The sequence below is a fragment of the Paenibacillus phytorum genome, from assembly GCF_013141715.1.
Lineage (GTDB): Bacteria > Bacillota > Bacilli > Paenibacillales > NBRC-103111 > Paenibacillus_E > Paenibacillus_E phytorum.
In genome coordinates, this window is the sequence record NZ_WHOA01000148.1 from 57,672 (window position 1) to 115,342 (window position 57,671).

Below are 57,671 nucleotides of genomic sequence, written 5' to 3' on the forward strand. Positions count from 1 at the left end.
AATTTTCCATCGGATCTTTTTTTCAAAGGCACTTTAATGTCTCTTCCGAGTTCTTTGAAAAAAGTTTCAACATCACATTGTACATTGGAAAGGATAACTTTGAATGAACCGTCTTCGACAATGTTCTGATTAGCTTCTGCAAGGACCTTAACATCTACCGCGTATTTCTTCGTTAACGTGTTGATGTATCGGCTGAAAATTTCAATTAATTCCTCATTGTTAAAATTTTCAATAACCAGTTTTCCCTTGTTCGTAAAATTTAAATGAACGTTCACTTTTAAATGTCCCCTTTTCCTTTAAACCGTTTATTTTCTTGTGGGTAAAAACATGCTGACCGTCTGGTTCTTCCTCATTGAAAAGGATCCAATCCCTTGTTGGCATCGTTGGCTTTACATCGATCAAATAATGCTTCTCTTCTATTTTACTTGTTTTTATGGGTATGAAGCAATACAAAAGCCAAATTCATTTTTAAAAATAAAAAGAAGCAGGTCATTCCCTGCCTCATCTTGTCTTATATTGTATAATTATAACACACTTTTATGAATTCTAAGCAAAAAGGATGGAATCCCAATGGCCTTTGGCATAAAAAGAGAAGAACTTCAACAATGGAAGGCTGCCGTTAGCCGCGGCGAGATTGCCTTTTTGACTCATTACTGGCTGGATAAACGCTTTGTTGGTATTCGAACCGTCACGAAGGTGGGCTGTTCAGATTTGGATCGGTTATCCAAATGGTGTGTATCACATGGACTGAACCCGCAATATATTCACTATAGTCCTTCCTATCCGCACTTCGACCTCTTCGGCCCCATGCAAAAGCGAATATTAGAACTCGAGAATAAATGGGAGCAGATCGAGAGATTCAAACTCTAAAAAATGTAAAACTACTTATTACCGCTTCGCATGTTCAAATCGATGAATGCCAAAATCAGTGAGCGTTGAAGCAAGAATGGCTTCTCGGAGTTTAGTTAATCTCGGTGTAAATCTTACTTCAATATTTAATGCCATTAATTGATCTAATAAATGACTAATGGGCTGCATGTCCAAAGGTCTGACCGTTTGCTGAGAAATGAAATAACCTGCGGTTTCGTCAAACCGTTCAAAGCCTTCCCTTGCAAATGTATACCGATACATGGTTGTCTGACTGATCTGTGAATACCAATCGTTCTCCATCACCATGACCGTGTCTGAGGAACTTACTCCAAAAAATGTTCGCTCATCCTCTTCACTCATCATTACTGACCTCTTGTATACAATGCGCGGACAATTCCGTGGAACGTAAAAAGTAAAGGCATGCTCAGGGTCAATTGCCCATACAACCGGAGGCATATCAGTACGATTTGCCTTTACTCTTGGTATGAATACCTCAATATCGGGCTCATGGCTAAAATGATATAATTCCATCGGATCACCTCTTCATGATCCATAATTCTAGAAGCATGTTGAAATACCTTTATCTAACATTAAGTCTCGTATACATAAATAAACCTTATGCTATACTAAATATTTGTAAACACTAAATTGTAAATTTGGAGAACCTGCCATGATCCCAAAACTTAAGATTACGTTTGTCCTCATTCTTTGTGTCCTTTCATTTGTATGCTTCTCTCTAGTTGCTTCCCTCATTCAGGGCCAATGGATCGCGCAATTCGATCACAAAGTAATTAGTCTCATTCAAGGAATGGAATCGCCTGGACTCACCCTACTCATGAAAGTATTCACTTTCATTGGTTCAACCCCAATAGTAGTCGTCATTGCCCTTTCTGCCATACTTTTTCTTTATTTCGTTCTACATCATCGTTTTGAGCTCATTTTCTTTATTTCCATAGTTGCAGGTACTGGCATTATTAATCTGCTCCTTAAATTGTATTTTGCTCGTCAAAGACCCGACTTGCATAGACTTATACAAGAAACTGGGTATAGCTTTCCAAGTGGACACTCCATGGAAGCCTTCGCGCTTTACGCGTCTCTTGCCTTTCTACTTTGGCGGCATCTCTCTACGAGAATCGGGAGAAGTATTATCATCATACTCTGTGTCCTTATGATCATCCTAATCGGTATGAGTCGGATTTATCTTGGGGTTCATTACCCTAGTGATGTCATTGGCGGATACTTGGCAAGCGGGGTCTATTTCACATTAGGAGTATGGCTCTTTCAATGGTATAAAGAGTATCGAGCTTACAATAAGAAAGTAAAGCAATTAAGCTCCTAACCGAACAATATCAGCTGCGGAGGTAAATGGGCTAAGTATCCTTGATAATTTGCCTCAATCTCGTTTCAAATCGACTTATGAAGTCTATCGAATACTCGCCTATTGCTGCTATTTGATCACGGACAAGCCCTGGAAAGTCGGAATGATGGATATCTAGATCATCATCAAGTTCATTATACCAGGGCAATAAATTCATTTTGATTACTAATACACGTCTTTTCACCTTCGGATTCCACCTTTACAACGCCATATTAAAGTTTATTCGCATCTCGCTGTTTGTGTCCTAGTTGAATAAGCCAATTATAGTAGTGTTAATCCCCATTTCTTCTATTTCCTATGTATTAGCCCCACTGAAGATAGGGCTAGATTCATTGAATAAACTTCATCGGTTTAATAGAAACTTAGCATATCGTAACGGTGTCTCATACGTATTTTTAAAAGTCTGATGCATTTTCAATTGCTTGAATTCATACCTCTGATCTCTTCCATTCACTTCAATAAGCTTAATTCCCCCATCATCGTCAACGCCAACATCCAATCCGACATCTGCTATGGTTGGAATTCGCTCACTTAGATTTTCAACTATCATCAAAGAAACTTGCTCAACAGCAGCCTTCATTCGGTAAGGATCAAAGCCGCTAGCCCGAAACAACTCTTCACAACGTCTAGCTTCTCCGCCTTTAGCCAGATTCGTAACATGTCTACCTGATGCAGCAACTTTGCCTGCAATTCCTGTTATCTGCCACTTCCCTTTATCTCCGCGCTGGGCAGAAATCCTTAGATCATACGGTCGACCATGATACGTTGCCAAAGATATCGCTTGTTGGATGAGATAGCTTTGTGTTCCAACCTTTTCATGGATAAAAGCTTGTGCTTTCTTTACACTTAGCATTTTCGGTTCGTTATTACTCCAACAAAGCTGCCAATCCTCGTCTCCCTTCTGAGTGATTTTAATCACTCCTTTACCAATACTGCTATTCGTTGGTTTAATGTAAAGTGACGAAAATCTTTCCATAGCGTCTACCAATTGTTCTCGTGAGTAGGCCATAGATTCAGGAAGATACTCTCGAATTGATTTGTTTGTCGTTAATAATTTGTGAATTCGAAGTTTATCATGGCGATTTTGCCCATTGAATACAATACTTGAATTGGAAAGAAGCGCTAATTGCTTTTGTAAATACGGTGTTAGCGTCATTGCACGGTTATGAGTGACTTTAGGAATAGGCAGCCTAATAAGTCGATACTTTTTATTTTCATAGCATAAACCTAGAGCTGACTTCTCACTAATATGCTGGAGGCACATGTAGAAAGGTGTCATTCCGAGATTTTCAGCGGCTTTATTGTAAAGATCGATTCGCTCATATCCAGTCTGCTTCCTGTGAATGCCTAAATAAGTTCTTCGGTCTAGAAGAATTCCAACCACACTGCGCACGTCATCACCTTCGTCTAATAGGATCATCTTTTACACTGTATGCAGTCAGAGTTCACCTGGTCCAAATAGCTGTAAAAAAGAGCCGCACATGGCAGCTCTCCGTTTTAAACTATTGCTCCTAATACATGTAAACCATCATTTCCTCATCATAACCCTGACCCTCATATTCCAAAGCATTACGTTCAACCCCATACGACTCAAAGCCTAATTTGCGGTAGAGGGCAAGAGCTGCTCCGTTCGTGGTTACCACACAAAGGGTCACTTGCTTCAAACCTTCAAGTTGCTTGCCTCTAAGAATCACTTCTACCATTAGCTGTTTCGCAATCCCTTGCCCGCGGTAGTTCTCCGATACGTATACACCCCAAATAAAGGCTTTATGCTTCAGTTTTAGACTTTGTTCTCGTTTAAATCCTACTGTCCCGATAAGCTGACCTTCTGTTGTAAAAGCACCCAATATATAATTGCCGCTGTCTTGACCAATTCGTTTATCCACTTCTTCCATTGGCAGTAAGACCGATTCTTCATAAGCAGCACCGAATGCAGCAGGGTGTTTTTGCAGTGCCTCAAGCCGCAGCGCCCAATAGCCCTTGGCTTCTTCTACTCGGATATTTCTGATGTCGATTTTATCACTACTCATATATTCACCATCCTATACTTTCAAACCAGAGACCCTGTTGTTTCTTCTCTAAAGCAAGCCGTATATAGTTAACCATATTGTCTGGAAGCTCCTTCAAATGGAACCACTTCAATTGCTCGCACTTCTCTGGCTCTTTATTCGTAATCTCACCCTGCCAGCTATGTACGTTTAGAAAGAAGTCCACCCATTCCGACGTCGTATTCTTGCGATGCATAACACCGATGATTTCAATATCTGTAGGCTTGATGACAACCCCAGCTTCTTCTTCCGCTTCTCTTATTGCAGCTGCGATAACCTCTTCACCGCCATCCATCCTGCCTGCAACAACGCTCCAATTGCCGTCTTGAAACCCGGTATTTTGTCTCTTCAATAATAAAACTTCTTCGTTTCTATAAAACAATACGTGCACGGAGCCATATAAAATAGGTGTTCTCAAAATGATCCTCCTTGATTCGCATATCCTTATCATGTTTCCTTTAAATCCCACTAACGAATAACTAATTTTAACAAATTGCACTTTGTATTGTAAATTGTTAAGCAAAAAAAAGGGAGCCAAATAGCCCCCTCAAATGTTTCTTATTCATTAACATTCAGACTCTGATAGGACAAAGCAACATCCAATTGGCCATCATCGTTTGGTAACATCGCGATATCAACTTTCCCGTTTCCATCGAAATCAGCAACTGTTAAACGTCCATTCACTCGGCCCCATGGTCCAAAAACTGAGAGCAGCTTATATTCATTCTCCGTTGTTTGTAGATACACACGGTTCGTTAAATTTTTGGTGTCGGTGCGTAAAATATCTTCCTTGCCATCTCCGTTAAAATCACCGAACTGGACGCCGCCAAGCTCATCAGGAATGTTCAGTGAAACCTTATTCAGCTTCCATTGCATGTTCGCTGTATCCAATTCAAATTCCACACCTTGGGAGGTATTCTCTTTAAACAAAAACAAGCGTTGACTGTCTTCATTTCGCAAATTCCTCACAATTAAATCCCTTGAAGAATTGGACCTGAACGTGTATGGCTTAATTTCTTTAACCTTCCCACCATGCATATAAACACCTAGAAGTTGACTTCGATCTTTCGATTGACCGGCAAGGATACAGTCCCCATTAGGCTGACGCAATTCATACAAATCGTACCAACGTTTAGCCGGGATCGTCCAACTTTGTTGTCGCGTGAATGTAGTTCCATTTGAAGAGTAACTCTCGAGCTTGCCGGAAGGTTGAACAACCCAAAGCCCTTTTTTATTCCGATCATTCATCCCATTAAGTGTAAATGATGAGCCATCTGCATACGGCAAGGACATCCAAACCTGTGGTACAGGTTGGTTTTCATTGCGTAATCCTGTGTACTGAGCTTGAATGACCGACAGATTAGAGGTCTTTTTATCCCATGTCACAATATCATCTTGATTCCTGCCTGTTACGTTGCCAATTTGTACGAGCGTAGATTTCGCGCTGCCAACCTTCAGACTCACAGATGGTGCAAAGGGGACGTAATCATGAATGGAATAGAACGGATAACCCTTCATATGAATTTGTGTGATTAGCCTTTGTAACACACTTTTATTCTCACCAGCGTATTGATATTGCGGTATACCGTCCTTCCATATCTGTTCACCCCAATCATCCACAACCGGCACGAGATGACTGAACTCCAAAAAAGGATGATAGAAAAAGGAGTTAATTCGCTCTGTTTTCCCCATTTGATTAAGAATAAACTTCTCATCTTTGCCACTTGGTATATACGAAAGAGTTGTCGGTACGAATACATTGCCAAACGACGTATTTCCAAAGCCCTTATTTTGAGCATTCTTGTATTGAGCTGCAGGCGGGTTGGAATCGATCGTAACATCTGGTTGATAAAAGAGGCCAAAATAGGAACGAAACACCTTATCCTGTTCTGGCGTTGTATGATAATGCGGCGCTTCCCAGAAATGAGGCGATAAATTCGCAAGGCGAAAACGCCGATAACCTTCCTTCACACGCTGTTCCGCAAAAGCAGTAGTCGCTGTTTCAGGCATATCAATCACATTAAATTCGTTGCCTTGACCTGAGGCTTGATGTCCATCCTCACGATAAACATTTCCTACCTGATGGGTATAACCATGCATGCCGATAGATCCGCCGTGCTCCACAGCGTCTCTTAGAACTCGATCAAAAGCTTGAATATAGTCATTATCCAATTGATCGATAGCACGATCATAACGTGTACCGTCTTGACTAATATTGATCCAACGCGGGACGACCGCCATACTGTAGTGAACATGCTGCTGATGTAGATAATCAAAGACGGCTCTCAGCTTTCCGAGCCCTTCAGGTGTACTATAATAGCCACCAGGACCTATGTCCTCTAACCGAAGCATCATGAATCGCGGATTATTGTCGGCTCCTTCAACGGTAATGATGTGATATAAACCGATGTATAAGCTTAACGAAACGATGCCTGCTATCACATACCGCATCCAACTGTTTTTCTGTAATAAGATCCTCAACATGCAAACTCCCCCCAAGGATGCTGGATCATTTTTCTAAACCAAGCGATTCACAAACACTTTAGGTCTATTGGACTATATCCATGAAAAATTGTCTATTATAAGTTATTACGATAATTTTTGGTATTATAAATTGAAGTGCTTATACCAAATGCCTGCATACTCAGGTACCACATGCCAATTATTTACCCTTACTTGATTTCCAAAATCCTCTCCAAAGAAATACGAGGTTAACTGTACAGCCTCATTCACATCTTTGAACTTATAATCAGTAGCTAACGAGGTGTGCTCAAAGCCATATTCGGTTTCTAACAAATGATAATAGGGTGCCAAATAATCATATCTCGTCGGTTCCGCAAACCCCGTTCCCAAAGTCTCCAGAATAATCACCGTACCGCCTGGTCTAAGAATGCGTCTAATTTCAGACATCATTTGTTTCAAATTTTTCTCCCAATCCACATGATTCGAGCTAGCCAGATAACATAAGCTCCACCCTGCTACGACGAGATCCTTGCTAGCGTCATCAATTGGCAGTGCTCTATGGTCAGAAACAATCGTTCGCCAGTTACTATTAGAAGATAATGTAGTTAACTTTTTTTCTAACACTCTCAGCATGGCCTTGGAACTATCCAGACACCAAAGCGAATTGGCTTCCGCGGCCAGAAACATAGAAAACCTTCCTGTCCCTGCCCCTAAGTCCACCACATCCAATTGCTCATAAGGCCTTATCTCATGAATCACCTTTGCTAAATTGGGTTGCTTACTAATTAATAGGTCGTATGTTTCTGTGTTATCTTGATAAATGTTATGATCTCGAGACATACTGATTCCTCCTTCAAGTTTTTCTAAGAATAAACCTTAACCTTAGGTTAAGGTCAAGCATTAGAAGGAGTTTTGAGAAGGGATAGGCATTGAATACGTTTACAATAATGACTTTAGAAATACACTCCAATCTTATCACGCTGTGCATGTTTTGAAAATAAAAAAGGATGCGCTTTCAGGTTTGACTCAGTGGGACTGAAGTGCTACAATTCAAGCAAATTTGGTTGCAAATCATGATTGGAGGGAATGCTCCTGCATCATTTTAAACATAAATGGCAATGGACGATTTTGGTCTGGATCATTCTTGGGCTGTTCGTGTTTCCTTTGACACCGCCAATTTCACATCACTATTCTACTGATACCGATATACTCGTTCTATCCAATACGACCCATGTCTTAACCGTTCAAGATCAACCGCCTACCAGAGAAACAATACGAGCTAACGAAGACCAGATTCAGAGACACGAAGATTATGACAAACAATATGAGATGACCGTATTTGTCGTTTTTATTGTTTTTATATTATCTAAAATATGGGAGAGATTAAAAGGTATCTTATTAGCTTTTCTTAAATTCATATCGGGTTACACGGGCCTCATTCCTTCATTTTTCATTAGAACCCAACGAAATGAAATTTGGAAAAGAGGAACCCATCATGTCAAACTTATCAGCTGGAGCTGAACAAGCACGCTCCCAACATCAAAAAATAACCCGCATTAAATTTATACGTAGAATTTTTTTCATGATCGTCGGATCTGCCTTATTTTCTATTGGTTTAGAAATTTTCTTAGTCCCCAACAATATTATTGATGGCGGCGTTGTAGGGATTTCAATCATCCTCTCTCATTTGACAAAAATCCCATTAGGCGTATTTCTCGTTATTTTGAATTTACCCTTCTTACTTTTAGGTTATAAACAAATCGGCAAAACATTTGCCATTTCTACCTTGTTCTCTGTTGTCCTTATGTCCATAGGAACCTCCCTACTGCATCCGGTACAAGCGATTACGATTGATCCTTTGCTGGCCGCAGTTTTCGGTGGAATCATACTTGGTATCGGTGTAGGATTAGTAATTCGCTCAGGCGGTTCGCTCGATGGAACAGAAATTGTAGCCATTGTATTTAGTAAAAAATCGCCATTCTCGGTCGGCGAAATCGTGATGTTTTTCAACTTCTTTATTCTCGCAAGCGCAGGCTTTGTCTTTGGTTGGGATCATGCGATGTACTCGCTCATTGCGTATTACATTGCTTTCAAAATGATTGATATCACCATCGAAGGCCTGGATCAATCCAAAGCTGTATGGATTATCAGCGATGAATCCGAAAAAATTGGGGAAACTATAACGTTCCGACTTGGCCGCGGCGTGACTTACCTTAAGGGCGAAGGCGCATTTACAGGGGATGAAAAAAAAGTGATCTTCAGCGTCATCACTCGTCTAGAAGAAGCCAAGCTGAAGTCCATCTTGGACGAATTGGATCCCAAAGCTTTCCTCGCCATTGGTAATATCCATGATGTAAAAGGCGGAAGATTTAAAAAGAAAGATATTCATTAAAGGGAAATGACAAAGAAGAGGTTAAACAGAGCTTTCTGTTTAACCTCTTCTTTGATTTTTTGCACGATTGGACTATGGCCTTAAAGAGGATATAGCCGGATTTGGCATTACTGAGCTGCCAAAAGTAACAATGCGAGCAATGTAAAACCAAGGTTGCCTCTAGGTCTCAGGTTGATGCAAAAAGTGCAGCAAATTTTGTCCAAACCGGGAATTTCGCGAGAGAACCTGCAAAAAGTGCAGCTAATTCGAAGTATTTAGCCCATTTCGGCTTGAAATATGGAAATTGGATGTACCAAATGCATATAAACTCCTCAATATATAAAAAAATCTGAGATTTGCTGCACATTTTGCATCTTGTTGGTTGATGTCTCTCCATTTTGTTGCAAATCATCCTATATGAACTCACTTAGTTGCATTAATTACTTGGAGTAGCTAATTCTGTACATCTTTGTCCCAAGCGTTGAGCGAAGTGGTGCATATCCTATAATAGCCGGAGTAACTGCTGTGGTAGAAGGACTCTGCCGTAGCCAGGGGAAACGCATAAATCAACAAATCAACAAGTTACCCTTGTTTCCTTACAGCATCATCACCCACGCGTCCTAGTTCCAGTAGTTCCTCAGATCAACTTTCTGGCCAAGCTTTGCACTTTCGAGTGCGCCAAGGACCATCGCCATGCTCTTGATGTTGTCGCGGCAGTCCGTCTCCGCGCGGCGGCCTTCTTCCAGCGCCGCGAACATCTCGTCCAGACAGCCGGCGTGGCCACTGCGGCCGGGCCAGTTCACATCCGCGTCCACTCTCGTGTAGTCGCGGATGAACTTGCCGGCTTGATCGCCGGCGGCGACGATCTCGGCGGACGGTGCGCCGCTTCCGTCCCAGAGAGCGGTGCCCTGCTCGCCGGTCACACGCCAAGCCGCCTCCCATGAGGTCGGCGCCCCTTCCGCGCACCAGGAGCCGCGGTAACAGAACACAGTGCCGTCTGACATCTCATAGATGCAGATGGCAGAGGCATTTCCGGCGTACCACGAGCCGGGCGGGTTGAATTCCTGGCAGTACACCGAAACGGGGTCTGCCCCAGTAATAAACCGAGCCTGATCGAAAGTATGGATCGCCATGTCTAGAATAAGCGGGCTTTCCATCGCCTCGCGAAAGCCCCCAAAATGCGGCCCCAAGAAGAAATCGGCGCCGACATAACCAACGCGGCCGATCGTGCCCGCGTTAATGATCTCCCGCAGCGCGCGGATGTTCGCGTCGTAGCGACGGTTCTGCATGACGGAGAAGGATCTTCCCGTCCGCTCCGCCAGCTGCACTAGCTCCCGCGCTTCCGCCATTGTGGCGGCCATCGGCTTCTCACCGAAGATGTCACATCCAAGCCGGAGTGCTGTACCGCACACCTGGAAATGGCTGGACGGAATCGTGATGTCCAGCACCAGATTAGCACCGCTTTCCTGAATAGCTTGCTCCAGATTGGTATATACGCCGCAGGTAAGACCATGGCGGTCAGCCATGGCTTGTGCGAATTCCGTCTTAATATCAACAAGCGCGACAATGTCGCTATCCTCACGTTTTAACATATACTCGACCCATACATTCGCCATACTGCCGCAACCAACGACCACGATGTGATACTTACTCATCTCGCACATTCCTCCAATATCATCCCTAAATTGCGTATAGCTGCCTTATTACGCTTTATTTTATCCCTTTTCTTTGGGATATTCTCTATCCAATCTTGTGAGAATAGGGTCAAATATTGTGCCCAGTAATTAATCCCCTCGGTATGGCTCAAACAAATCAAACATAAAGTGCATAGCCTCTTCCTCATCTTTGCCTTTTGTGAGCAAACGAAGTGTTGTTCCAGCTTTGATCGGGACTAGAAGCATGCCCAAAAGACTTTTTACATCCACAATATGGTGCTTTTTATCAAGATCGAAGTCTATTGTAATGTCCGAAATAAAATGAGAAGATTTTACAGAGATGGCCGATAAATCGCCTCGTTGTAAATCTGAATGGATCTCAAATTCATGTACTCTCATATATGAACCTTCCTTTTAAATAAATTTCGGTTCAGTTGCTTTTCCTGCGATATTTCTTCCATTTGCGATAACTTCTCCTAACAACATTCAAAGCAAAGTCGGGAATGGGCATTTTACGCACCCAAGGATAATAGAAACGGTCATAGGCGCTTTTTAAATCGTCCCACATCGGACAATATTCGCTTTTCATAAAGTCAGACACGTCGACTACTAATCCTCTGCCATCATTCATCATCACATTTTTCCCATGTACGTCATGTGGGTTTAGACCTCTACTTACTGCGTAATCAAGTGCTTCATCTATGTCTGTAATGACCTCTCGTGGAATCGGAAGCCCTCGATGTAAGCATTTGTATAAAGTAACTCCGGTCAAACGGCGCAGAACCAAATAATTGTCCCCTGCATGCATGCATTCTGAAAATGCGGGATGTTTTCCTAGACGTCGATAAACTTCTGTTTCCTCTTGGATTCCCGGTCTGCCTGGCGCATATACTTTAACCACAACCTCGGGATAATTCGGATGTGAGAGTACAGCTGCATAATTACCAGAACCAACTACCTTCCATGGCTTAGGTATATAGTGTACGACAATGGGATCATAAGGTTGTTCACTGTAAAGCTCCAAATTCGGAAGCAATTGATGTTCAATTTCAATCAGCCAAGGCTTTAACATACTTCTATTTCTGCTCCCCTCCCATCAATTCTCATCCTACGTGCAGGTTACGGAATCATGGTTTGTTAATTGCTGCTATGTGTGGTATTATACAAAGATATTTGTGTAAAGTGAAGTGTTGAATATGCCCTATTATAATGATTTGCTAGATTCCCATATAAAAATGAAGCTAATCCCTTGACCCTTGGTCAAGGGATTTTTTTTCCTTGGGGAAACACTTCTGGAGGAGGTCATCATTGATGTACGACAACAACAAATCATCTTTCTGGGCAATATGGCTATCCCTCATCAGCAATATTATTCTCACCGCAATGAAAATCGTGATAGGTTTACTGTTTCACAGTGAGGTTTTATTAGCAGACGGGGTTCATAACGCAGGTGATATTATTGCCACGATCGCAGCACTCAGCGCGATGCAAATTTCCAAGCTTCCAGCCGATGAAGACCACCCCTATGGCCATGGCAAAGCAGAGGTGTTAGGTTCTGGATTTGTAGCTTTTATCCTTGCGCTAGCAGCCATTTATATTGCCTATCATTCAACAGCCGCATTTTTCCACGAACCTTTAAAACCAAGCTTAATTGCCTTTATTGCAGCAGCTCTCTCTATGGTTTGGAAATACGTCCTCTATGCGTATACGATGCGGATTGGCAGCAGAACGAACAGTAAAGGGCTGATTGCTACTGCCAAGGATCACTTGGCCGATGTTTATGCCTCACTGGCGGCAGTTATTGGAATTGGATTGGCATTTGTTGGTAAAACTTATAACATTCACTGGTTATCTTACGGAGATGCAGCGGCGGGAATTATCGTTTCATTATTAGTTTTAAGATTAGCTGTGGAAATGGGCAAGGAAGCCTTTGACGTCCTGATGGAGAAAACGGTGGATCAACAAAAGCTGCTTCAGTATACGCAGTTAATCCAATCGGTTCCACAGGTTAAACGAATTGATCGTATTCGCGCAAGGGAACACGGTCATTACATTTTAGTGGATGCCAGAGTTGCTATTCCAGGTGAGCTCACGGTCCAACAAGGTCATGATATCTCCCGTGCTATCAAGAAATCCATTATGGAACAGCATGGTGACGTAGATGAAGTCCTTATCCATTTGAACCCTTGGTACAAAGAATGACTGTCCATTTTTCATTTTATTAAAATAAGTATATAATGGGCTCAACAACACGAAAATAACAGAAAGCGGTGCTGTGATGTCAAGCAATGCTTATTATTTAATCTTTTCTGTCATATTAATAGCGGCAGTCTTATTTACAGTGATCATTGGTAACTCTCGAACAAATAAAGACGGCAATCCCGAATATGACAACAAAACCAAAGGCAATTGGTCTCGACTTACGTTCTTCTATGTTGTTGCGATTGCCCTTGGAGTGCTTGCGCTGATTCTCTATGTAGTTAACCGTACATCCACGTAAACGTAACCAAGGATAAACGACTCCGTCGTCCTTCTGGGACGAGCGCGTTTGTCAAGGTAGATGCGAAGCAAAAGTATAAAACTTATACTTTCTTATCTACTCAAAAAGACGCTAGCCAGGATCTTCATCCTGATTAGCGTCTTTTTTGTAAATCTCACTTGAAAGATCTTACTTCTCTTCAAAAAAACGAAGATAAGCGCCGTAGCCTTCCTTCTCCAGATCAGCTAACGGAATAAACCGAAGTGCAGCTGAATTAATGCAGTATCTGAGACCATTAGGCCCTGGACCATCATTAAATACGTGACCTAAGTGGGAATCAGCTTCATGACTTCGCACCTCTGTACGCACCATGAAATGACTAGTGTCTGTTTTCTCTTTCACACTTCCTTCAAAGACGGGTTTCGTGAAGCTAGGCCAGCCACAGCCCGAATCAAATTTGTCATAAGAACTGAATAATGGCTCGCCCGAAACGATGTCCACATACATGCCCTTCTCATGAGAGTCCCAGAACTCATTCTCAAATGGCCGCTCTGTCCCATTATTTTGCGTTACTTCAAATTGAATCGGTGTTAATTTTTGCTTACGTTCCGCTTTATCCTTGGCTGTGTTCCAATGCTTCTCAATATAGGAATCACGTCCTGATCCTTTGCGGTAGGCCTTGTAATGCTGCGGATTTTTGTGATGATAGTCCTGATGATAATCTTCACCGGGATAAAAGGCTTCAGCATCAATCCGAACAATCTCCGTCACGAGAGGCCGATCGAATCGACCGCTATCCTGAAGTGCTTGCTTGGAAGCTTCCGCTTTCTCTTTCTGCTCGTCACTATGGGCAAAAATCCCAGTCCGGTAAGACGATCCGCGGTCATGGAACTGACCTCCTGCATCCGTGGGATCAATCTGACGCCAAAATGTATCAAGTAATTTATCATAAGGGTATAGTTCGGGGTCAAATGTAATTTGAACCGCTTCTGCATGTCCTGTTGTTTCCGAGCATACTTCCTTGTAAGTTGGATTGCTTGTGTGACCGCCAATATAACCTGACACAACGGATATAATACCTGGCAGTTCCTCAAATGGTGTAACCATACACCAGAAACATCCACCAGCAAAAGTTGCCTTTTCATAATTGCCTTGTTGAATGTTATCAACCATTTCTACATCACCTCTTCCTTTCGAATCCCTTCTATCATACCAAAAAATGACCGAACAACCAAAAGACACCGTTCATCCAGAACGGTGTCTTCGTAATAAAGCTGATTCCTACAGGTTGTTGAAGATATCCGTAAGAACAGGAACGATTTGAGATTTACGTGAAACTACGCCCTTGAGCAGCGCTTTGTTGTCTACAAGTGTAACGTTGTAAGCTTTCTCTACAGCATCAGCTTTGCGTCCAAGAGCAAGACCAACGGAATCATTGTTAAGAATGTCTGTAACAACAAACAAGAACAAGTCCAGGTTTTTCTCAGCGATGATGGCATTAAGCGCGGATTCAATTTCAGCTTGTTGGGAAAGAACATCATTAACATCAACCGCATTCACTTGTGCGATTTCAGCTTTGTAGCTGCCCATTTGGAATTCTTTTGCGTCCAAAGAAATCAATTGTGCAACAGTTTTGTCACTTAGATCTGCTCCGGCTTTCAACATTTCCAGACCATAAGTCTCAGCGTCAACGCCAGCAATTGCAGCAAGTTCACGAGCAGCGGCAACATCTTGCTCTGTGCAAGTAGGGGATTTGAACAACAAGGAATCTGAAATGATAGCTGAAAGCATCAAACCTGCGATGTCTTTGTCGATGGAAACTCCGTTTTCTTTGTACAATTTATTTAGGATGGTCGCTGTGCAACCAACTGGCTCTGCGCGGTAGTAAAGCGGGTGGCTAGTCTCGAAGTTAGCAATACGGTGGTGGTCAATGACTTCCACAACACGTACTTGATCGATGTCTGAAGCACTTTGTTGACGTTCAACATGGTCTACCAAGATGACATTAGCTGCTTCATTCGCTACAGTCTCAACTTGACGAGGCGCTGCAACTTTAAAAGTATCCAAAGCATATTGAGTTTCACCATTCACGCTGCCAAGACGAACAGCCTCAACCTCTTGGCCTAATTTCGTTTTCAGTGCAGCATAAGCAATTGCTGATGTGATTGAATCAGTGTCCGGATTTTTATGTCCGAAAATTAGTGTTTTTGACATTGTACGACTCCTTAACCGATATAGTGTAGTTAGAGCATATAATCTCTATTTACGATTATACTAAAAAATCTCGTTAAATCCACTAAAACCAAAAGCTTTAGTGTGAATTAAAAAAATGGACTGAAACTGGTTTGGTAAGGGATGTTGATCCCAGTAGTAAAAGGGTTATAGTTGATTCAAATAATGATTGGCTCAAGCAATGTTTAGTTCAAAATAATGTTTGGTTCAAGTTGTTGTATTTTGTACAACAATAGGCAAGAAATTCCGTGAATACCACGCGATTGTTGCATAAATTACAACTTTTTCTCCCAAAAGTAGCTCCATAGAAGGAAATAAGGCTTAATTGTTGTACTGCATACAACATTCACAGCTATGTGAGGAGAAACTCACGAGAATTGTTGTACGATGTACAACATCACCTCAAAAAATTCAAGAATAGGCTGTCAAACTGGCTTCCTAATTCTCTTTCTCCTTCTAACCGGAAACAAAACCACACTCTACAAATTCACCTTCACGATTTAAAACAAACGCCTTCGGCTCTACGTTATACCAATACAGTCTAGTTAGATTGGAAACGAGACAAGGCGACTAGACTTATTGACTCTAAGTGGGTACCTTTAGTTCCTTCTTCCCGAAATTTGAAAGCTTCTGAACCCATGTAGCAAAATCATCTTCGCCAAGAACGACAATTCGACTTAGTTCATATGGCGACTGGTTTGGCGAAGCATCCCCTTCCTTCGTTGTGAAGGCATAGCGGAATGCCTCGTTTTTTAAGATCTTCAACGTATCCTCGTTGTACTCGCCAAACGGATAAGCAAAAACATCTGCGCTCCTCCCAAGCGCCTGCTCAATACGTCGGCGCGATTCCGTGATCTCCTCGCGCTGCTGTTCAATGCTGAGCTGTGGGAGATGCGGATGTGTCATGCTATGCGGCGCTATGTCCCACCCCGCCGCGCTCAGCTCTTTCACTTGTGGCCAGCTCAAGTATCCTGGCTGGCCAATGAATCCTGGCGACAGGAACAGCGTCGCCGGAAAGCCGTGCCGCTGGAGGATCGGCATCGCCACCTCAGCATTGTTCGCGTAGCCGTCATCGAACGTGAGCAGCACGGGCCTCTCCGGTGACGGCTGTTTCTTCTCGATGATGCGCGCGAAGTCGCCCAGCGTCAACGGGGTGTAGTGATGCGCAGCCAAATAGTCCATTTGGCGCGCGAGCATATCGGGGTGGAGCACGTACGTGTTCCCTGGCTCCACCCCGATGCTGTGGTAGTTCAGCACGGGAATCGCGATCCCGTGCTGCTGCTCATCCGCCGCTACTCGGGAGGCGGATGCTCGAGCTGCTGCTGGCACGAAGCATGCCAGCAAGTGCAGCGTAAGCGCGAAGACGAGTGCGAGTCTTGGCGCTCTTTGCAGATGACTCTTAGTTCTCATATCATTCATAATTCGCACATCCGATTCATGTCATACTTCTCATACTTCACTTAAATCTCATTCATCTCATACTCCGCACATTTGATTTATGTGGTATATCATGCCTCGCTTATATCTCACACATCCTATAACTCGAATTGAAATCGTATAAGTTTCCTCACATGTATTTACAGCCTCTCCGTCCCCTATGTTTAGTATGCATCACGTCTCCCCGTGAGATAAACAAAAAGGCTACCGGTTAAATCATCGGTAGCTTTTTCTTATGATTTTTCAAATAACTTTTCCCGTTTAATAAATATATTTAGGCTACAGTCACGATGATGGGCTGGTTCTTTGTAATAATTATAGTATGCTCATGCTGCGCTACAAAACTATGGTTAGGAACACTTAGCGTCCATCCATCCGCCTGCTCAACAACATAATCAGCGCTTGTTGATAGAAATGACTAAACCTTCTTTCAAAATACGTTTATCATGTTTGTTATAAAATGGAAGAATCTCTGGGGATTCGTGTATGGATCTTCCCACACCGTGGCTGCACAAATTTTTGACTACTTTGTAACCACCTTTTTCAGCTTCTATTTGGATGATTCTCCCTATTTCGTTCAACTTTACTCCGTGTTTAAGTGAATTTATGACTTTCATCATTGTATCGTGAGTATATTGGCAGAGACGAGTTACAGATAAGTCGTATGGAGGCATTTGAAAAGAATGCCCCGAATCCGCAATATAACCATTCATTTCAGCACAAACGTCGACGTTTATCAAGTCACCCTTTTGAATTTTTCTATCACTTGGTATACCATGAGCTACTTCTCTATTAATGCTAATACATGTATTGCCTGGAAAGTTAAGCATTTTTTTGGGTGCAGATACAGCACCACGGCTTTTCAAAAACAGACCACCCATATGATCTAGCTCCTGGGTCGTCATTCCGACACGTGCATTACGTTTCATTTCCATAATCGTATTTCATGACCGTAAGTTTATTAACTAAATCGACAATTTGCTCTTAAGCCTTCCGCTTATTATAACCGCGATCCTCATATGGCTGTAACTCCTCAAGCCACTTCTCTTCCAGCTTTTTCAGCGCATCGTTTTCGTCGAAGTAACCGGTCTCCTTTACTTTGAGCACTTCTAGAACCTCAAGCACAAAGGCATCGCCACCAAACTCGTTCCAATCCTTTTGAAGAAACTGGTTCCGATGTGTGCCCATTTGTAGTTCCATTAGCTTCCCATTCATAGATTTTAAATTCTTCGTGCTTATAACCCACAACTTTCCATTAATCGTATTCCGGACTTGAAATACACCGGCTTCCTTCTTCGTTTCCTTATATTGCTGCTGCAGCTCTTGTCTACGATTCATCTCGTTGGTCTCCTTTTTATTCATGTTGTTCATAGTCATCCTTTCAGCCAATATTGACTTCCGTCTGGTTGTCGATCGAGAAAGCCATATTCAATCAAATATCTGCGTATTTTGGCATAGTCGTGAAAGACTGGCTTGATCATCTCGTTTACTTCCTTTTCTCCATAATAGCGATCCTGTTCGAATCGTTTGGCAATTTCACGCAGCACAACGACTTTATGCTTTTCTTGTTGTGAAAATGAAACTAGTTCACCTGACGTGCCATCAGGGAAATACTTGTTAACGATCTTCTCGTACTCATCTTCCGTAATATTGTATCGTTCATCCACCATCTTGGCCGATTTATGAATCTCTACAAAAGCTGGCGCATGCTGGTCCTTCTCTTTCAACAGCTCCATCATCGTCACAAAAATCTTGGCTTGGCGCTCTTTCTCCTTCAATCCAAATCGATGATTCCTGATTGTTGAGGCACTGCCAATGCCCAATTCCTTTTGGATTTCACTATCGCTCTTTCCTTCATAGAAAAGCTGAAGCAAACTATTCTGATGATCAGTCAGACCTGTAAGCTTTTTATCCAACCCGATAAAATATTGAAAGACAGATCCATGCGCATGCCCAATATGCCATTTCAGATAACGCTCTGCCTCATATAAGACACCATCCTGGGGATAAATAATTCCCGCTTCCGTTCTCTTGCCGCAAAGTAAACAAATGTAACCATCATCTTCCTGAACATAGCCGCGTTTCCACTCATCGAGTGAGGCTTTCCAAAACATTTCAGACATTTCCAAAATAAACACTTCCTAATAAAGTTTGTTATATACTAGATATTATATTGTTTTGTTTATTAAAATGTCAAACCATGGAACAAAAAAAGAATCCCTTTCAGTTAAAAGGATTCCTTATTTCCTCATCCTATTTCTTTCACCCGCGAGAATTTCTCATCGCAAATAATAACTTTGGACCCTCTTCACGCCCCGTACCTGCTTCAACAAATTGCTGGTAGGCTTCGGATTCCATGGGGTAAATCGCAATTTTGCCTTCTTCATTGTAGTGGACACCCCAACCGTGCTTTTTGGGAAGCATGGATGCTCTTAAACAAGGGTGGTTTTTAGAAAAAAGCTCCTTACGAATTTCATCACTGCGAGTTTCGATTTCACTCTGAGGGATTTGCTTATGTTGCAAATGGACTTCATAAATAAGCTCGCCTTGGGTATATTTGTAAGGGTTCTGAGAAAGCAGCTCGTATTGGATCAAGTGAGCGGTTTTACTATCCTTTTTCATGGAAGGAACAATTCCTACTTCAACTGGACAGTCAGCAGAAACCTGTATAAATGTATCCTTATAACTCATATGTGCATCATCATAGGCCATCTTGGTTTATCTCCCTCCTTCTGCAAGTTGAATCAATTTATTTACGGTTTCCCAGTTCCTTGTTGTCGCGGATACACCTAGCTTTTTTTCGATAAAATTGTTGCTGAACTTTGATTCTCCGTAGTTTTTACGAATGAGTAAATACACGGTGAGCCCTTTGACGCGGAACTCGTCCACTTCATTTTGTAAGGCTTCTAATTTTGCGATAGCCGCATCGGTTGCTGAATGAGATAATAAGGTAACATATCTTTGCTCATTCGCTTCCGCATTGACTATTTGGTAAGGGGTGTTCTTTACAACCTCATGCAATTCCTCTAATGTTCGGATGACGACAGGAATATCGAAGGTAAGTTGAACCTTGAGCTCACTCACAATTCGATCACGTACGAACGCAGGGTCATCTTCCTCACAATCAAAAATGACGTTACCGCTTTGTATATACGTAATCACATTTTTATAATCCATGGATTCAAAAATGCTTCGCAGCTTTTCCATCTTAATAATCTTCTGACCACTGACATTAATTCCGCGCAAAAGCGCAATATACCTCGGCATCGCTTAACCTCACAACATTTTTTAATTCCATTATACACCAATTATGGCTTATTTGCTTTCATACTAGCCTCGATAAAGGCAGCAACACCATCTTCTTCATTACTTTGAACAATATCATCCGCCATGTCCAAAATTTCAGGATGCGCATTGGCAACGGCAACCTTGCGACCTGCCGCTAGAAACATGCCGACATCATTCAGATTGTCTCCAAAAACGGTGACATCCGCAGAGCTGCATCCCACATGCTTTGCCCACAAAAGCAATCCATTCTGCTTATTCGCTTGTGGATGGCTGAATTCGAGAAAATAATGATTATTGATATAGTTTCAGGTTGCAAGTTCATCTTAGGATTTTCAAAGGAATCCGTGATATATTATACTTTTGGTAAATACTTTTTCAGGAGTGAACAAACCATGGCGTATCCTGCTGTTACGAACTACGAAATTGCACAAGTTTGTTTACTAGCTGGTAAAATCATGTTGGAAAACGGTGGTGAAACCTATCGTGTCGAAGATACCATGACTCACGTCGCAGAAGCCTTTGGTGTACCTAATTCCCACAGCTTTGTAACGCCGACTGGCATCATTTTCTCTATAGATGGTCCTGAGCAAACCACCAGACTTATTCGTATTTCAGCCAGGTCCACCGACCTTCGTAAAGTTACAGTTGTGAATGCTATTTCTAGACGAATCAGCCAAGGGGAACTAACGCCCGAAGAAGCTTATCGGCTGCTTGAGGAAATTGATATGGCCCAGATGCGCTATCCCGCTTGGTTCCAAATACTATCCGCTGCTATCGCAAGCGGTTGTTTCTTAATCATGTTCCAAGGAGAATGGCATGATTTCCTGCCTGCATTCGTTGCTGGCGGGGCTGGGTTAGCCTTCCTTAACTATTTCAATCGGCTAGTGCCGATTAAGTTCTTTGCTGAATTTCTGGCTTCCTTACTCATTGGAACTATGGCTTTCTTGTTTGTCAAAGTGGGGTTTGGTCATGCACTTGATACCATTATTATTGGCTCTGTGATGCCGCTTGTTCCGGGGCTTCTTATTACAAATGCCGTACGCGACTTAATGGCAGGCCATTTCGTTTCTGGGGTTTCCAAAGGCGCTGAAGCCTTCTTAACGGCTTTTGCCATTGGCGCCGGCATTGCTTTTGTACTTTCATTTAATAACGGGGTGGGAATTTAGGATGATGATGATTGAGCAGCTCTTAACGAGTTTCATAGCGACTGCGGCATTCGCTATTCTTTTCAACGTTCCTAAGGGCACACTTTTGCAGTGCGGCTTCGTGGGGATGTGCGGGTGGATGTTATATGTTTCCATTCAAATGATTCCTTTAGACCCAATCCTGGCCACGTTGATTGCCTCTTTTTTCGTAACCGTTATCAGTCAATTTTTTGCGAAAATATACAAAACACCTGTTATTGTATTCAGTGTATCGGGTATCATCCCGTTAGTTCCAGGGGGCTTAGCCTATGATGCGATGCGTAACGTCGTTCTCAATCACTATGATCTGGCCGTACAGCTAGCAGCCAAAGCCTTCCTGTTATCTGGTGCTATCGCGATCGGACTAGTCTTCTCGGAGGTTCTTAATCAGCTGTTGCGACGAACAAAACATTGACCGTATTGAACTATTTGTAATAGTTCATGCCCGCTTAATAGTTTATACCTATAAAGATGATCGGTTTTATATCTTAGATTTTTCCTGCTTTTCCCTATAAAATAAGACCAGGAAGCAAGTTCATCTAATCTATGTAATGGAGTTGATCAGCCTATGAGCGAGCAAGCAAACCAGCAAATCACAACAAAGTTCAACGAAATTGCTGAGAAATATGATAGCCAGCGGAGAAAACTGATTCCTTGTTTTGATGATTTTTACCAAACAGCAACTTCACTTGTACACGTCGATCATGCATCTCCACGTATTCTTGACCTAGGAGCTGGGACCGGCCTCTTCTCCTCTTATGCACTTAGCAAATACCCAAATGCGCAAATAACGTTAATTGATCTCTCACAAAGCATGCTCGACATCGCTAAACGGCGATTTGGAGAAACCCAAGCCACGATGACCTACATTGCTGAGGATTATAGTATATTCGAGTCTTCAGAGCCTTTTGATTGCGTCATCTCATCGCTCTCCATTCACCATCTCGAGGATCAGGCTAAGCAAGATCTGTATAAAAGGATTTTTAAGCTGCTTAAACCAGGCGGGGTCTTCGTTAATGCAGATCAAGTCCAAGGCAGCAGCCCTTTCCTCGATCAATTGTACCGCTCTGATTGGGTAGCTAAAGTAGAAGCCACTGATCTCACTCAAGAAGCTCTGCAAGCTGCCTACGAAAGGACGAAGCTGGATAAAATGGCTCCCCTCGATCAACAGCTGAACTGGCTTCGGACTTGTGGCTTCATTGACGTTGACTGTGTCTACAAATATTTCAATTTCGTCGTGATGTACGCTAGAAAGACAGCTGTTTAACCTTTTTACCAAAGGGTCGGTTTAGCCACCATAAACCACATCATCGACAAAGTAATAATGACATACCAGATTAATGCCTTACGCAGCTTGTTGACTAAGAAATCTCGATTCTCGTGTGGTGCCTTGAGCTGACGAAGCAGGGGCGAGAATGCACGGGCAATAAAGTACAGCGAAGCAACCATAATGAGGACCGTGACGATTATCCATGATGTTTTCCACGTCCACGCCGTTAACCACGTGAGTAAAATCCCTGTCGCAACAAGTACGTGGCCGGCATGCTTGGTAAGCCGAACCGTAATGCGAAATGGCTCAAGGTAGTCTGGCAATTGCTCGAATGGCGCATGACGAATTCTAGCTAGTAAAGGAAACAGGATAAAATAAGGACCAATACTTAAAACAACACTAAATATATGGATATATAAAAGCAGTACGTACCAAGACAACACCATCATCCGTTCTATATGAAAATTCAACAAAACAGTGCAGATCCTTAGATCCACACTGTTTTTTTCCTACCTATTCAGCCTTTTGAAATTCATGTACCCATACTTTCATATGCGGCAGCCATGGCATTCCTGGATGCATAGCTAGAATACTATCACGGTACTCATCAACGGATGTATGACCTTCTGCTTTTGCATGCTCCACAGTCAATTCACCCAAAGCTTGTTGGTAAACGTTGGTTACTGTAAACGCAGTGCCTTGCAATTCCATCGTTTCACCGATATCTGCATAGCGTCCGTTACGTCTGCAAGCTGTTTTCTCGCCAGCAAGTACTTTGCTAACTTCAGCTTCTTTCGTAACGAGTCGGTCGATCGAACACGTTTTTGGTGGCAATGTTTCGTTCATGTTAGTTCCCTCCTTTTGGCAGTTCTCATTATAACGAATGTCACAAGCTTTGTCGAACTGCGTGGCAATCTTGTTACTCGAAATTATATTTTGCCATGATCTCGGCAATCATCTCTTTCATCGCATCCACCAATTCCGGTGGATTTTTTACTGTCGCCTCATTTCCCAATCCAAGAATAAACTTAGCGAAAAACGGGAAGTCACTCTTCGCAATATTACCATCTAGCCATCCTGTGCCATCATTTCTAATATGCAATTTAGTTACCGTCCATAATTCAGACTCGCACTTCTGGACACCTTCTTTGCTTAATTCCACATATAAAATAACTTCCTCTTCTTCCGCCTTGATAAGTGATTCCCTATTCCCAAGATGAACATGCCGAAGATCCATCGGTTTGGAAGCAGAAGAAGTAACCGCTGAATTCATTCTGTCACAACGGAATACGCGAATATCGCCGCGAAGAAAGCAATAAGCTGGACAGTACCATAAGCCATTGCTTGCATAGATGCCAATCGGTTGTATTTCCCTACTAGAGATTCCTTCTCGTGATTCATAATCGATGAGAAGAACTTTTTGATCGATAGCCCCTTCCAGCAAGATGGATAAATAGGGGGATTCCGAATGTCTTGACGGCGTTATAAAGTCAACTCGGTTCTTCATTTGATCAATACGATCTCGAACGTCTCCAGACATGTAGTTATAAAACTTGCTCAATGCCGAAGAAGATTCCGTTTTAAAGGGAAGGTATGCATAATGCCGTAGGGCATGACAGGCAAAAAATAAGGCTATGGCCTCTTCCTCGCTAAAGGCGATGGGTGGCAGGATTCTTTCATTCAACACCTGATAACCGCCGTGAGGACCCACTTCCGAATACAAGGGAACCCCTAATTCACTTAATTCCTGTAAATCTCTTAAAATCGTTCTCGATGACACCTCAAACTCTTGGGCAAGTTCCTTGACAGTAAACTTCCTTTTTCGGTTAACCGTCATCATCAATGCTAGGAGTCGTTTTGATTTGGGCATAGAAATTCTCCGTTTTTATATTTATGACAAGAACTGTCACTATTATAAGTTATTATTGACATTGAGCCCACAAGAATTTCTGGACATCAAACGAAAGAATAAAAATTTGAACTAAGGGAGCTGTTTGATCATGATTTTACAATTAACACCTTTTATTATGTTGGACGGAAATGCCAAAGAAGCGATCGATTTTTATGTACAATCATTAGATGCTAAAGTTGTCTTTATTCAAACATTTGGAGAGAGTCCGGATTCCACCGAATCATCAATACCGGAAAATGCAAGAGATCGAATAGCTCATTCGGTCTTAAAAGTCGGCCAAACAGAGCTTATGGTTTCCGATACTTTTCCAGGCCAACCCCACCCCATTGGCAATCAAGTTACTATCTGTATAACAACTTCTGAAAAGGAACAAGCTGAGCAGCTATATGAATCGTTACGACAAGACGGACAAGTGAGCTTGCCCTTGCAAGAAACTCATTTTAGCCCTGCTTACGGGATGGTAATAGACAAGTTCGGTGTAATCTTTCAAATTTTCACTGCGCGTCAACGCTAACATATTTGTTACAGTAACTGATTTTCATCCGTGGAAAAATGTCAAAAAAAACGGCTCCGTTCGCTTCATCTGCGAATGGGCCGTTTTCATATATTAATGAAAAAAGTCTAACGAATTCTCGAAAACCCTTAGCCCGCCTGCTCTTCTAAAGGTGACACACATTTTTCCAGCGGTAGGCGGAGCGTGATTCGGGTCCCATTTTTACCGTCGCTCTCGAAGAGAAATTGCGATTCCTTGCCGTAGTACATGATCATCCGTGTAACCACATTTCGCAGTCCGAACAGGTCCTTTTCCTTCTTGAGGTCTGTTGAAATACCTTCTGCCGCCAGCTTAGATGCTTCCTTTAATTTGCTGCAAATATAGGCGAGCCTTTCGTTATTGACCCCTACCCCGTTGTCGCAAACTTCAAGCACAAGCCGATTACCTTCCAAATACGAGGAAATGAAGAGTTCTCCGCCCCCACTCTGTTTTTCCAGACCGTGCAGCACAGCATTTTCCACAAGCGGCTGTAAGAGTAGCTTTAATACATGATAAGGAGCGCTTTCCTCGGCGATGTCGTACCGAACCGTAAAATGATCCAAGAACCTCAGCTGTTGGACTTTAATGTAATATTTCAAATGCTCGATGGTCTCCCCGACCGCAAACGTTTCGTTTCCCTTATTTAGGCTTAACCGGAAAAATTTCGACAGATTAAGCACCATTTCGCTGATTTCATCCGCTTCATAGTTTTTGGCCGTCCAATAGATGGAGTCTAATGTGTTATAAAGAAAATGAGGGTTGATTTGCGATTGCAAGAACTTAAGCTCCATTTTGGAAAGTAAAAGCTGCTTCTCATAGTGGTCACGAATAAGCGTCTTCTGGTTCTCAGCCATCCGGTTGAACGATTCGATAACATATCCCAGTTCATCCACGCGCGTATCTTCCAGTTGGATCGTGAAATTACCTGTACGGAGCTGTTTCATCCCATAAGCTAGCTTCCGCAGCGGGGCGGAAATCCCCCTATAGATGATCCAGGAAATCCAAACAGCTAGTACCAGACTGACGGCTAAAATCCCATAACTAAACACCTTTAGAGAGTCGGTATGGCTGCGAAGCTCCTCCAAGGGCTGCTCCATCATGAGCGACCATCCGGAAAACTTCGACTTCACGCTGATTGTAACCATTTCCGTACCGGTTTGCTGCGACTTACGGATGGACCTAACATCGTTCACGGTGTCCCAGACTTGAGGATGTACACTCGCACCCGTGCCAGTGATCGAGCTTCCGTCGCTGCCAAAAAGATAGATGTTCGCATTTTTAGAAGGAAGAAGCGGTTTCGCCAACTCGATTAGGGCGCTTTTTTTGACGGAAAGCACGAGCAGATTCGGATTAATGAGTGTCCTGTTATAAGGATCCATCGTCCGGATCAGATGAACGCTGTCTGCATCAAAGTAAGATTCACCTTCCTTCGGCGTATAAAAAACCGTGCCCCCACTGGATTCCATTAAACGCTGGTACCATTCCTGCTTCTCTGCTCCTTCGGGCAGCTTGCGCCCCCCAAGTTTAGTGGAAATGACGGTACGTGACGGCATATGGATGATGGAGATTTGGTCCACGATCAAATTGACCGTCGTCATGTTCGTTATCTGGTCCATCACTTGTGCAAAATGAACGAACGACTGCTTTTCCGGCTCCTGTCCGACGGACTGAAGGGTCGTGTTCATGTTCATATCGAATGCGATCAGCGATGAGAGTTGTTCGAGGTTCTGCAGTGTGAGGTCGATGTAATCCGTCATCGTATGCAGAGCCCCTTGTGTCCTCTCACCCGTTTGTACTTCTAAGATCGTCTGTGATTTTGAGATGGCAAAAAGACTGAAGCCGGCGAGCGGAAGCAGAATCAGTAAAAAGTACCATGTTAGCCGAATCTGAATATAACCGACCAGTATTTTACGCACTTTGGGCAGGATTTCTTTTAACATATTGGTGGTCCCTCCATTCGTGCCCTGTCACTTTCCGGCTACTTGCCGGTTTCTCGCCACCACTCGTTCACTTCTCCGGTTATTTCATCACCGCCAGCATCCTTCCATTTCTTCACAAAGGCATCGAATTCCTCGACGGGACTCAACCCAGCGATGATTCGCGTAAAAGTCTCTTCTTGCAGCTTGGATAGCTTGACGTTATGCTTGCCCATTGCGGGTGTTGGTGGTCCATTAAACCGATCTTCCATCAGATTGCTTTCGATTCGCTGCAGGTTTTCGTATAGATGGAATTGCTCGCCGAGTCCCTCCAGCCGTTCCCGCGTTATGTCCCGCTCTGCCGTATCGACCAACGATCCATAGATACCCCGGTACCCATGCTTCGTGTGTTCATCAAACCGGATAGAAAGCTTTCCGTTCACTCGGGTCCAAATTTCATTTTCAAAACCGAGCTTCAGGCTTGTTTGACCGGGGCCAGCGATAAAATCGAGAAATTTGACAACCGCTTCCGCGTTTTGACTCTTGACGGGCACAACATTGTAAGAACGGACGTTTGAAGTACTGTAGACGCCGTGTTTACCGTTCGGTCCGACCGGGAAATCAAGCGGGATCCATACCGCTTTCGGATCGTTTTTGCGGTTAGCCGCAATGTGGGTGCGTGTGTCAGACCAGGCCGCGGAATATAAGCCGACCCTGCCGGTCGCAACTTTTTCGCCAAGTACATCGATTTTATTGAGCGGGAACTCCGGGTCCAGAATATTCTGGTCGTACAAGCTGCGAAGATAAATGAGTGCTTCTTTCATTTCTGGGAGGATACCGGAGTAAACCAACTTACCATCCCGCTCATACCAAGCGTTCATTTGTACGCCGAAGGCGCCGAGAAATGGCGACGTTCTCCTGAGACGCTCCAGGATCGAGAGGCCAAAGGTATCCTTCCTTCCGTTTCCGTCCGGGTCTCCTTCGGCGAAAGCTTTCATCACCGCAGTAAACTCTTCGATTGTTCGCGGAGGCTGCAGGCCGAGCTTGTCCAGCCAGTCTTTTCGTGCGTAAACGATTTCAGTTCCCTTCACTTCATTTAGACTGGGTATTGCGTATATTTGGCCATTGACGGTTACGTTGTCCCAAGCTTCTTTTGGGATTTTGGCTTTCAGGTTCGCCCCATACTTTTCAATATAGTCATTCAAAGGCGTGAGCGCCTTTTGATTCACGAAATTGATAAACCAAGAAGGATTGCTCGTGTTCAGCAGATCTGGAGGCTCCCCAGACGTCATAATCACGTTTAGCTTTTCATCATATCCATTCAGCGGCGGTAGCGTCACATTCACCTGTACGCCGATGTTTCTCTCGATATAGTTCAGGTAGGGGTTGTTATTCTCATCCATTCCTTCTGGAAAGTTCATGCCTAGGCTGTTCACGACGATTCGTATGACCGGTTCCTGTACAGCTTCCGAAACTTTATCTTGGTTCATTAACCATTCCGGAAAGCTGCATCCGGAGGTAGCGAAGCACGTGAGTAAGGCTAGAATGGCCGCTCTTTTTCTTTTCATTACTCAACCACCCCTTCAGGCATAATGAAACCGGCATTCAATCGGCCAAAATCTTCTGTAAAACCGGCGTCAGCCCATCAGCCATTCGCAAAAAGCCAAGGTCGGTCGGATGGACTCCGTCAACGGTACATTCGTGCGCGTCCTCACCCAGCAGGTTAGATCCGTCGTAAAAATAAATGTTGGCATCGCCCAGCTCACGCTGCTGCTCTACGGTTCGGAGCTGGACTTGTTTGCGTTCCGCCCGATCTTTCGCCATTTGATCATGAAATTTTTCCTTAGCATAGGTGATGCGCGAGATTACTAGGATTGGAGTCAACGGGTGTTTATCTCGATAGATCGATATGAACTCGGGCAGTGTTGTCTGAAGCAGTTCAGTAGAAACACAGTTCGCCTCATAATCCAGTATCAGGCATGCAGGGTTCGGGATGTCCGAAAGGATATGAGCGAGTTCTGGTTCTCCTTTACCGTTGCCGGAAAAGCCCAGGTTGAGAAACTCCCTATTGATGCGGCGTGACATGATATTCGTATAAGCCATACCCGGACGGGCTGCGCAGCCGCCTTGTGTGATTGAAGTGCCGTAGACGATGATCTTCCCGCTATTTTCGTAAGCCGGTGGCGGAGCGATCTGCGCTTCCCGTTCCAAGCCGATCCAAACTTCCTCTACGCCTTGGTAGAGTGGGAAATTCAGCGTAATAATCCGGCTCTCCCGCTCCATATCCTTAAAAATAATAGCTTCGTATTCGGCCAGCGAGTGATCATAGACGGTTGTGCCGTAATATAGCTGCTCTCCCGGACCTCCAATGTAGCAGTCAAACCCGCACTGCCCTGTAGCCGTCATATGATACATATTGGCAGTCCCTGTCAGTTTTACTTTAACGCTCAAAGAAGTGGCATCCGTCTCGAAGCGGATTTGACCGCCAGCGGTGCAATTCGCCAATTGGGCTACCGCTTCCGGAATTTTCCAATCTGGTTTTGCCGGCAGCCGGCGGTAACGTCTTTCTTCGTGCAGCCAGCCGAAACCGGCAATATGAAATGGCTTCTCTAGCGGTGAATACCAATTAACATGATTGTCGCCGGATTGCTGAATTCGCATGTTTGCGTCCAACTGCACAGCGTTAACAGGTTGTTGTTGATTTGACATCATACATTCCTCCTCTACTTACTCCTTAAAATCCACACACATTGTAGGGCTTTGTTATCCATTTTCGACTCCGATCCAGCAATCCCTTTTTTTCATAGCCAATGGTTATTAAAGTACCAAAAGAAGTCATGGTCCTCCGCTGTGGCCTCGTTCCCGCTGTATTACAATGAGGATAACCTGTGAAATCCTGCAGGTGAGGAGGAAAAAGGAGGGAATATTTCCGTTGCCACACAAGAACAGCAACCACAACATTCAAGAATTTCATGCCGATATCGTCGTGATTGGCGGAGGAACCGGCGGCTGCGCAGCCGCGCTTGCCGCCGCCAAATCGGGCAAGACGGTGATCATGACCGAGGAAACCGATTGGATTGGAGGGCAATTAACGAGCCAGGCTGTTCCGCCAGATGAACACCCATGGATTGAACAATTCGGCTGCACCCGCACGTACCGGCAGTTCCGGGATGGGGTGCGTGATTATTACCGACGCCATTTTCCCCTTACCGAAGAGGCACGGTCCCGCATTCATCTTAATCCCGGGAACGGTGGCGTTTCGCGATTGTGCCATGAGTCACGCGCAGCATTGGCAGTTCTGCAGGAAATGCTGGCTCCTTATATTCACAGCGGGAGGCTGCAAATTCTTACCCGTCATCGCGCCGAATCGGCTTCCGTGGACGGAGATGACGTACGAACGGTAACGGTACGGAATTTGCTGACCGGGGAACTCGTGGAGCTATCCGCCGCCTACTTCCTTGACGCAACGGAATGTGGAGATGTTCTGCCGCTTGCAGGGGCGGAATATGTGACTGGGGCGGAGTCCAAGAGCCAAACCGGGGAACCACATGCCGTAGAAGGTGAAGCTCTTCCGCAGGACATGCAGGGATTTACATACTGCTTTGCTATGGACTACATCGAAGGCGAAGACCACACCATCGAACGTCCAGAGCGCTATGATTTCTGGCGGCAGTATAAAGCCGATTTTTGGCCAGATCGGCTGCTAAGCTGGTCCGGCGTACGCCCTCATACGCTAGAGCATGTCACTTATGAACTTTTTGAAGGGACGGAAAAGTACTCTCTGTTCTACTATCGGCGCATCATCGACAGCAGAAACTTCGAGCAAGGCTTTTATCCCGGTAGCATTACACTGGTCAACTGGCCGCAGAATGACTACTGGCTTGGTTCGGTCATCGACGTGAGCAATGAGGATAGAGAACGGAATCTGTGGGATGCGAAGCAGCTTAGCCTCTCATTGCTTTACTGGCTGCAAACGGAAGCGCCTCGGCCGGACGGGGGTTTCGGCTACCCTGGACTTCGTCTGCGCAAAGATATCGTCGGCACCGAGGACGGACTGGCCATGTCTCCGTACATGCGGGAGTCACGCAGGATCAAAGCCCAGTTTACCGTACTGGAGCAGCATGTTAGCACAGCATGCCGACCCGATGGGAAAGCAGAGCAATTCGCCGATTCTGTCGGCATCGGCTGTTACCGAATTGACCTGCATCCGAGCACGGGAAATCGCCATTATATCGATGTCTCCTCCCTGCCGTTTCAGATTCCACTGGGCAGCCTGATTCCTGTCCGCATAAATAATCTGCTTCCCGCTTGCAAAAATCTTGGCGTCACCCATATCACAAATGGCTGCTACAGGCTCCATCCGGTTGAATGGAACATCGGTGAAGCTGCTGGTTTTCTGGCAAGCCGCTGTATCGACCGTGAACTCCTGCCCCGCGAGGTGCGTAGCATGGAGTCTGAGCTTCGAGACTTCCAGAATATGCTTGTAAGCTATGGGATTGAGCTGGCTTGGCCAACCATTCATTCGGTCTAACAATAACCATTCTAGAGACGAGGAGATTTTCAAATGAGCAAAGTACGTATAGCGGTCATCGGAGCCGGATCCATTTCCGAAATGCATTTAAAATCATACCAAAATAATCCAGACGCTGAGCTTTATGCTATTTGCGACCTGAATGAAGAACGCGCTAAAGCGAAAGCCGAGAAATACGGCATAACACGTATTTACACGGACTACAAGGAATTACTTGCCGATCCAGAAGTCGATGCCGTCAGCATCTGTACGTGGAACAATAGCCATGCGCCGATCTCCATGGCTGCATTGGATGCCGGCAAAAACGTGCTTACCGAAAAACCGCTCTGCAAGACGGTGGGCGAAGCGCTGGCCGTGGAGGAAGCAGTCCACCGCTCTGGCAAAACGCTTCAGGTCGGCTTCGTCCGCAGATATGCTTCTAATACACGTATCATCAAATCGTTTCTAGAAAACGATGAACTCGGTGAAATTTACTACGCTAAAGCTTCGTGCATTCGTCGTCTCGGTAATCCGGGCGGCTGGTTTTCAGATGTTGAGCGTTCAGGCGGCGGTCCGCTGATTGATGTAGGTGTCCACGTTATCGACCTTTGCTGGTACCTGATGGGCCGACCGAAGGTGAAGTCAGTCTCCGGCAATACCTACAAAAGACTTGGCAATCGCGCCAACGTGAAAAACCTTGCCTTTTACAAGGCAGCTGACTATGACTCTTCCCGCAATACCGTAGAGGATATGGCGAATGCGCTGATTCGTTTCGAGAATGGCGCCTCCATCCTTGTAGACGTAAGCTTCACGCTTCATGCGAAGGAAGACGAGCTTACCGTGAAGCTGTATGGCGACAAAGGCGGTGCCGAACTGGAGCCTCAGCTATCCATCATTACGGAGAAGCATGATACCATCTTGAACATCACTCCGCAAATCAATAACCTGTCTTTTGATTTTGTTGCTGGGTTTCAGGATGAAATCAATTATTTCATTGAAGTATGCCAAGGAAAAAAAGAAACCATCTCTCCTGTTCAAGACGGTGTTGAAATGATGAAAATCCTTTGCGGTATCTATGAATCTAGCGAAAAAGGCGAAGAAATACACTTCTAAATAAGCAGCTTACGACAAAACTCAAATAGCATCGGTTCACAACTAGCCCTATCAAATGAAATGGAAGGATAGTGAAACCCGTTGAATAAGTCGAAATGGTTGTCTATGACCCTATTGCTCACAATGATCGTTTCCCTTTGGTCCACGACCGCGGTTGCTGCGGAGGCCGTCTTTGGCTCCGCTACCACAACCGCTGCTCCGACCGCCGCCGATTACATTGAAGTAGAAGCCGCTCCGGTCGACATTACCATTAATATTGAAGGTCCTCGCAAGCAAATTAATGCTGTTGATAAGGATGTTAGCGGCATCACCGATTATGTAGCTTTATTCACAACGGAGTATGCACCTCAAATTACGGTTGGAAAAACTTCCGTCGGCGTTGTCGTCGATGGAGCTAACCAGGTCACTCGGGTAGTAAACCCTTCCGTGAACGGCGGAGTGCCAGTCTGGACAGGACCTACTGACCTAGTCATCCCTCAAGGCGGTTACATCCTAGTATCGAATGACGACAGTTGGGCGAACAAAACCTACAAGCAATATCTCGCGAAAAATTTCAAGGTCGGTGACAAAATCAAGCTGCGCAAAAACGGTGAAGTCATCCCTGTCTCTGACTTAATGACAGGACAAGGCCTCAAAGCTCGGCTTAAGCTGAACAACGACGAATGGTTTACGGTAACCGAGCCGAAAACAGTGGTCTCCGGCAAGCTGGAAAACCTAGAGCAAGGTATCCCCTATTCGATTCGCGTGAACCAATCCTCGGTTGCTTTGCAAGCGAACGGCACCTTTCAGATCGAGGTTGGTCTCACGGAGGGTGTCAATTATCTTGACGTCATCGCCATCAAGAACGGGACGGAAAATGACCGCAAGACGCTTGTCGTGTTTTATAAAAAACAAAACGGTACCGCTAAGGAAGTCGTCCTCTGGGTCGACCAAGGAACGAATATTTTCAAGCTGCAAACGCCTGAAAATGTTCACGATATGCTGACCAAGGCAAAAGACGCCGGGGTCACGGCCATAGCATTAGATGTTAAAGGTGTAGAAGGCTTCGCCAACTACAAGAAGAACGACCTGACCGGTCGTCCGCATATCTCCCAAATGAATGCGCCGACCCGTGCGGGAGCGAATCCGAACCTAGACATGTTGGAAGAGTTCATCAGGTACGGGCATCAGCTCGGCATCAAAATCCATGCAGCGTTCAATGTCTTTGCTGAAGGCTCACCTGCGCATAACGAGTATGGGCTGCTGAATCAGCACCTCGACTGGGAAGAACATGTGTACCGTCCCGAGGATGGCGGCCAGATTCTACGGCTGCGTGAGAGCAACTATTACAAAACGGGCAAATCCCTCGTTGCTTTCGTTAACCCGGCTAATGATGACGTTAGAGCCTTCGAGTTGAAAAACATGGAAGAAGTCATCAAAAACTACGATGTTGACGGCGTCGTGCTCGACCGAACCCGCTATGACAATGAAACTGCCGACTTCAGCCCATTAACCCGCTCGAAGTTCGAGGCATTTCTCGCCGTTCGCGGTAAACAGCTTACAAATTGGCCGGCCGACGTTTTCACTTACGTGAACAATGTCCGGCAATTCGGACCGCTCATCAATGATTGGTGGGAGTTCCGCTCGCAGACGATCAAGACGTTTACGGATGAAGTCCGTTCGCTTACCAATCGCTACACGGCGCTGAAAGGCCATAAGATCTACTCTTCCGCCTATGTTGGCTCCTGGTTTGAGTCTTACTACCTGAACGGTGTCCACTGGGGCAGCCCGAATTTCAAATACGACAGCCGTTTGCAATTCCCGGACGACAGCCTTTACACTGAGTCTTACGCACAAACCGGTTATACGGGCAACATCGATTTTCTTATGATCGGCACGTATCAAACAACACAAAAAGAAATCGAGCATCACATCACGCTGGGCAACATTGTAACGAACGGTGAAGTTCCAATGTACGCGAGTATCGCGCTGGCGAACATCCAGGATCCCCCGCTGCAGCGGTCGGTGTTCCAGGCTGGCTTGTCGCAATCGAATGGTCTGATGCTCTTCGACTATTCGCAGGTTAATTGGTCGGTTGTGAAAGCGTCGCTCCAGAACGTGGAGTACGTCAAGGATTATCAAGTAGGCTCAAGTGTTCCTGGCAATCAGGAATCGTTCCTTGAAGGCGATTTGTACAATGTGAGCCGGAATGAGAATAATCTTAACGTCTATACGGATACTTTCGGTCAAACTACGGCTACAAGCACGTTCGGTGTCGAAGCGATCGTGGACAGCACCGGTAAAGTCACTAAAGTCGTTAACCAACAACAGGCGCTTAGCTGGAACTGGACGAACATGTCACCTAATAACAGCGTCATTCCGCAAGGCGGCTTCGTCATTTCTGCTTTAGATGCTTCAGGCGTTCGGACGAGACGGCAGCTGGTCGCCAAAACGTACAAGGTCGGCGATGCTGTCAGATCGGCCGTGCTGCGCGGTCACCTTGCCTATGCAAACACCAGCACACCGCTGAAGAATCTCGAGATCAAGGGCAATATCGAAGTGCTGGGGCCGGGTACGGCTGATGTTCGTTTGAACGGCGTTCCGGCTGCGCTGGCTAGCAACGGAGACTTCAGCGGAAATGTATCGCTGGAAGTAGGCGCCAATCCCGTAAAAATCTCCGTTTACGTAGACGGCCGCAAAACGAATGAAAAAACCGTAACCATAACGCGTACGGCTCCCGTCATCACAGGCATTGAGCTTGATTCTGCCGCCTACCGACTAGTGGCAGGCGACAAGCATGCAACTGTTGCGACCGCTGTCTACTCGGACGAAACGAGAGCCGTAATAAGTGGTGCTGTGTTCAGCTCCAGCAATCCTGAGGTAGCAGCCGTTGCCGCAGTCGGAACGGTTACCGCGCTGAAGGCCGGAACTGCGGAAATCTCCGCAGTATATGAAGGAAAAACAGCCAAATCAGTCGTTACTGTCGTCGAGTTGGCAAGTCTTTCCTTTGATGAGAATAAACATAGTCTTGTGAAAGGTGAGACCTTCAATGCACCGCTCAAAGCTACTTACTCAGATGGTACAATGGCGTACATCACCCAAGGCGCGACATTCATCTCTTCGCTCGATAAAGTTGCATCCATTGCTGCAGACGGCACTATCACAGCTGTGAAGCCTGGATCCGCAACCATTACTGTCTCTTATCGTGGCAAGCAATCGGAGATTAAGATCAAGGTATTCAATACTCACATAGAGAAGATCGAAGATAAAGAGAATGATGATGGCGTGTACGACGATGCAGCGAACGATAATAGAGAGAATGAAGTTGGAGATATGGGTTAAGGTTTGACAACGGATAGCATCACATGATCAAAAAAACATCCGGTTCCTTCTCAGAGAGAAGGTCCGGATGCTTTTTTTGAGGCAACTTGAGCAAATAAGCTGATTGGTCATTTAGCTGTATTTCGTGAAATAGAGGAAAATCGTTCCGCTTTACCAAGATATCGGCCTTTTGCAGCAATTTAGCGTATCGTCGTTCCTCTTCCTTTACCAAGTCGATAGTTGGAACCTTCATTGGGAGACGTATAGTCGTAACTTTCGGTTTGATTTTCCTGTATCTCAGCTTACGGCAGCTCCAACCACTGATAAGGCGTCTTTGCGGCCTTCATTCCAAATTCCAAAACCGTTGCAATTGCAATCGTTTCTGACTGCGGAACAGGCGGCTTACCCGTCTCGAAAAAACCGAAAAGATTCTCAATAAACGACCCAAAGAAATCCGACTCGATCTTTAGAAACTTCGATGACCCCGCTTCATAACTGAGCGCCATGCTGAACGGACATTCCCACCCATATAGGTTTATTGTTGCTTGGCGGCCGTCCGCATACCCGATCAGCAGCGCTGGCGTGTTTGCCGTTCCCGTCCACATCACTCGTTTGACATCCGTCCCCATCAGCGAGACGATCGGCTCCACCTGGTGGATCGAATAGTTTTCAAATTGTCCCGGTCCTAGGCTGCAAATGGACTCTATCCCTTGCTTTTCTAGTCCTATATATTCTGAAGCGAACCTTAAAGCCGAAGTCGAGTACATGGGGGTCCCATGCTTGTCTGCGAGTTCGAACATCCGCAAGGCCGCTGCCCGGTTAGGCGCGAACGTTTTATCGATATAGGTAGGCTTGCCGGAACGAAGTGGAATCAGCGACAATTCCTCATGGTACTCGGGATGATCTGGCGATAGAACAACCAAGTAGTCACTCTGTTCCACAACCGCCTCGATCGAGTCAAGAAGCTGGATTCCCTTCTTCTCGCTCCAATCCGTATTACTAAGCTTTCCTTCCATATTCGACTTGCCATAAGCGTATGCGACCTTCATGCTGCCACTCGATGCCCTTTCAATCCAACCCGGATATTTCTCCGCATGCCACTCGTCCAGAAAATAGTCAATAAACCCGATCTTTTTCATCCACATCTCACTCCCTCAGAGAAATAAAACCCCCACGGCGTGAACCGCAGGGGATAATTGCACCTTAAAACAAGCTTACTTCTTGTTCGCTGCGTACCATTCGTTGACAGCTTTCGTCATTTCGTCTCCGCCATCTGCTTTCCACTGAGTCACGAATTTATCATAATTTTCGAGCTGCTCTGCACCTGTGATGTATTTCAAGAAGGTATCTTCCATCAACTTTTGCAGTTTTAAGTTGTACTTACCGATTGCTTCAAGCGGAGGTGCAAAAGAAAGCGGGTCTACGACGATGTTGCCTTTGGCAGCTTCCTGATTTTTGTTAAACGCATCGGTCAGGATAGGATCTTTACGAACACGCGCCTGCCAGTAGATCGGGTAGTTTTTCTCATCCACTCCTGTGAGAAACGAAGAAGCGTTGTTATACTGGTCGTTGAAAATCGGCAGAATCGGGAAGTAGTTGCCGTTTTCCACCTTATGGTGAACGCCTTCTTTACCGATCGTCGCTTCCTTGTGAATGTCTTTGTCGAGCTTCAAATCCAGGTATTTGATAATCTCTTCCTTGTTTTCAGCCCATTTCGGTATACCCACGTAATAGCTGATACCTGCTGAACCCATAACTTGTACTTTGCCATCATCGCCTTTCAGGTAAGGTAGGCTTGCGATTTTGGCGTTTGGTGTGTTTTTCAGAAGTGCATTTTGTACGGTAGGCGCGTTGAAGTAGCCGTTCGAGATCATAGCCGCTTTGCCGCTCGTGAAGTTCTCGATGACTTTGTTCGCCTGATTGAGAGACCATTCCTGATCAATCAATTTCTCTGAATAAAGCTTCTTCATGAACTCTAAGTATTTTTTCATGTTCGGGTTTTCTACCACATTGACCAGTTTGCCGTTAACATCCTGCCAACCGGTAGTTGCGGACGACTGAACCAGCGTGAGGCCGAACGTCGGCATGATTTCAGGAACGAGCGGGGTTTTACCGCCGGACAACGCCATGACATTCTTCTTCTCTTTGATCGTCTTCATAACGTTGTACAGCTCGTCGCGTGTTGTCGGGGCCTTAAGTCCGAGTTCATCCATCCAATCCTGGCGCACGATAAGCGCTGAGTTGACGATCGTACCCGAACCGGTCTGTGGAATACCGTAAATTTTACCGTTCAGCTTGGCCCCGTTCCAGGAGTTTTGGGAAATAACGTTCTTCATGTTCGTGCCATATTTGTTTACCAACTCATCGATCGGCTCCAGGGCGCCAGATGTTGAGAGTCTGGAATACTGCGGGCCACTGAGCAGCATGAATCCATATTTTTCCTTGTTAGCCATGAGCAGGTTAAGCTTGTCGTCTGGGTTCTCGACCGGCAGCATGTCGTAGGTAACTTTGTAGCCGGTTTTTTCGTTCAGGAACTTCGCCACGACTTCAGCATTTGGATCAAAACGCGCATATTGCAACAGCGCCTTGAATTCTGGCTTCGGCTTATTGGTATCTACAGTTGCGATTGGAGCTGTTGATGCAGACGGTGCAGTGGTAGTCCCTGCCGTTTGGCCGTTTCCGCCACAAGCGGTGATAGACGCTGCCAAAGTCGTGATGGACATCAGAGCTAAAAATTTTTTTACCATGAAAGAGCCTCCCTTTTTCATTCTTTGAGTATGGAGAAGTGCGTAAAACCAAATTTCATGGAACCATCTTTGAGCCTGCCCACCACCACCCTTCAAGTTTTGTTTGTGAGATTCAGCCTTTAACGGAACCTACTAGAACACCCTTAACGAAATATTTTTGCAGGAACGGATACACGAGTATGATCGGCAGCGTCGCCAGAATGATGGAAGCCGCTTGGATCGACTGCGGTGAAACATTCAGCGATGCGTCAACATTGGTCCGCATGAAGGCATCCGTCGAAGAGACGAATAATTCCTTTAAATAAAGCTGCAGCGGTTTCATTTCTACCGAGTTGATATAGATAAGCGACGTAAAGTAGTCGTTCCAGAACGTAACCGCGTAGAACAATGCGATGGTTGCCAGCACTGGCATCGACAGAGGCAAGATGATACGCACAAAGATCGTCATATTGCTGGCCCCATCCATTTTCGCCGATTCTTCGAGACTGTCGGGCAGGCTTTCGAAATAGCTTTTGACAATGAGCATGTTGTACACGTTAATCATTAATGGTAGGAAGAGAACCGGAAGTTTATCGATAAGATTAAGCTTGTGCATTAGCAGGTAAGTCGGGATCAATCCACCGCTGAACAGCATAGTAAACAGGTACATGATGATAAAAAACTTGCGTCCCCGCAGCCTCGGCTTAGAAAGTGGATAAGCGGCTAACGTCGTCATGAATAACGCGAGCAGCGAACCAACCAGCGTCACCGTAATGGAAACCATAAACGCATTCAGGAATAAGGAATTGCTCGCCACATACTTGTAAGTCCCTATTTGAAAATCGATCGGGTACAAGGTAACCATCCCTGAAACGACCGCCGCCTCGCTGCTAAGCGATTTGGCGATGAGATTGATGAACGGAAAGATGGTGGAAAGTCCCATCAGGATAAAGAAAATATGATTGACTACTGTGAAGATTTTCTCGCCACGGGATGTTCGGATGGCTCCAGACCTTCTAACGGCAGGTGATTGTAAGGTGCCTTTTGTATACATAGCTGATCCTCCTAAAAGTTTTGCTTTAGCAAAACTAACATCGTAAGCATAAGCTTTATTCGCCGTTTACCAGATACCTCGTCCGAAAAACTTACGGGCCAAGCCGTTTCCCGTTAAGATCAAAATAAACGCAACCACGGATTCGAATACTCCTACGGCGGTTGAGAAGCTGTAATCCTGTTCACCGAGACCTATGCGATAAACAAAGGTGCCAATAACATCTGCGACGTTGTATACGCTTGGGTTGTACATAACGAGAATTTGTTCAGTTCCCGCCTCGAGCACATAGCCGAGCCGAAGGATGAACATGAGCAGGATAATCGGAACCAGACCGGGCAGCGTAATATGTATGATTTGCTTCCATTTATTAGCGCCATCTATTTTGGCCGCTTCGTACAAGCCGGGATCGATACTGGCCAAAGCCGCCAAGTATATGATCGTGTTCCAGCCGGTCTCCTTCCAGCCTGCCGTGCTGATGAGAACCGAGCGGAAAATGTGGCTGTCCAGGAAAAAGCGGATCGGTTCGCCGCCCATGGCGACGATTATTTTGTTGACGATACCGCCGTTCGTGGAAAGCAGATCGATGAACAAGCCACTGACGATAACCCAAGACAGGAAGTGAGGCAGATAAACCACGGTTTGTACGCTTTTTTTGAACGCCATGTTCTTCAATTCATTAAGCAAAATGGCGACCACAATCGGGAGCGGAAAGAGAAATACGATTTTGTAAATAGAAATGATCAAGGTGTTCTGGAACACCTGCAAAAAACTGGCGGATGAAATCAATTTATCGAAATGCTTCCACCCGACCCATGGACTTGCGGCCATACCATCGAAAATATTGAAATCCTTGAAAGCAATGATAATCCCGTACATCGGCGTGTACTTAAACAGCAGCAGAAATGCGATACCGGGAATGAGTGCGAGATACAAATCCCAATCTTTCCTGATATCGATCCACAATTGTCGTCTATAGCTCTTTTTACTATTTTTTTTTGTTAATATGACAGTTTCCGTTGTAGTGGTCGTTTCTCGCAAGGTGTCTCCTCCTTCTTACCTGTCTTTCTTAGATTTAGTTTATCACCCACCGTTTTTTTGCGAATTAGAGGAATATTACTTGTTTTGGTACTTTCATAACTTCTCGCGTCTGACATATGAGAAAACCTCTATCGAGGCCATTCAAAGATGAGCGACCGCGTTTAGAGGTAGGTTTTATCGCCAATAAGAAAGCGGTTTTCGGGAACCGAAAACTTATACTTTCTTATGTGGTAAAAAACCTTCCCAGATGAACTGAGAAGGCTGCCAAACGGCTTTCAAGGAATTCAATGACGAACTTCCCCGGGCGTCACGCCCCAATATTTACGGAATACTCTTGTAAAATAGCTCACATCCCTATACCCGACACCAGCTGCGGCGTCGTATACCCGTGCTCCCTCTTGCAGGATTGCCTTGGCTCGCTCCATTTTACGTTCCAGTACATAGGTGGAAAAGGCTTTTCCTGTTTCTTGTTTGAAGAGACGGCTAAGGTAGGATGAGTTAACATACAGCCGGTCGGCGACAGCATGCAGCGTCATTTCCTGATCGATTTCATTTTCGACTAGACTTAATATAGTCTTAATCATGCCATGACTCGTCGATTTCCGTCTCTGGCTGGCATAGGTTAAATACGCTCTAATCATTCGCTGCAGCCAAAATAGAATTTGTTCCTTCGCGGCTAGTTCCAAGTGATTTTGAAAATAAACGTAATCCTCACCGGCGACTTCCCGCACTGGCCAGCCCTGTTTCTGGATCATACAAATAAAGAGGCTTGTGAAATAAAGGATGTGCTCATGCATGTCTTCAACCGTTTCCGCTTTGGCCATGCCGCCGTCCCAGAGGGCAGATAACGTTTCGATCGCTTTGTCGCCTTCCCCTGTTTCGAGTGCGATTTCCAGCGCTTTCTCCAGGTTTGGTTGAAATGACAGTTCCGGTTCTCTCCCCTGCTCTTCACGGTACGGGATCGCCAAATCATAGCCCAGTACAATCCGATTCTGTAAGGCGCGAACCGCCTGTACGTACAGTTTGTTCATATCCTCTTGGCCGCCTGTTATCCCGCTAATCCCCGCACTTGCACTTAGCCTAAGGCAGCTTCGTACAGTTAAAAGCAGCTTTTCGGTCACTGCATTGATTTTCTGGAGGGCTACTCCAGGCTCTTCATTTCCATCAAGCTGGAACACGACGACTGTGCAGCCCGCATAATCGGTAGACACCCAACAAGGAGTTGCCAGCAATGTTTCCTTCACGATACTGCTCAGCGAAAATTGGAGCAGCGAAATATCTTTCTTGCTGAATCGGGTTTCATCCTCCGACAGCGGGTCCATATCGACTACGGCAACAGCATATTCGGCATCTTTTTGTAAATCCAGTTGAAGATCCTTGCTTTTTTGTTCCAGCTCCCAAGGTTCGTACTTTCCGTTCAGCCACCCTTGGAAAAATTCATTGATTAGGTGTGGAAGATGCAGCTTCCATTTTTGCTTTAGCTCATCTTCGTTATGGCGCTGCTCAAGCTCACTCTTCAACCGGTCTGCCGCTTCGAGCACCGTCTCCAATATCTCCTCGTCCCCTGCCGGTTTTAACAAATATTTCATAACACCAAGCCCCAGTGCCTCTTGAGCGTATGCGAAATCGTCATGTCCGCTGAGAACAATGATTTTCAACAAAGGGTCATCTTGGCGAAGTTGTCTTGCTAAAGTCAGTCCGTCCATCTCCGGCATCTGCAGGTCCAGTAAGATAATCTCTGGCTTTTTGCGATCGATCAGCCGCAGAGCTTCCATTCCGTTTCCAGCCTGCCCGACGACTTCGATTCCGTGCTTGTCCCAGGGAATGTTGTTGGCTAGTGCGTTTCTGAGGCGGACTTCATCTTCCACAATTAATAAATTCATAGATGGAATCTCCTTGATGGATAAGATGTATTCTGAACCCATTCGCTCATGGCACGTTACTTTCCTGCCTTGGTCTTACTTCACTTGTTTGATTCGTGAGTATAGCAGAAGCTCTTGAATTTCCTTTAAAGTTTTAGTCAGCTGGAGCTCGACGGCTGGATGAACAATCCCCGCCTCCAACTTTTCCTTTATCCATTGCTTGAACGCTAATACCTCAGTTTCCAATGTGACTAAATCATCCTTTTGAAGTAAGCCAAGAACGAATTCCACTCTGTTTACAATCTCTATCGCTGCCTCTTCACTGACTACCCCGCGCGGAATGTACACCTGCTCCACATCTACTACTGCCGCTTCAAGTAATCCTTGTATAGCACGCAGCGGAAACATCCCCGTGGATATTGCCTTGGTTCTCCACGGACCCATCCGCAGAACCCTTATCGCTTCATTACTCGCTTGGCCGAATGCAAATATCACCGTCCCATTATCAAGATCACGCGCAGCAAGTACCTGATCAACTGTTTCGAGTGCTCCCAATCGGATGTACATTGGGTATATGCCGCTGTAAACCAAATTTCCTGGCTGCAGCTCGTTTTTGTGCAGTTGAACCGACTCCCTTACCGCAAAGGGACTAGAATAATACGCCTGTGGAATAACGACATCGACATGCTGCGACCAATTCCCGATTTTCTCAGATTCCGCCCCCGGCTCTGGTGCAGCTGACACGATGACCTGCGGATTGATGCTTTTTATTTCCTTGTATAAGTCCGCCACAAAATCATCCTCAATCTGCTCCAACCAGTCCGTCCACGTTTTCCAAAGCTCCTGCTGCCGCTCTGCATCAGTTCCAAGGGGATCATTACCATGCTCACGACGAAATGCCTCACGTGCATACTCACTGAAGCAGTAGCTTTCCTTCCAATCAGCGGAATGCGGAAACCGCATAAAATCCAGATTGATTCCGGCAACCCCATATGTCATAATCATCTCTTTCATGATGTCGAGCAGATATTGCCGTACCTCCGGATTCGTAATATCAAGCCAAAAGTAACCGGTCTCCTGCTGAGGCAGGGGCTTTTCGGACCCGGTTTGGCGTCTCGAAAACGCGGACCATTCTGGAAGCGTCCGAAGCACCGGACCTCCTGTTGGGTCGACTCCGACCATGAACCCGTCCAGCCAAGCGTGCACGGCGATGCCCCGCTCCCCGGCCTCCTTAACGAAAGCCTCAAGAGGATCCCATCCCCGAAAAGCAGGGTGCTGCTCCTCCACTCGTCTGGCAGTAGCTACACGGCTCGGATAAATCGTATACCCCCAAAACCAAGTCTCTAGATACAACTCGTTGAAGCCAGCAGCCTGCACACGGTCCAAGGTGCGGCACACCTCCTCACGGCTTTGCTCCGTCGGGCGGTACCAGACTCCACGGGCTTCCGCCACTCTGCTCGGCAGAGCTAGAAAATAACCGTCCAATGCCTCCGCTGACGTCTGCTTCGCGACTCTCATACACGCACCTGAGTCTGTGAGCTGAAGTTCCCGCGCTTCCTCCAACAGATGAACCGCCCTTCCCACATGCTCTCTTGCCAAGTCAAAAGGAGCATTCACACATGCGTCCCAATTCTCCTTAATAGTCCGCTGCGCATTTGCAATCAGCTTTTCCGCCTGTTCCAAACACAAGTTGATTTCTTGCTCAGCCATAGTTAATTATCCCTTCATGGTGTGTTTGGTATAGAAATTATCATATCTATGGTGGACTTGATAGGGGACAGTGGATACTTTCTTTGGTATTTTGACATGGAAAAAAGTCTCCTGGCGAATTAAACCCTCACCACGAGACTTCTTCTTATTTTAGTGATCTCAGACTAGCTTTATAATTACTCTCTCAGCGCTTCTTTCAATTTCGTGGACATGCTATCCATGGAGCCCGAAGACGGACGCTTAACTCCACGTAGTTTCGCGATTTCTTGTTTCAATCTCTCGTTTTCTAATGTCAATTTTTTGATCTGATCTAGGAGCTGTTCCTTTTCTGAGCCTTCTTTATTTTCCAACAGTATCCCGCCCTTTCCTTCCGAATAAAAATACCCCCTCGCAGCAGCAGATCATCACCTTGGATTCTCTCCATTCGTCAAGGGGGTTTGTATAGGGATCTTTGGTCGTAGATCAAAGTCTCTCCTATTATTTGTTCAATTCAATCGTATAAAGACGTCCTGTTTCTTCCCAAATTTCGCCTGGCTCCAAGGAAACAAGTCCAATTTGATCAGCCGGGAGATCTACGTTTGGTGCATTTACCAGATTCAGTTGCGGTTCTGGGCAGAAAAACCCTTCAGCTGCGCCATTATTCCAGATCATCCACTGTTTGTAGGAAGTCCCTACATCATAGACCAGTTTGATACCTTCGCGTGAATCTGTCAACTCCATATAGTTACGACCATTTTGCGGTGAGGTTGTGTAATGATTATCCATAGATTCAAAGAATGGCGACAAGCCGCCTACTTTCATCTTCTCTTCGTCAGCTGACAATGGCTGATACTCCCCAGTTGGCAGCATTCTTTCACTCATTTCCCAGCGGTGGCCGATCGTCATTTTGAACCCATAATCAGAAGCCTGACTGTTCGGCGCAAAAGGTGCATTAATCGTCGTATGATACGCTAACAAGCAAGGCATAGCCTCTTTGCCTTCATTATGTACGGATACATGCTGATGCAAACCGTGTGCATTCAATGTGTAAGTCAAGCGAATCGTGAACTCATGCGGTAAATACGTATAAACCGAATGCCCTTCTCTTACGCGTAATGCTAAGGTAACACGACTCTCAGATTCATCCGCACTAAATTTCTCAACAGCCCATGGAATATTGTGCACAAAACCGTGTAGGTGATTTCCTGTTTTCGGTTCATTGATCGGAAATTCATAGACTTTGCCTTTCCAAGGAAACTTCCCATCCTCATATCGATTAGGTGGAAATAATACCGGAATCCCGTGCACAATTGGACGTGCTTTAAAATCTTCCATCTCTTCCATTGCAGGCTCACGCAAAAAGCGGTATTCTTTTTCAGTATCTCTAAAAGCAATTAGATTAGCGCCAATTTCCGGTAAAACAGCTGCTTCGTAACGGCCAGCTTGTAACCAAATGGCTTTGTCTCCATGATATGTTCCTTCAAACGCTTTCGTCGTCATTTTGTGTTAACCTCCTACATAGCTGTGCCTTTAAATTTGGACAGGCTTATATGAATTTACTCTAAATCATGTGAAACAAAGAAGTCAATGGATGAAAATAACGTGAACAATGATAAATGTGACTTTCGGTAAGATGAGAAAACCGTCCCCCTTAAAAAGGATGAACGGTTTCTCATTTATTAAAAGCACAATTCTACTTGCTATCTGTTTAGTGTTTCCAAGCAACCTCACTCCAGCGAAGCTCATTACGGAACTGCAGCACTGAGGTGTTCTTATTAATAATCACAACTTCGACTCCAGCTAATTCTGCCCAGTCCACTAATTGCTCCGTACTTACGTTATATGAAAATACCGTGTGATGCGCGCCGCCAGCGTAAATCCAAGCTTCTGCAGAATCTCGCAGCGATGGTTGCGGCTTCCAAAGCACACGCGCTACAGGCAATTTAGGCATAGCTTTGACTGGTTGAACAGCGTCAACTTCGTTAATCAGCAAACGGAATCGGTTGCCCATATCGATCAGCGATGCATTCAGAGCTGTCCCTGAAGCACCGTCGAAAACGAGGCGAGCTGGATCCGCTTTACCGCCGATACCGAGCGGATGAACCTCGATTTTGGGACGCGTAGCTGCAATTGTCGGACAAATTTCTAACATATGTGCGCCAAGCACGAGCTCTTGACCTGGCTCCATATGGTAGGTGTAATCCTCCATGAAGGACGTTCCTTTGTTGTCGGCGATGATCTTCATCACGCGTGTCAACGCCGCCGTTTTCCAATCGCCTTCACCGCCAAAGCCGTATCCTTGCCCCATCAACCGCTGAACGGCAAGTCCTGGCAGCTGCTTCAGCCCATGCAAATCCTCGAAAGTTGTCGTGAATGCGCCGAAGCCGCCTTCTTGCAAGAAACTTTTCATTCCAAGCTCGATGCGAGCTTGCTCACGAATCGCTTCACGCACTGGACCTGCCGAGCGGCCTTCAGCCATAATATCATAAACTTCATTGTACTCGTCCATTAAATGATCGACCTCAGCTTCTGAGATGTCTCCTACACGCTGTACAAGATCGCCAACCCCGTAGCCATTGATGGACCAACCAAATTTAATTTGAGCTTCCACTTTATCGCCTTCCGTAACAGCCACTTGACGCATGTTATCACCAAAACGAGCCACTTTCAGACTGCGTCCTTCTACGAAAGCAACCGCTGTACGCATCCAACCAGCAATGCGACTTAGTACAGCTGGATCTTCCCAGTAGCCAACAACCACTTTACGTGAAATACCCATACGTGCACCGATAAAGCCATACTCGCGGTCGCCATGCGCCGCTTGATTCAGGTTCATGAAGTCCATATCGATCGATTCCCACGGGATATCACGATTGAATTGGGTATGTAAGTGAAGCAGCGGTTTGCGATATTCAGCGAGACCGGCAATCCACATTTTTGCTGGCGAAAACGTATGCATCCATGTAATGATTCCTGCGCAAGTGTCATCCGCATTGGCATCCAGACAAAGTCTCCGGATGGCATCTGGTGTTGTCAGTACAGGTTTGAAAATTAGTTTACTCGGAATTGACGAGTCACGGTCAATCCCTTCTGTGATTTGCTTGGAATGCTCATCCACTTGCAGCAATGTCTCAGGTCCATACAAATGCTGACTTCCGGTGACGAACCAAAATACTTTTTCTGAAAAAGGGTTCATGGCTAATAGCCTCCTTGGTTGGTTAGGAATGTAAGAATCCGAACTAATGACGAGCTTCCTCACGAATAGAACGAAGTCTCTTCATCACATCATTCTCTCCGCGTCCGAAATAATCATGCAGTTTGCTGTACTCCTGATAAAGCTGCTCATAGACAGCTACATTCTCTGCGATTGGCTTGAACGTTTCTTTCCGAACACGTGCCATTTTGTGCGCTGCGTCAACGATATTGTCATAACCGCCATTGGCAGCACCTGCAGCAACAGCCCCGAACATCGCTGCTCCTAGAGCTGGCGTTTGTTTGGAATCCGCGATTTTGATCTCCCGATTCGTTACATCGGCATAAATTTGCATGAGTAGGCGATTTTTCTGCGGTAACCCGCCACAAGCGAATAATTCTTGCACTTCTACGCCATTATTGTGGAATGCGTCGACAATTTTACGTGTTCCGAACGCAGTTGCTTCCAGTAATGTGCGGTAAATTTCCTCTGGCTTCGTTAAGAGAGAATAACCTAAAATAAGACCGTTTAATTCGGTGTCCACGAGTACGGAACGATTACCGTTCCACCAGTCCAGGGCAAGTAAACCGGTTTCTCCCGGTTTGTAAGCGGATGCATGGCGTTCCAGCCATTCATGCACATTCGTTCCTTCTTCCTCAGCCGCAGCTTGCACATAAGCTGGTACACCCTGCTCCACATACCAAGCGAAAATATCCCCAACCGCCGACTGACCAGCTTCATAGCCCAAATATCCAGGAATAATGCCGTCTTCTACGACGCCGCACATCCCTTCAACTTCTCTCTCTTCTGTTCCTAGCAGCATATGACAAATGGAAGTCCCCATCGCCATGACCAGTTTACCTGGTGTTACTACACCAACACCTGGAACAGCTGCGTGTGCATCTACGTTACCGACGGCAATGGCAGTTCCTGGCTTCAGACCCATCATTTTAGCCATTGCTTCTGTTAGCTCACCAGCTTTGGTGCCGAGTGGAACAACATCACCGCGAAGCTTAGTTTCTGTTAAATTTTCAAGACGAGGATCGAGAGCCTTAAAGAAAGCTTTACTCGGATAGCCATCTTTTTTATGCCAAATGGACTTATAGCCTGTGGTACAGCTGTTACGGACAATGTCCGATTGACCCGTCATTTGCGAGACGACCCAATCTGTTGCTTCCATGAATCGATCGGTTTGCTCATAAATATCAGGAGCTTCGTTTAAGATTTGCCAAACCTTCGCAATCATCCATTCAGAAGATATTTTGCCGCCGTAACGAGCAAGGAACGATTCTCCTCGGCTTTCCGCGATCTCGTTAATAAGATTCGCCTCGTCTTGAGCCGCATGATGCTTCCATAGCTTCACCCAGCTGTGTGGATTATTCGTTAGTAGCGGATTGAAACAAAGCGGCTGGCCCTCTTTATCAATCGGGAGCATCGTACATGCCGTGAAATCAATACCAAGTCCGATAATATCGGCTGGATTCACACCGGATGCCTGCACAACGGTTGGAACAGACTGGGTCAATACATCGATATAGTCTTGGGGATGCTGCAAAGCCCAATCATACGCAAGCTTGATCCCAGATATGGGCAACTTCTCATCAATAACGTTGTGCGGGTATGGCGTTACATGATCGGCAACCTCAGTTCCATCACTCAAATCGACCAATACGGCACGGCCAGATTCCGTTCCATAGTCAACACCAATCGCATATCTTTTAGACATGGATAGCCTCCTTCAAATTTCAGCTGTTTCTATATTCAGTATATCACTTGTACGTACAAGTTGGCTAGATGAATTTTTGTGACAGTTAAACTCGGATGGTTGACTCCCTGACGATTAATTCCGGCTTATAGACTTTCCCCGTTTTACTTCCATTTGCTCGTTTATTCTGTATCATATCGATCAATATCTCAGCTGCATCAGCACCCATTTCCGTTTTTGGATGCGAAAGTGTCGTCAGCTTGACCTCTGTTGCGGTTGCTAAAGAAGAGTCATCAAAACCGACTAGCGAGATATCCTGCGGCACTTGAAGACCTGTTGTACGTACAGCTTCAAGCAGATGAATAGCTATCTCATCATTGTAGCAAACGAAAGCCGTTGGCCGCTCATCCTCCTGACCTAGCATCGCTATTGCGCTTTCGTAAGGTTTTTGTCTCTTCTCCTCCGTCGAATAATGAATGACGAATTCCGGTAACAACGGGATTTGATAGTGATGATGAGCACGAATAAACCCTTTCAGCCGATTAACCCCCTGCAAGTCATCCGTCTTGAAGAAACCAGCAATACGGCGATGCCCAAGCTCAATTAAATGCTGAGCAGCCTTGAATCCGCCCTCTTCATCATCCACAACCAAAGAAGGACAATTCATCTCCGGATACCGCTCATTAATCATCAAATAAGGAATATGCTGATAGTCTAAGGAAAGGTAATAGTTTAAATTCGGATTGCCTTCCGCGCTTTTGGTCGGCTCAATAATAAGGCCGCTTAAGGGCTGACTCATCATCATGTCAAGGCTTTCCTTCTCTTTTTCCTTATCGTTGTCTGTGGAAGACAAGAGCAGTCTGTATCCTCTCGCACGTAAGGCAGACTCCGCTCCTCTTACGATATGTGGAAAAATATAATCAGATATATAAGTTGTCAGAATGCCAATGGTTTGCACATCTCGACTTTTTTGCGTTTGAGGCGTGGAAACGAATGTCCCTTTTCCTTGCATCCGATATAGCCAACCTTCTTGCTCTAACTCGCCGAACGTCTGACGAACGGTTTGACGGCTCATCTGAAATTGCTCGGCTATTTCATTTTCTGATGGCATTTGATCATTCGGTTTCAGTTTCCCGGTATGAAGCCACGATAGGATCTCCTGTTTCAACTGTAAGTATTTCGGCATTTGCTTTTCTTTCATAATTCACCTCAGGTTATTGATTCTGACCGTATTATATCATTTACTCAACTTGTATGTACATATAGGGGGAGTTTAGAGGTGTACAATAAGTAAGCGCGAAAAAAGCGCTTATTCAGGAGCGCACGAGCAAATAAGCGCTTTTTCCGCGCTTACAGCGAAATCTCTGCGAGCCGAAGCTCGTTGACGGAGTCTGAGAAGCCGGAAATCGACTTCTCAGCAGATCATCCCGCGCGTTCGTTCTGAATAAGCGCGTTTTTCGCGCTTATTCAGGAGCGCCGATCATATAAGCGCACTAGCAAATAAGCTCGGAAAACGCGCTTAAGCTGGAGCGGTCAAATAAAAAAGGGTAAGCTTTGCATACAACAAAAGCAGCACGCCCTCTGACAAGGAACGCACTGCTTTTAAAGGTGTTGAAGCACAAAAGCCCTCATTAAATCGAATAAAAAGATCAGTCTACATAAACACGTATATGCTGTATCGCATTATAGCCGTAACCTTTTACATTCCAATCGGCCATTTCACTTTGAGTATTACCTGCTGCATCCTTAGCCCTGACCTTAATGTCGTAGGTTCCGGATTCAGTTACCGTCCATTTCCAACACCAACGCCTCCAAGAATATGTTTCTTGTTGTTCCAACCAAGTTGCAGCATGCCAGGTGTTTCCGTTGTCCGTACTTATCTCTACCAGAACGACTGGATCACTCCCAGATATCGCTATTCCCCATACCCAATTCTCCCCTTTTGCCAATACCTCCTGATCAGTTGGTCCCGCAATGGTCGAATTAAGACGAATGGTAGTAACCGGTTCGGAAGCGGATGGAGTTAATGGTTTTCGATCAAACACATAATCTACGACTTGGAAAGGTCCTTGAAAGTGTTCCTCTATAACGACGATACGGTGTAGCCATTTGACTGAAGCCATTCCGTACCATCCTGGAACAATTAATCTAGCTGGATAACCATGACGGAAGGGCAGCGGTTTGCCATTCATGTATAGGGCTACAATCGTATCGGGATGCAAAGCCTGTTCCAGAGATAAACTTCTTGTATAGGAAAACACGCCTGGCATATCCGTTCGAACTCCCTTATCCATGCCCTCGAACGTTACTTCTCGTGCATTCCTTCGAACTTCGGCTGCATACAATAAATCTTGAAGACGAACCCCTGTCCAAACCGCATGACTAATTGCTCCTAGTCCCCACTGCTCGCCGCGAGTTTTCGGTTGAAAAAATGACCTCTTATCTCCAACACACTCGAGTGTTACAGGCAGTGTAACTTGAGGCATTTTTAAGAGATCATGATACCGAAAATGAATTGGTTTATTTACACATCCTTCAATAGAAAGTCCCCAAGTTCGCATGTCCACATTCGGATATGGAAAATGGTTTCGGATATAAAACAGATGTTCAGGCGTGACTCTACTGGATAATGCCAGCATTGGGAATTCTTGATTTTCTGGCATGATTCTTCGTGTAATCAAATGAGGCGAATACAACAATTTAACCATCCTTTCGTAAGAACAAGATCTTACTTAAAGATATGGATCATTTATTGAAAAGAGACTCCTGTATCGCCTTCCACCCTATTCAGACACGACATCTATTTAAAAGTAAAAGGGGCTGTCGATTGACAGTCCCTTTTTAAATAAGAATTTTAGTCCGAATATGTCCATACATTAGATTGTGCCCTCACTTGAAAGGAGTCCTTCTATGTGCAATTATCCAGTTAATAAGTCGGCCTCTTTCTCCCATTATAAATGCCCACCTACAATAGAAGTCCTAGGTACGGGAACAGCGGCTGCAATTCCCGACAGAGCGATAGTGGTGCTGGGCGCCATAACTGAAGGTCCTGTCTTACCTGCTGTCCAAACCGAAAACGCAAAGATCGTAACCACGATCATTCAGTCCTTATTAAATCTAAACATCCCCCGGGAAAAGATACAAACGTACGATTTTGGAATTGAAATTCAGTACGATTACCAAGAAGGGAAGCAAATTTTTCGAGGCTATAAAGTAACCCATCTCTTACAAATCACTAACGATAGAGTAGAACTGACAGGAATTATCGTTGACACTGCCGTTTCCAGTGGTGCCAATAACATCACCGACATTAAGTTTACGACTTCACAACCAGAATTTTACGAAAATCAGGCATTATCGCTTGCCATTCGAAACGCCCATCAAAAGGCAGTGACCATTGCAAATACACTGGGAGTTACTCTTGTCACAGTCCCCAGTCAAATCCAAGAAATTACCGGAACCGCTGAACCCATCCCTTATGCAGCTACCATGCTTTCCAAAAGTACCGTTACCCCGATCCAACCGGGACAATTAACGATTTATGCCAAAGTACGCGTGTGGTACCAGTTCGCAGACCGATGACGAATCTTGCTGGTTTCAGTGATTCCACAACCTCTCAACAAGTTTTAATTCCTTTTCTTCAAACTCTAGTCTATAAATATCAGGTTTAGAGGTCTGTTTCCAAAATTTGAATCCGTAATTAGAATCAAAATAATTCAATATGATCGTCATGATATTTCCGTGCGTGCCAATAGCGATTTTCTTGCCTTTAAAGTCGGACAGTAATTTCATAATTAATGGAATAGCCCGTTCCTGCGCCTGTCTTGTTGTTTCTCCTTCGGGCAAGCAAAAATCAATATCGACAAAAGATTGTTCAATTCCAATTAATAATTCCTCTTCGGATACTGCGTAATTCAAGCTAGCGATCGGTCTCTCGATAAGCTCTATGTATGGAATAATTTCTTTCTTTAATAGCTCTGCCAATGGACTTACCGTTTCTAATGCTCGAAAATAAGAACTGGAAACAATAACATCAATGTCTTCGTTACTTAATAACTCTGCCACTCTCTTAGCGTCTAATTCTCCTTGTTCAGAAAGACTAGTGCCTCCTGATCTTTCATGTTCAATTGAAAATGGGGCTATCCCATGCCGAATAAAATAAATATAGGTTTTCATTACTTCTCCTTTCACTTGCTTCTTTTCCCCGTAAATCTAATATTTTGAATCATAAGGAGGTGCATAACGAAGTGGATAAAAAGAGTACTTGTCGACTTATCCGTTCATCTCGAACTTATCATGGAAAACAAGGACTTGATTATGCCGAAGCCATATCAAAGGAAAGCGTTGATGCTCAAGGGATCTGCATGCATTTATTGACTATTCCACCAGGAATAAGAGCGAAGGCTCACCTTCATCAAGATCATGAGACAGCCATTTATATGCTTCAAGGAAAATCCGCAATGTGGTATGGTGAGCAGCTTGAACTGCATATGGAATTGGATGCGGGGGACTTTCTTTACATCCCAGCAGGGATGCCCCATCTGCCATATAATCCGAGTGAAACTGAGTCCTGCACGGCTCTGATTGCCCGTACTGATCCTAATGAACAGGAGAGTGTCCTCCTTCTTCCCGAACTCGAAGCAGCATTACAAAAGAAACGATTATTAGCTGATTAGCGTAATAGAGGCAGCAGATTTGTTAATCTACAATAAATAATTTGGCTCCTGTTTTCGTATAAGATCTATGTGGATTTGCATCGTCAGCTACTTGATAACTGACTCCTGGCGTGAGTTTAAATTCTGTTGAGTAGCGCTTATTTCACTCCAGTCAATTGTGCAAAATGGAACATCCGTTATTTTCATAAAATGGTCCCCCTATCCTATATTAAAAATAAGGTTGAACACGACTTGTGTCCAGCCTTATTTCCATTTTTTCCAATAAGCTTTTTAATCAATTACTGTGTAACGGTAATAACCATGGCGGTTAATCCCCTACTATTTATAGAAGCGTCTGTTATACCGTTAGCTGAACCTGTAATTGTAAACGAGTAATTATAAGTTCCTGGACCTGGATTATCCACCCAAGTTAGAGTAGTCGTTACAGCTGCTTGCGGAAAAAAGGGCTGACCCTGATTTTGGATCATTACAGCATGATCCGTTGTAACGATGTCTCCTTGATTTCTGGATATGGAGCTATCCACCGAATAATTTTGAACGACGATAAAATTAACATTCGCAAACGCATCTAATTTGACCACCTGATTAGGCAGCAATGTAATTGGCGGTAAAATTAACTCCGCCGTAGCGTCTCCCGATCCTTGGATAATGATAAATGGGACAGGTGTATTGCTTCCTACAAATCGGAGCAAGTTTGTCTAGTGTGATGGCCCTCCTTGCTATTTTGGATCCACTAACAGATCTTTGAGCAAGTTCCCTACTCGTTACAGCCCTCCTTGCTAATTTGTCTGATGTTATGGGCTGTTCAAGCTTCTTAACATCTCTCCTCAGAGCTTGTATGTCATTATCTACGCTTGATAACGTCCGTCTTCGGGCCAATGCCATCATCCTTTCTCATATCCTTCAAGGTATAACAAACTACCCACATTATATGAGGAAGGCGATAAGTCACGGCACGATGTTTGTCTTGGTTCATTCATCTAAAGTTCAAGTCGTTAATTTAGCATATACCCCAAAGAACAGCATCACTTCTCCAATAATCATGTAATTTGGTAAAAGAAAAAACATATCCACCGTGAAAAAAATCCCAAGTAACCCTACCAATAACACTAAGTGATATATACCTAGTCTTTGATGTGCGTGTCGATATTTATGGAAAACCAACGTGGTTGAGAAAAAGTAAAGTAGTACAGATCCAAAAATAAAACTTAGCATAAATGAATAATTTAATTGTTTCAAAAATAACAATTGGATCGATGCTGCAATCATACACATGGATAAATAAATGAATAAATGGCCATAAATGATGGTTTGCCCGGCAGTTTCTAATGTCTTATTCACTTTCTTTTCAACATTATCAAAATACTGCCACCATATAGCAATAATTAATAAAAAGGTGATTGACGCAAATACAATAGATTGCCACGTCCAGTCACTAGACTGCAAGACTGCAAGTATACTGATTACGGATTCACCAAGAAGAATGAGTGTAAACAACGAGAAGCGCTCTAATAGATGATGCGTATTTATAGGGCTTTTCACCAAGTAGTGCCGACCGATTAATGGGAGCAAAATGTCTACTGTAATTCCCGCATACAATACTGCATAACGAATCCATGAGTCGAAGAAAAGTGAGCAAGAAGATATCACCAATCCAATCCAAAAGCGACTCCCTAAATAACGGGCAGTGATCTTTCTATGTGATTCTTCTTTTTTATGTACGGAAAGATATTGGATGGCTGTCATCGCTCTTAAACCAATATAGCCTATTAAGAAGGGAACATAGTATTGGTCAAAATTAACCGATAGACTGGCCGTCATGATGAGTACAAAAAATAATTGTAGAATCAGAAATATTCGGTGAGATAAGATATCTCGTCCAAATCGGTTTACAAAGAGGGATTGCCCAACCCAAGCCCACCAAATCGGAACAAATATGAGGACGAATTTGGCTAAATATTCAACTGGAATTGCTCCATTTTCGACATGTAACAAGACATGACTTGCCTTTGAAACTGCCGCTACAAAAAGCAGATCATAGAAAAGTTCCAGCCAGGTAACTTTCTTCTCAGCAAATGCTGTGATTTGTTTCATCATTCTACTCCTTTGGTTTGGATGTGATTTAATAAAATACTATCCACATTTTAGCATATAGGCTTATCAAATGATGAAACTTTCTGGAGTTTCACTGTTTTTCGCGCTATTAGGATTCCCACAAATTGGAAAGCAACTAACACCCAAGCAGATGCGTCTATCTATTATCAAAGAAAACTTAGTAAGGGTGTATAAAAATGAAGATTAAAACAAGCTTCCTTAAAGGCACAACGTTTACGCTGCTGTCCGTGATGTTACTTCAGGCAACATCGGCACAAGCCGCTGAGAATCCATCGCCTTCTGTATTTCTGGATGGGCATCCGATGTCCTTCCAGACTCCTCCCGTTATCGAAAACGGCTATAGCCTCGTCCCGATGCGTGCCATTTTTGAGGCTGAGGGTGCAAAAATTTCTTGGGATGAGAATACAAGAACAGTTACTGCCATTAAAGATGGCATTGTCCTTACATACCGAATCGGAGAAACAGCTGCTTATAAAAACCAAGAACGGCTGGAGATACCTGTGCCAGGCAAAATTATAGACGGGTTTACTATGGTTCCGGTGCGATTTATTAGCGAAACGCTAGGCAATCTCGTGAAATGGCATGAATATTCCCGTTCGATTACGATTTCATCAGCTCATGACTATGAAACCACTATCGAATATGGCGTCAACCTGCGTGACTCTCCAGGTAAAGATACGGATACCCGCGTCCTCCGTATGCTTCCGAAAAACGAGAAAGTCCACGTAATCCGAGAAATCGACGGAAATTGGCTGGAGGTGCAGACCAAAGACAATACAATTGGCTTCATCTCGGCCACACCGATGTATTCCGATTACACAAGCCCGGCGTTGGCCGAGAAGAAAGCGGATGAGTTGATCACTTTCGGGTCCAAATTTCTGGGAACCCCTTACGAGTTCGGTGCCGCTTCCGGCCAAACCAATACGTTCGATTGCTCTTCTTTCGTCCGACATGTTTTTAACGAAGTGCTATCCATCGATCTGCCAAGAGTATCTTACGACCAAGCACAGAAAGGGAAAGAAATTGGAATCGACCAAATACGCAAAGGCGATCTACTGTTCTTCAGCGCTCGTGGGCTCGATATCGGCCACGTAGGCATCTATGCGGGAGACGGGAAAATCCTTCAAACTTATTCGAAAGAGCTCGGCGTTCACATCACTGACTTCGATGAAAAATGGAAAAAGCGTTTTGTTACGGCCAGGAGATTATTCTAAATGAGGGTGAGTCATGTTGCGAATGCAGCATGACTCTTATTTTTAACGAGGATTCTTGGAATATTATTCATAAGGCTTTTTTGCTATTTCTTCTTAAAAAAGAAGCAAGACGAGTCAGTCGCTTGGGCATAAACCAAACAATAAGATTGGCTAAGATTGATGCGATCATCATGAACAGCAAAAGTCTTTACCTCATCTCAAAGTACCATGGTTCGCGAGGAATTAGTAACGAAAATAATCCTAATTAGTTCAGCAAGTTCTGAACTAATTAGGATTATCTTTTTCACGAAACCATTTCGGCGTTTGTATTACTTCGGTACTGAGAGAAGGTTTGGTTGTTTTTTCTTGGCGAAGATCGATTGGTAATCGGCCTGCATGCCCTCCATCGGTAGAACAGAAAAGTGTTCGATATCGAATACCTCACTTACTTTTCTCTGAATG

57 protein-coding genes (2 of these 57 cut by a window edge) are annotated in these 57,671 nt (G+C 44.8%); 16 read left to right on the forward strand and 41 right to left on the reverse strand.

Features of this window, described 5'->3' with window-relative positions; translation table 11 throughout:
• Positions 1 to 275, reverse strand: partial view of a hypothetical protein gene (locus GC098_RS22645; RefSeq protein ID WP_029198301.1) — the 5' portion only. The gene continues 34 nt to the left of window position 1, outside the view; only the first 275 of its 309 coding nucleotides appear in the window; the start codon lies at positions 273 to 275; its stop codon lies beyond the left edge, outside the window.
• A gap of 295 nt (positions 276 to 570) precedes the next feature.
• On the opposite strand from GC098_RS22645, the gene GC098_RS22650 reads away from it, so the two are divergent.
• Positions 571 to 870, forward strand: coding sequence for a hypothetical protein (locus GC098_RS22650; RefSeq protein WP_171645487.1), 300 nt, complete (start codon positions 571 to 573; stop codon positions 868 to 870).
• An 18-nt stretch (positions 871 to 888) separates the two neighbouring features.
• Here GC098_RS22650 and GC098_RS22655 read toward each other — a convergent pair whose 3' ends face one another.
• Complete coding sequence (locus GC098_RS22655; protein WP_171645488.1) at positions 889 to 1,401, reverse strand: DUF6886 family protein; 513 nt, start codon at positions 1,399 to 1,401, stop codon at positions 889 to 891.
• 139 nt (positions 1,402 to 1,540) lie between these two features.
• Between GC098_RS22655 and GC098_RS22660 the strand changes: the two genes are divergently transcribed.
• On the forward strand, positions 1,541 to 2,209 hold the full coding sequence (locus GC098_RS22660) for a phosphatase PAP2 family protein (RefSeq protein ID WP_171645489.1): 669 nt from the start codon (positions 1,541 to 1,543) through the stop codon (positions 2,207 to 2,209).
• 382 nt (positions 2,210 to 2,591) lie between these two features.
• Here the strand turns inward: GC098_RS22660 and GC098_RS22665 are convergent, their stop codons facing one another.
• The 5 genes from GC098_RS22665 to GC098_RS22685 all read right to left on the reverse strand — a co-directional run bounded on the left by GC098_RS22665 (position 2,592) and on the right by GC098_RS22685 (position 7,599).
• Positions 2,592 to 3,668: a YheC/YheD family endospore coat-associated protein gene (locus tag GC098_RS22665; protein ID WP_171645490.1), complete on the reverse strand. Its 1,077-nt coding sequence runs from the start codon at positions 3,666 to 3,668 to the stop codon at positions 2,592 to 2,594.
• Between the two features lie 91 nt (positions 3,669 to 3,759).
• Positions 3,760 to 4,278, reverse strand: coding sequence for a GNAT family N-acetyltransferase (locus GC098_RS22670; RefSeq protein WP_171645491.1), 519 nt, complete (start codon positions 4,276 to 4,278; stop codon positions 3,760 to 3,762).
• 4 nt (positions 4,279 to 4,282) lie between these two features.
• Positions 4,283 to 4,714, reverse strand: coding sequence for an NUDIX domain-containing protein (locus tag GC098_RS22675; protein WP_060647890.1), 432 nt, complete (start codon positions 4,712 to 4,714; stop codon positions 4,283 to 4,285).
• 140 nt (positions 4,715 to 4,854) lie between these two features.
• Positions 4,855 to 6,780, reverse strand: a complete 1,926-nt coding sequence (locus GC098_RS22680; RefSeq protein ID WP_171645492.1) for a DUF2334 domain-containing protein — start codon at positions 6,778 to 6,780, stop codon at positions 4,855 to 4,857.
• Between the two features lie 123 nt (positions 6,781 to 6,903).
• Positions 6,904 to 7,599 carry a class I SAM-dependent methyltransferase gene (locus GC098_RS22685; protein ID WP_171645493.1) on the reverse strand — a complete coding sequence of 232 codons (696 nt, stop codon included), beginning with the start codon at positions 7,597 to 7,599 and terminating at the stop codon, positions 6,904 to 6,906.
• A gap of 237 nt (positions 7,600 to 7,836) precedes the next feature.
• Here GC098_RS22685 and GC098_RS22690 point away from each other — a divergent pair, with 237 nt between their 5' ends.
• Both GC098_RS22690 and GC098_RS22695 read left to right on the forward strand, forming a co-directional pair.
• Entirely contained in the window at positions 7,837 to 8,280 is a 444-nt protein-coding gene (locus GC098_RS22690) for a hypothetical protein (RefSeq protein WP_171645494.1), read from the forward strand.
• Positions 8,255 to 9,151 carry a YitT family protein gene (locus tag GC098_RS22695; RefSeq protein WP_171645495.1) on the forward strand — a complete coding sequence of 299 codons (897 nt, stop codon included), beginning with the start codon at positions 8,255 to 8,257 and terminating at the stop codon, positions 9,149 to 9,151. Before GC098_RS22690 ends, GC098_RS22695 begins: the two co-directional genes overlap by 26 nt.
• Before the next feature lie 599 nt (positions 9,152 to 9,750).
• Here GC098_RS22695 and GC098_RS22700 read toward each other — a convergent pair.
• The 3 genes from GC098_RS22700 to GC098_RS22710 form a co-directional block, all read right to left on the reverse strand.
• A complete protein-coding gene (locus GC098_RS22700; protein WP_171645496.1) occupies positions 9,751 to 10,785 on the reverse strand; it encodes a Gfo/Idh/MocA family protein in 1,035 nt (344 codons plus the stop codon).
• 129 nt (positions 10,786 to 10,914) lie between these two features.
• Positions 10,915 to 11,184, reverse strand: a complete 270-nt coding sequence (locus GC098_RS22705; protein ID WP_171645497.1) for an HPr family phosphocarrier protein — start codon at positions 11,182 to 11,184, stop codon at positions 10,915 to 10,917.
• A gap of 31 nt (positions 11,185 to 11,215) precedes the next feature.
• Positions 11,216 to 11,857, reverse strand: coding sequence for a serine/threonine-protein kinase (locus GC098_RS22710; RefSeq protein ID WP_171645498.1), 642 nt, complete (start codon positions 11,855 to 11,857; stop codon positions 11,216 to 11,218).
• Between the two features lie 239 nt (positions 11,858 to 12,096).
• Between GC098_RS22710 and GC098_RS22715 the strand changes: the two genes are divergently transcribed.
• Together GC098_RS22715 and GC098_RS22720 are read left to right on the forward strand one after the other, a co-directional pair.
• The gene (locus GC098_RS22715) at positions 12,097 to 12,987 is read left to right on the forward strand and encodes a cation diffusion facilitator family transporter (RefSeq protein WP_171645499.1); all 891 of its coding nucleotides are present in this window, start codon (positions 12,097 to 12,099) and stop codon (positions 12,985 to 12,987) included.
• A 76-nt stretch (positions 12,988 to 13,063) separates the two neighbouring features.
• Entirely contained in the window at positions 13,064 to 13,285 is a 222-nt protein-coding gene (locus tag GC098_RS22720; protein ID WP_171645599.1) for a hypothetical protein, read from the forward strand.
• A gap of 168 nt (positions 13,286 to 13,453) precedes the next feature.
• Here GC098_RS22720 and msrB read toward each other — a convergent pair whose 3' ends face one another.
• The 9 genes from msrB to GC098_RS22765 form a co-directional block, all read right to left on the reverse strand.
• Positions 13,454 to 14,437, reverse strand: a complete 984-nt coding sequence (gene msrB / locus GC098_RS22725) for a peptide-methionine (R)-S-oxide reductase MsrB (RefSeq protein WP_171645500.1) — start codon at positions 14,435 to 14,437, stop codon at positions 13,454 to 13,456.
• A 108-nt stretch (positions 14,438 to 14,545) separates the two neighbouring features.
• Positions 14,546 to 15,478: a manganese-dependent inorganic pyrophosphatase gene (locus GC098_RS22730; protein ID WP_171645501.1), complete on the reverse strand. Its 933-nt coding sequence runs from the start codon at positions 15,476 to 15,478 to the stop codon at positions 14,546 to 14,548.
• 603 nt (positions 15,479 to 16,081) lie between these two features.
• Positions 16,082 to 16,915: a polysaccharide deacetylase family protein gene (locus GC098_RS22735; RefSeq protein WP_246358845.1), complete on the reverse strand. Its 834-nt coding sequence runs from the start codon at positions 16,913 to 16,915 to the stop codon at positions 16,082 to 16,084.
• A 413-nt stretch (positions 16,916 to 17,328) separates the two neighbouring features.
• Positions 17,329 to 17,868 carry a type I methionyl aminopeptidase gene (map, locus tag GC098_RS22740; protein WP_246358847.1) on the reverse strand — a complete coding sequence of 180 codons (540 nt, stop codon included), beginning with the start codon at positions 17,866 to 17,868 and terminating at the stop codon, positions 17,329 to 17,331.
• Positions 17,869 to 17,917: 49 nt separating this feature from the next.
• Positions 17,918 to 18,271, reverse strand: coding sequence for a GIY-YIG nuclease family protein (locus GC098_RS22745; RefSeq protein ID WP_171645502.1), 354 nt, complete (start codon positions 18,269 to 18,271; stop codon positions 17,918 to 17,920).
• A 35-nt stretch (positions 18,272 to 18,306) separates the two neighbouring features.
• Positions 18,307 to 19,062, reverse strand: a complete 756-nt coding sequence (locus GC098_RS22750) for a DUF2087 domain-containing protein (RefSeq protein WP_171645503.1) — start codon at positions 19,060 to 19,062, stop codon at positions 18,307 to 18,309.
• A 133-nt stretch (positions 19,063 to 19,195) separates the two neighbouring features.
• Complete coding sequence (locus GC098_RS22755) at positions 19,196 to 19,645, reverse strand: DUF6157 family protein (RefSeq protein WP_246358849.1); 450 nt, start codon at positions 19,643 to 19,645, stop codon at positions 19,196 to 19,198.
• Positions 19,646 to 19,651: 6 nt separating this feature from the next.
• A complete protein-coding gene (locus tag GC098_RS22760) occupies positions 19,652 to 20,200 on the reverse strand; it encodes a DUF1697 domain-containing protein (protein ID WP_171645504.1) in 549 nt (182 codons plus the stop codon).
• Between the two features lie 41 nt (positions 20,201 to 20,241).
• Complete coding sequence (locus tag GC098_RS22765) at positions 20,242 to 20,520, reverse strand: HAD family hydrolase (RefSeq protein ID WP_171645602.1); 279 nt, start codon at positions 20,518 to 20,520, stop codon at positions 20,242 to 20,244.
• A gap of 93 nt (positions 20,521 to 20,613) precedes the next feature.
• Here GC098_RS22765 and GC098_RS22770 point away from each other — a divergent pair, with 93 nt between their 5' ends.
• The 3 genes from GC098_RS22770 (at position 20,614) to GC098_RS22780 (ending at position 22,672) form a co-directional block, all read left to right on the forward strand.
• The gene (locus GC098_RS22770; RefSeq protein ID WP_171645505.1) at positions 20,614 to 21,387 is read left to right on the forward strand and encodes a threonine/serine exporter family protein; all 774 of its coding nucleotides are present in this window, start codon (positions 20,614 to 20,616) and stop codon (positions 21,385 to 21,387) included.
• Between the two features lie 4 nt (positions 21,388 to 21,391).
• A complete protein-coding gene (locus GC098_RS22775) occupies positions 21,392 to 21,820 on the forward strand; it encodes a threonine/serine exporter family protein (protein ID WP_047677780.1) in 429 nt (142 codons plus the stop codon).
• A gap of 153 nt (positions 21,821 to 21,973) precedes the next feature.
• Complete coding sequence (locus GC098_RS22780) at positions 21,974 to 22,672, forward strand: class I SAM-dependent methyltransferase (RefSeq protein WP_171645506.1); 699 nt, start codon at positions 21,974 to 21,976, stop codon at positions 22,670 to 22,672.
• Positions 22,673 to 22,677: 5 nt separating this feature from the next.
• On the opposite strand, the gene GC098_RS22785 is transcribed toward GC098_RS22780, so the two are convergent.
• The 3 genes from GC098_RS22785 to GC098_RS22795 all read right to left on the reverse strand — a co-directional run bounded on the left by GC098_RS22785 (position 22,678) and on the right by GC098_RS22795 (position 24,545).
• Positions 22,678 to 23,148 (reverse strand): DUF2269 family protein, encoded by a 471-nt coding sequence (locus GC098_RS22785; protein WP_246358853.1) that lies wholly within the window; start codon positions 23,146 to 23,148, stop codon positions 22,678 to 22,680.
• A 40-nt stretch (positions 23,149 to 23,188) separates the two neighbouring features.
• Complete coding sequence (locus GC098_RS22790) at positions 23,189 to 23,521, reverse strand: ASCH domain-containing protein (protein WP_171645507.1); 333 nt, start codon at positions 23,519 to 23,521, stop codon at positions 23,189 to 23,191.
• A 73-nt stretch (positions 23,522 to 23,594) separates the two neighbouring features.
• A complete protein-coding gene (locus tag GC098_RS22795) occupies positions 23,595 to 24,545 on the reverse strand; it encodes a helix-turn-helix transcriptional regulator (protein ID WP_171645508.1) in 951 nt (316 codons plus the stop codon).
• A gap of 130 nt (positions 24,546 to 24,675) precedes the next feature.
• Between GC098_RS22795 and GC098_RS22800 the strand changes: the two genes are divergently transcribed.
• Entirely contained in the window at positions 24,676 to 25,101 is a 426-nt protein-coding gene (locus GC098_RS22800) for a VOC family protein (protein ID WP_171645509.1), read from the forward strand.
• 128 nt (positions 25,102 to 25,229) lie between these two features.
• On the opposite strand, the gene GC098_RS22805 is transcribed toward GC098_RS22800, so the two are convergent.
• The 3 genes from GC098_RS22805 to GC098_RS22815 are packed head-to-tail and all read right to left on the reverse strand — an operon-like array spanning position 25,230 to position 29,744.
• Positions 25,230 to 27,059, reverse strand: coding sequence for a cache domain-containing sensor histidine kinase (locus GC098_RS22805; RefSeq protein ID WP_171645510.1), 1,830 nt, complete (start codon positions 27,057 to 27,059; stop codon positions 25,230 to 25,232).
• A 38-nt stretch (positions 27,060 to 27,097) separates the two neighbouring features.
• Positions 27,098 to 28,603 carry an extracellular solute-binding protein gene (locus tag GC098_RS22810; protein ID WP_171645511.1) on the reverse strand — a complete coding sequence of 502 codons (1,506 nt, stop codon included), beginning with the start codon at positions 28,601 to 28,603 and terminating at the stop codon, positions 27,098 to 27,100.
• Positions 28,604 to 28,640: 37 nt separating this feature from the next.
• The gene (locus tag GC098_RS22815) at positions 28,641 to 29,744 is read right to left on the reverse strand and encodes an SGNH/GDSL hydrolase family protein (RefSeq protein WP_171645512.1); all 1,104 of its coding nucleotides are present in this window, start codon (positions 29,742 to 29,744) and stop codon (positions 28,641 to 28,643) included.
• Between the two features lie 250 nt (positions 29,745 to 29,994).
• Here GC098_RS22815 and GC098_RS22820 point away from each other — a divergent pair, with 250 nt between their 5' ends.
• From GC098_RS22820 to GC098_RS22830, 3 genes are all read left to right on the forward strand, one after another.
• A complete protein-coding gene (locus tag GC098_RS22820; protein ID WP_312880292.1) occupies positions 29,995 to 31,566 on the forward strand; it encodes an FAD-dependent oxidoreductase in 1,572 nt (523 codons plus the stop codon).
• Positions 31,567 to 31,599: 33 nt separating this feature from the next.
• Positions 31,600 to 32,658 (forward strand): Gfo/Idh/MocA family protein, encoded by a 1,059-nt coding sequence (locus GC098_RS22825; RefSeq protein WP_171645514.1) that lies wholly within the window; start codon positions 31,600 to 31,602, stop codon positions 32,656 to 32,658.
• 81 nt (positions 32,659 to 32,739) lie between these two features.
• Positions 32,740 to 35,979, forward strand: a complete 3,240-nt coding sequence (locus GC098_RS22830; protein WP_171645515.1) for a family 10 glycosylhydrolase — start codon at positions 32,740 to 32,742, stop codon at positions 35,977 to 35,979.
• Positions 35,980 to 36,260: 281 nt separating this feature from the next.
• On the opposite strand, the gene GC098_RS22835 is transcribed toward GC098_RS22830, so the two are convergent.
• From GC098_RS22835 to GC098_RS22890, 12 genes are all read right to left on the reverse strand, one after another.
• Positions 36,261 to 37,097, reverse strand: coding sequence for a Gfo/Idh/MocA family oxidoreductase (locus GC098_RS22835; protein WP_171645516.1), 837 nt, complete (start codon positions 37,095 to 37,097; stop codon positions 36,261 to 36,263).
• 75 nt (positions 37,098 to 37,172) lie between these two features.
• Positions 37,173 to 38,705, reverse strand: a complete 1,533-nt coding sequence (locus GC098_RS22840; protein ID WP_171645517.1) for a type 2 periplasmic-binding domain-containing protein — start codon at positions 38,703 to 38,705, stop codon at positions 37,173 to 37,175.
• 112 nt (positions 38,706 to 38,817) lie between these two features.
• Complete coding sequence (locus GC098_RS22845; RefSeq protein ID WP_171645518.1) at positions 38,818 to 39,738, reverse strand: carbohydrate ABC transporter permease; 921 nt, start codon at positions 39,736 to 39,738, stop codon at positions 38,818 to 38,820.
• Between the two features lie 66 nt (positions 39,739 to 39,804).
• Entirely contained in the window at positions 39,805 to 40,743 is a 939-nt protein-coding gene (locus tag GC098_RS22850) for an ABC transporter permease (protein ID WP_171645604.1), read from the reverse strand.
• Between the two features lie 317 nt (positions 40,744 to 41,060).
• Positions 41,061 to 42,659, reverse strand: coding sequence for a response regulator (locus GC098_RS22855; protein WP_171645519.1), 1,599 nt, complete (start codon positions 42,657 to 42,659; stop codon positions 41,061 to 41,063).
• Between the two features lie 75 nt (positions 42,660 to 42,734).
• Complete coding sequence (locus GC098_RS22860) at positions 42,735 to 44,348, reverse strand: glycoside hydrolase family 10-like protein (RefSeq protein WP_171645520.1); 1,614 nt, start codon at positions 44,346 to 44,348, stop codon at positions 42,735 to 42,737.
• A gap of 176 nt (positions 44,349 to 44,524) precedes the next feature.
• Complete coding sequence (locus tag GC098_RS22865) at positions 44,525 to 44,698, reverse strand: hypothetical protein (protein ID WP_171645521.1); 174 nt, start codon at positions 44,696 to 44,698, stop codon at positions 44,525 to 44,527.
• Positions 44,699 to 44,825: 127 nt separating this feature from the next.
• Positions 44,826 to 45,827 (reverse strand): aldose 1-epimerase, encoded by a 1,002-nt coding sequence (locus GC098_RS22870; protein WP_171645522.1) that lies wholly within the window; start codon positions 45,825 to 45,827, stop codon positions 44,826 to 44,828.
• A 208-nt stretch (positions 45,828 to 46,035) separates the two neighbouring features.
• Positions 46,036 to 47,523 (reverse strand): L-arabinose isomerase, encoded by a 1,488-nt coding sequence (gene araA, locus GC098_RS22875; RefSeq protein WP_171645523.1) that lies wholly within the window; start codon positions 47,521 to 47,523, stop codon positions 46,036 to 46,038.
• A 43-nt stretch (positions 47,524 to 47,566) separates the two neighbouring features.
• Positions 47,567 to 49,246, reverse strand: a complete 1,680-nt coding sequence (locus GC098_RS22880) for a ribulokinase (protein ID WP_171645524.1) — start codon at positions 49,244 to 49,246, stop codon at positions 47,567 to 47,569.
• An 85-nt stretch (positions 49,247 to 49,331) separates the two neighbouring features.
• A complete protein-coding gene (locus GC098_RS22885) occupies positions 49,332 to 50,426 on the reverse strand; it encodes a GntR family transcriptional regulator (protein WP_171645525.1) in 1,095 nt (364 codons plus the stop codon).
• Positions 50,427 to 50,874: 448 nt separating this feature from the next.
• On the reverse strand, positions 50,875 to 51,933 hold the full coding sequence (locus GC098_RS22890; protein ID WP_171645526.1) for a sulfite oxidase: 1,059 nt from the start codon (positions 51,931 to 51,933) through the stop codon (positions 50,875 to 50,877).
• Positions 51,934 to 52,135: 202 nt separating this feature from the next.
• Between GC098_RS22890 and GC098_RS22895 the strand changes: the two genes are divergently transcribed.
• The gene (locus GC098_RS22895) at positions 52,136 to 52,807 is read left to right on the forward strand and encodes an SIMPL domain-containing protein (RefSeq protein ID WP_171645527.1); all 672 of its coding nucleotides are present in this window, start codon (positions 52,136 to 52,138) and stop codon (positions 52,805 to 52,807) included.
• A gap of 15 nt (positions 52,808 to 52,822) precedes the next feature.
• Here GC098_RS22895 and GC098_RS22900 read toward each other — a convergent pair whose 3' ends face one another.
• The gene (locus tag GC098_RS22900; RefSeq protein WP_171645528.1) at positions 52,823 to 53,401 is read right to left on the reverse strand and encodes a histidine phosphatase family protein; all 579 of its coding nucleotides are present in this window, start codon (positions 53,399 to 53,401) and stop codon (positions 52,823 to 52,825) included.
• A gap of 71 nt (positions 53,402 to 53,472) precedes the next feature.
• On the opposite strand from GC098_RS22900, the gene GC098_RS22905 reads away from it, so the two are divergent.
• Positions 53,473 to 53,901 (forward strand): cupin domain-containing protein, encoded by a 429-nt coding sequence (locus GC098_RS22905; RefSeq protein ID WP_171645529.1) that lies wholly within the window; start codon positions 53,473 to 53,475, stop codon positions 53,899 to 53,901.
• 278 nt (positions 53,902 to 54,179) lie between these two features.
• Here the strand turns inward: GC098_RS22905 and GC098_RS22910 are convergent, their stop codons facing one another.
• Positions 54,180 to 54,593: a hypothetical protein gene (locus tag GC098_RS22910; protein WP_171645530.1), complete on the reverse strand. Its 414-nt coding sequence runs from the start codon at positions 54,591 to 54,593 to the stop codon at positions 54,180 to 54,182.
• Positions 54,594 to 54,888: 295 nt separating this feature from the next.
• Positions 54,889 to 55,995 (reverse strand): low temperature requirement protein A, encoded by a 1,107-nt coding sequence (locus GC098_RS22915; protein WP_171645531.1) that lies wholly within the window; start codon positions 55,993 to 55,995, stop codon positions 54,889 to 54,891.
• A 197-nt stretch (positions 55,996 to 56,192) separates the two neighbouring features.
• Between GC098_RS22915 and GC098_RS22920 the strand changes: the two genes are divergently transcribed.
• The gene (locus GC098_RS22920; protein ID WP_171645532.1) at positions 56,193 to 57,230 is read left to right on the forward strand and encodes a stalk domain-containing protein; all 1,038 of its coding nucleotides are present in this window, start codon (positions 56,193 to 56,195) and stop codon (positions 57,228 to 57,230) included.
• 308 nt (positions 57,231 to 57,538) lie between these two features.
• Here the strand turns inward: GC098_RS22920 and GC098_RS22925 are convergent, their stop codons facing one another.
• A protein-coding gene (locus GC098_RS22925; RefSeq protein ID WP_171645533.1) for a class I SAM-dependent methyltransferase crosses the window boundary here: on the reverse strand, positions 57,539 to 57,671 show its 3' portion. Its footprint extends 518 nt past the window's final position; 133 of the gene's 651 nt are visible here — the last part of the coding sequence; the start codon falls outside the window, past its right edge — the gene reads right to left on this strand; it ends in the stop codon at positions 57,539 to 57,541.

Bases quoted from the DNA above. Each gene is read 5' to 3' on its own strand.
- GC098_RS22650 (WP_171645487.1), top strand. From the start codon at position 571: ATGGCCTTTGGCATAAAAAGAGAAGAACTTCAACAATGGAAGGCTGCC.
- GC098_RS22655 (WP_171645488.1), bottom strand. From the start codon at position 1,401: ATGGAATTATATCATTTTAGCCATGAGCCCGATATTGAGGTATTCATA.
- GC098_RS22660 (WP_171645489.1), top strand. From the start codon at position 1,541: ATGATCCCAAAACTTAAGATTACGTTTGTCCTCATTCTTTGTGTCCTT.
- GC098_RS22665 (WP_171645490.1), bottom strand. From the start codon at position 3,668: ATGATCCTATTAGACGAAGGTGATGACGTGCGCAGTGTGGTTGGAATT.
- GC098_RS22670 (WP_171645491.1), bottom strand. From the start codon at position 4,278: ATGAGTAGTGATAAAATCGACATCAGAAATATCCGAGTAGAAGAAGCC.
- GC098_RS22680 (WP_171645492.1), bottom strand. From the start codon at position 6,780: ATGTTGAGGATCTTATTACAGAAAAACAGTTGGATGCGGTATGTGATA.
- GC098_RS22685 (WP_171645493.1), bottom strand. From the start codon at position 7,599: ATGTCTCGAGATCATAACATTTATCAAGATAACACAGAAACATACGAC.
- GC098_RS22695 (WP_171645495.1), top strand. From the start codon at position 8,255: ATGTCAAACTTATCAGCTGGAGCTGAACAAGCACGCTCCCAACATCAA.
- GC098_RS22700 (WP_171645496.1), bottom strand. From the start codon at position 10,785: ATGAGTAAGTATCACATCGTGGTCGTTGGTTGCGGCAGTATGGCGAAT.
- GC098_RS22705 (WP_171645497.1), bottom strand. From the start codon at position 11,184: ATGAGAGTACATGAATTTGAGATCCATTCAGATTTACAACGAGGCGAT.
- GC098_RS22710 (WP_171645498.1), bottom strand. From the start codon at position 11,857: ATGTTAAAGCCTTGGCTGATTGAAATTGAACATCAATTGCTTCCGAAT.
- GC098_RS22715 (WP_171645499.1), top strand. From the start codon at position 12,097: ATGTACGACAACAACAAATCATCTTTCTGGGCAATATGGCTATCCCTC.
- GC098_RS22720 (WP_171645599.1), top strand. From the start codon at position 13,064: ATGTCAAGCAATGCTTATTATTTAATCTTTTCTGTCATATTAATAGCG.
- msrB (WP_171645500.1), bottom strand. From the start codon at position 14,437: ATGGTTGATAACATTCAACAAGGCAATTATGAAAAGGCAACTTTTGCT.
- GC098_RS22730 (WP_171645501.1), bottom strand. From the start codon at position 15,478: ATGTCAAAAACACTAATTTTCGGACATAAAAATCCGGACACTGATTCA.
- GC098_RS22735 (WP_246358845.1), bottom strand. From the start codon at position 16,915: ATGAATGATATGAGAACTAAGAGTCATCTGCAAAGAGCGCCAAGACTC.
- map (WP_246358847.1), bottom strand. From the start codon at position 17,868: ATGGAAATGAAACGTAATGCACGTGTCGGAATGACGACCCAGGAGCTA.
- GC098_RS22745 (WP_171645502.1), bottom strand. From the start codon at position 18,271: ATGAATCGTAGACAAGAGCTGCAGCAGCAATATAAGGAAACGAAGAAG.
- GC098_RS22755 (WP_246358849.1), bottom strand. From the start codon at position 19,645: ATGGCCTATGATGATGCACATATGAGTTATAAGGATACATTTATACAG.
- GC098_RS22760 (WP_171645504.1), bottom strand. From the start codon at position 20,200: ATGCCGAGGTATATTGCGCTTTTGCGCGGAATTAATGTCAGTGGTCAG.
- GC098_RS22770 (WP_171645505.1), top strand. From the start codon at position 20,614: ATGGCGTATCCTGCTGTTACGAACTACGAAATTGCACAAGTTTGTTTA.
- GC098_RS22775 (WP_047677780.1), top strand. From the start codon at position 21,392: ATGATGATTGAGCAGCTCTTAACGAGTTTCATAGCGACTGCGGCATTC.
- GC098_RS22780 (WP_171645506.1), top strand. From the start codon at position 21,974: ATGAGCGAGCAAGCAAACCAGCAAATCACAACAAAGTTCAACGAAATT.
- GC098_RS22790 (WP_171645507.1), bottom strand. From the start codon at position 23,521: ATGAACGAAACATTGCCACCAAAAACGTGTTCGATCGACCGACTCGTT.
- GC098_RS22795 (WP_171645508.1), bottom strand. From the start codon at position 24,545: ATGCCCAAATCAAAACGACTCCTAGCATTGATGATGACGGTTAACCGA.
- GC098_RS22800 (WP_171645509.1), top strand. From the start codon at position 24,676: ATGATTTTACAATTAACACCTTTTATTATGTTGGACGGAAATGCCAAA.
- GC098_RS22805 (WP_171645510.1), bottom strand. From the start codon at position 27,059: ATGTTAAAAGAAATCCTGCCCAAAGTGCGTAAAATACTGGTCGGTTAT.
- GC098_RS22810 (WP_171645511.1), bottom strand. From the start codon at position 28,603: ATGAAAAGAAAAAGAGCGGCCATTCTAGCCTTACTCACGTGCTTCGCT.
- GC098_RS22815 (WP_171645512.1), bottom strand. From the start codon at position 29,744: ATGTCAAATCAACAACAACCTGTTAACGCTGTGCAGTTGGACGCAAAC.
- GC098_RS22825 (WP_171645514.1), top strand. From the start codon at position 31,600: ATGAGCAAAGTACGTATAGCGGTCATCGGAGCCGGATCCATTTCCGAA.
- GC098_RS22835 (WP_171645516.1), bottom strand. From the start codon at position 37,097: ATGAAAAAGATCGGGTTTATTGACTATTTTCTGGACGAGTGGCATGCG.
- GC098_RS22840 (WP_171645517.1), bottom strand. From the start codon at position 38,705: ATGGTAAAAAAATTTTTAGCTCTGATGTCCATCACGACTTTGGCAGCG.
- GC098_RS22845 (WP_171645518.1), bottom strand. From the start codon at position 39,738: ATGTATACAAAAGGCACCTTACAATCACCTGCCGTTAGAAGGTCTGGA.
- GC098_RS22855 (WP_171645519.1), bottom strand. From the start codon at position 42,659: ATGAATTTATTAATTGTGGAAGATGAAGTCCGCCTCAGAAACGCACTA.
- GC098_RS22860 (WP_171645520.1), bottom strand. From the start codon at position 44,348: ATGGCTGAGCAAGAAATCAACTTGTGTTTGGAACAGGCGGAAAAGCTG.
- GC098_RS22870 (WP_171645522.1), bottom strand. From the start codon at position 45,827: ATGACGACGAAAGCGTTTGAAGGAACATATCATGGAGACAAAGCCATT.
- araA (WP_171645523.1), bottom strand. From the start codon at position 47,523: ATGAACCCTTTTTCAGAAAAAGTATTTTGGTTCGTCACCGGAAGTCAG.
- GC098_RS22880 (WP_171645524.1), bottom strand. From the start codon at position 49,246: ATGTCTAAAAGATATGCGATTGGTGTTGACTATGGAACGGAATCTGGC.
- GC098_RS22885 (WP_171645525.1), bottom strand. From the start codon at position 50,426: ATGAAAGAAAAGCAAATGCCGAAATACTTACAGTTGAAACAGGAGATC.
- GC098_RS22890 (WP_171645526.1), bottom strand. From the start codon at position 51,933: ATGGTTAAATTGTTGTATTCGCCTCATTTGATTACACGAAGAATCATG.
- GC098_RS22895 (WP_171645527.1), top strand. From the start codon at position 52,136: ATGTGCAATTATCCAGTTAATAAGTCGGCCTCTTTCTCCCATTATAAA.
- GC098_RS22900 (WP_171645528.1), bottom strand. From the start codon at position 53,401: ATGAAAACCTATATTTATTTTATTCGGCATGGGATAGCCCCATTTTCA.
- GC098_RS22915 (WP_171645531.1), bottom strand. From the start codon at position 55,995: ATGAAACAAATCACAGCATTTGCTGAGAAGAAAGTTACCTGGCTGGAA.
- GC098_RS22920 (WP_171645532.1), top strand. From the start codon at position 56,193: ATGAAGATTAAAACAAGCTTCCTTAAAGGCACAACGTTTACGCTGCTG.